The sequence below is a fragment of the Clostridium sp. chh4-2 genome, from assembly GCF_002899675.1.
Lineage (GTDB): Bacteria > Bacillota > Clostridia > Lachnospirales > Lachnospiraceae > CHH4-2.
Genome location: NZ_PKUU01000004.1, coordinates 57,672 through 115,342, shown reverse-complemented (window position 1 = coordinate 115,342; position 57,671 = coordinate 57,672). Strand labels below are relative to the sequence as shown.

49 protein-coding genes (2 of these 49 cut by a window edge) are annotated in these 57,671 nt (G+C 47.0%); 41 read left to right on the top strand and 8 right to left on the bottom strand.

Annotated features, from left to right (window positions below; all coding sequences use genetic code 11):
* Together C0033_RS05470 and C0033_RS05465 are read right to left on the bottom strand one after the other, a co-directional pair.
* Positions 1-756, bottom strand: partial view of a redoxin family protein gene (locus C0033_RS05470; protein ID WP_242984426.1) — the 5' portion only. 33 nt of this gene lie to the left of the window's left edge; the window shows 756 of its 789 coding nt (coding positions 1-756); it begins with the start codon at positions 754-756; its stop codon lies beyond the left edge, outside the window.
* A gap of 23 nt (positions 757-779) precedes the next feature.
* Positions 780-1,478 (bottom strand): cytochrome c biogenesis protein CcdA, encoded by a 699-nt coding sequence (locus C0033_RS05465; RefSeq protein ID WP_103226869.1) that lies wholly within the window; start codon positions 1,476-1,478, stop codon positions 780-782.
* A 151-nt stretch (positions 1,479-1,629) separates the two neighbouring features.
* On the opposite strand from C0033_RS05465, the gene C0033_RS05460 reads away from it, so the two are divergent.
* From C0033_RS05460 to C0033_RS05390, 15 genes are all read left to right on the top strand, one after another.
* A complete protein-coding gene (locus C0033_RS05460) occupies positions 1,630-2,304 on the top strand; it encodes a FadR/GntR family transcriptional regulator (protein ID WP_103227040.1) in 675 nt (224 codons plus the stop codon).
* Positions 2,305-2,448: 144 nt separating this feature from the next.
* The gene (locus tag C0033_RS05455) at positions 2,449-3,078 is read left to right on the top strand and encodes a CatA-like O-acetyltransferase (protein WP_103226868.1); all 630 of its coding nucleotides are present in this window, start codon (positions 2,449-2,451) and stop codon (positions 3,076-3,078) included.
* 356 nt (positions 3,079-3,434) lie between these two features.
* Positions 3,435-6,149 carry a PAS domain-containing hybrid sensor histidine kinase/response regulator gene (locus C0033_RS05450; protein ID WP_103227039.1) on the top strand — a complete coding sequence of 905 codons (2,715 nt, stop codon included), beginning with the start codon at positions 3,435-3,437 and terminating at the stop codon, positions 6,147-6,149.
* A gap of 175 nt (positions 6,150-6,324) precedes the next feature.
* Positions 6,325-6,639, top strand: coding sequence for a DUF1905 domain-containing protein (locus C0033_RS05445; protein ID WP_103226867.1), 315 nt, complete (start codon positions 6,325-6,327; stop codon positions 6,637-6,639).
* Positions 6,640-6,811: 172 nt separating this feature from the next.
* Positions 6,812-7,822, top strand: coding sequence for a zinc ribbon domain-containing protein (locus tag C0033_RS05440; RefSeq protein WP_103226866.1), 1,011 nt, complete (start codon positions 6,812-6,814; stop codon positions 7,820-7,822).
* A 217-nt stretch (positions 7,823-8,039) separates the two neighbouring features.
* Complete coding sequence (locus C0033_RS05435; protein WP_103226865.1) at positions 8,040-11,624, top strand: response regulator; 3,585 nt, start codon at positions 8,040-8,042, stop codon at positions 11,622-11,624.
* 3 nt (positions 11,625-11,627) lie between these two features.
* A complete protein-coding gene (locus C0033_RS05430; protein WP_242984425.1) occupies positions 11,628-16,265 on the top strand; it encodes a PAS domain-containing protein in 4,638 nt (1,545 codons plus the stop codon).
* Positions 16,266-16,801: 536 nt separating this feature from the next.
* On the top strand, positions 16,802-22,108 hold the full coding sequence (locus tag C0033_RS05425; protein ID WP_242984424.1) for a M60 family metallopeptidase: 5,307 nt from the start codon (positions 16,802-16,804) through the stop codon (positions 22,106-22,108).
* 14 nt (positions 22,109-22,122) lie between these two features.
* Positions 22,123-23,223 (top strand): N-acetylmuramoyl-L-alanine amidase family protein, encoded by a 1,101-nt coding sequence (locus C0033_RS05420; protein WP_103226864.1) that lies wholly within the window; start codon positions 22,123-22,125, stop codon positions 23,221-23,223.
* 466 nt (positions 23,224-23,689) lie between these two features.
* Positions 23,690-25,171: a sulfatase-like hydrolase/transferase gene (locus C0033_RS05415; RefSeq protein ID WP_103226863.1), complete on the top strand. Its 1,482-nt coding sequence runs from the start codon at positions 23,690-23,692 to the stop codon at positions 25,169-25,171.
* A 19-nt stretch (positions 25,172-25,190) separates the two neighbouring features.
* Positions 25,191-26,279 (top strand): tripartite tricarboxylate transporter substrate-binding protein, encoded by a 1,089-nt coding sequence (locus C0033_RS05410; RefSeq protein ID WP_180994579.1) that lies wholly within the window; start codon positions 25,191-25,193, stop codon positions 26,277-26,279.
* Positions 26,280-26,311: 32 nt separating this feature from the next.
* Entirely contained in the window at positions 26,312-26,776 is a 465-nt protein-coding gene (locus C0033_RS05405; RefSeq protein ID WP_103226861.1) for a tripartite tricarboxylate transporter TctB family protein, read from the top strand.
* Between the two features lie 15 nt (positions 26,777-26,791).
* On the top strand, positions 26,792-28,324 hold the full coding sequence (locus tag C0033_RS05400) for a tripartite tricarboxylate transporter permease (protein ID WP_103226860.1): 1,533 nt from the start codon (positions 26,792-26,794) through the stop codon (positions 28,322-28,324).
* Between the two features lie 73 nt (positions 28,325-28,397).
* On the top strand, positions 28,398-29,462 hold the full coding sequence (locus C0033_RS05395; protein ID WP_180994578.1) for a LacI family DNA-binding transcriptional regulator: 1,065 nt from the start codon (positions 28,398-28,400) through the stop codon (positions 29,460-29,462).
* A 13-nt stretch (positions 29,463-29,475) separates the two neighbouring features.
* The gene (locus C0033_RS05390; RefSeq protein ID WP_103227036.1) at positions 29,476-30,837 is read left to right on the top strand and encodes a sulfatase-like hydrolase/transferase; all 1,362 of its coding nucleotides are present in this window, start codon (positions 29,476-29,478) and stop codon (positions 30,835-30,837) included.
* A gap of 35 nt (positions 30,838-30,872) precedes the next feature.
* Here C0033_RS05390 and C0033_RS05385 read toward each other — a convergent pair whose 3' ends face one another.
* Complete coding sequence (locus C0033_RS05385) at positions 30,873-31,874, bottom strand: NADH:flavin oxidoreductase (RefSeq protein WP_103226858.1); 1,002 nt, start codon at positions 31,872-31,874, stop codon at positions 30,873-30,875.
* Positions 31,875-32,101: 227 nt separating this feature from the next.
* On the opposite strand from C0033_RS05385, the gene C0033_RS05380 reads away from it, so the two are divergent.
* A complete protein-coding gene (locus C0033_RS05380; protein ID WP_347501038.1) occupies positions 32,102-34,168 on the top strand; it encodes a M28 family peptidase in 2,067 nt (688 codons plus the stop codon).
* Positions 34,169-34,173: 5 nt separating this feature from the next.
* Entirely contained in the window at positions 34,174-34,809 is a 636-nt protein-coding gene (locus tag C0033_RS05375; RefSeq protein WP_103226857.1) for a GNAT family N-acetyltransferase, read from the top strand.
* A gap of 47 nt (positions 34,810-34,856) precedes the next feature.
* Here C0033_RS05375 and C0033_RS05370 read toward each other — a convergent pair whose 3' ends face one another.
* A complete protein-coding gene (locus tag C0033_RS05370) occupies positions 34,857-35,573 on the bottom strand; it encodes a Crp/Fnr family transcriptional regulator (RefSeq protein WP_103226856.1) in 717 nt (238 codons plus the stop codon).
* A 141-nt stretch (positions 35,574-35,714) separates the two neighbouring features.
* On the opposite strand from C0033_RS05370, the gene deoD reads away from it, so the two are divergent.
* The 24 genes from deoD (at position 35,715) to C0033_RS05250 (ending at position 54,295) form a co-directional block, all read left to right on the top strand.
* On the top strand, positions 35,715-36,425 hold the full coding sequence (gene deoD, locus C0033_RS05365) for a purine-nucleoside phosphorylase (RefSeq protein ID WP_103226855.1): 711 nt from the start codon (positions 35,715-35,717) through the stop codon (positions 36,423-36,425).
* A 9-nt stretch (positions 36,426-36,434) separates the two neighbouring features.
* Positions 36,435-37,625, top strand: coding sequence for a phosphopentomutase (locus tag C0033_RS05360; RefSeq protein ID WP_103226854.1), 1,191 nt, complete (start codon positions 36,435-36,437; stop codon positions 37,623-37,625).
* Positions 37,626-37,717: 92 nt separating this feature from the next.
* Positions 37,718-38,752, top strand: a complete 1,035-nt coding sequence (locus tag C0033_RS05355; RefSeq protein ID WP_103226853.1) for a LacI family DNA-binding transcriptional regulator — start codon at positions 37,718-37,720, stop codon at positions 38,750-38,752.
* 310 nt (positions 38,753-39,062) lie between these two features.
* On the top strand, positions 39,063-40,013 hold the full coding sequence (locus C0033_RS05350) for a nucleoside hydrolase (protein ID WP_103226852.1): 951 nt from the start codon (positions 39,063-39,065) through the stop codon (positions 40,011-40,013).
* 14 nt (positions 40,014-40,027) lie between these two features.
* The gene (locus C0033_RS05345; RefSeq protein WP_103226851.1) at positions 40,028-41,131 is read left to right on the top strand and encodes a nucleoside 2-deoxyribosyltransferase; all 1,104 of its coding nucleotides are present in this window, start codon (positions 40,028-40,030) and stop codon (positions 41,129-41,131) included.
* A 487-nt stretch (positions 41,132-41,618) separates the two neighbouring features.
* Positions 41,619-42,281 carry an MgtC/SapB family protein gene (locus C0033_RS05340; protein WP_103226850.1) on the top strand — a complete coding sequence of 221 codons (663 nt, stop codon included), beginning with the start codon at positions 41,619-41,621 and terminating at the stop codon, positions 42,279-42,281.
* 4 nt (positions 42,282-42,285) lie between these two features.
* Complete coding sequence (locus C0033_RS05335) at positions 42,286-42,489, top strand: KilA-N domain-containing protein (protein ID WP_103226849.1); 204 nt, start codon at positions 42,286-42,288, stop codon at positions 42,487-42,489.
* Between the two features lie 209 nt (positions 42,490-42,698).
* Positions 42,699-43,382: a DUF2461 domain-containing protein gene (locus C0033_RS05330; RefSeq protein ID WP_103226848.1), complete on the top strand. Its 684-nt coding sequence runs from the start codon at positions 42,699-42,701 to the stop codon at positions 43,380-43,382.
* Positions 43,383-43,532: 150 nt separating this feature from the next.
* The gene (locus tag C0033_RS05325) at positions 43,533-44,102 is read left to right on the top strand and encodes a TetR/AcrR family transcriptional regulator (protein ID WP_103226847.1); all 570 of its coding nucleotides are present in this window, start codon (positions 43,533-43,535) and stop codon (positions 44,100-44,102) included.
* A gap of 102 nt (positions 44,103-44,204) precedes the next feature.
* The gene (locus C0033_RS05320) at positions 44,205-44,831 is read left to right on the top strand and encodes a class I SAM-dependent methyltransferase (protein ID WP_103226846.1); all 627 of its coding nucleotides are present in this window, start codon (positions 44,205-44,207) and stop codon (positions 44,829-44,831) included.
* Positions 44,832-44,963: 132 nt separating this feature from the next.
* Positions 44,964-45,395, top strand: a complete 432-nt coding sequence (locus tag C0033_RS05315) for a hypothetical protein (protein ID WP_103226845.1) — start codon at positions 44,964-44,966, stop codon at positions 45,393-45,395.
* Between the two features lie 60 nt (positions 45,396-45,455).
* Positions 45,456-45,707: a kinase to dihydroxyacetone kinase gene (locus C0033_RS05310; protein WP_103226844.1), complete on the top strand. Its 252-nt coding sequence runs from the start codon at positions 45,456-45,458 to the stop codon at positions 45,705-45,707.
* 39 nt (positions 45,708-45,746) lie between these two features.
* Positions 45,747-46,625, top strand: a complete 879-nt coding sequence (locus C0033_RS05305) for an ATP-grasp domain-containing protein (RefSeq protein ID WP_103226843.1) — start codon at positions 45,747-45,749, stop codon at positions 46,623-46,625.
* The gene (locus C0033_RS05300) at positions 46,612-46,956 is read left to right on the top strand and encodes a TIGR04076 family protein (RefSeq protein ID WP_103226842.1); all 345 of its coding nucleotides are present in this window, start codon (positions 46,612-46,614) and stop codon (positions 46,954-46,956) included. The genes C0033_RS05305 and C0033_RS05300 overlap by 14 nt, the downstream gene beginning before the upstream one ends.
* Positions 46,957-47,001: 45 nt before the next feature.
* Positions 47,002-47,370, top strand: coding sequence for an ACT domain-containing protein (locus C0033_RS05295; protein ID WP_103226841.1), 369 nt, complete (start codon positions 47,002-47,004; stop codon positions 47,368-47,370).
* Between the two features lie 358 nt (positions 47,371-47,728).
* On the top strand, positions 47,729-48,322 hold the full coding sequence (locus tag C0033_RS05290; protein WP_103226840.1) for an AbiEi antitoxin N-terminal domain-containing protein: 594 nt from the start codon (positions 47,729-47,731) through the stop codon (positions 48,320-48,322).
* Positions 48,319-49,146, top strand: coding sequence for a nucleotidyl transferase AbiEii/AbiGii toxin family protein (locus tag C0033_RS05285; protein WP_103226839.1), 828 nt, complete (start codon positions 48,319-48,321; stop codon positions 49,144-49,146). The genes C0033_RS05290 and C0033_RS05285 overlap by 4 nt, the downstream gene beginning before the upstream one ends.
* Positions 49,147-49,282: 136 nt before the next feature.
* On the top strand, positions 49,283-50,416 hold the full coding sequence (locus C0033_RS05280) for a DUF362 domain-containing protein (protein WP_103226838.1): 1,134 nt from the start codon (positions 49,283-49,285) through the stop codon (positions 50,414-50,416).
* Positions 50,417-50,604: 188 nt separating this feature from the next.
* Entirely contained in the window at positions 50,605-51,045 is a 441-nt protein-coding gene (locus C0033_RS05275) for a DUF3788 domain-containing protein (RefSeq protein ID WP_103226837.1), read from the top strand.
* A 21-nt stretch (positions 51,046-51,066) separates the two neighbouring features.
* Positions 51,067-51,963: a GNAT family N-acetyltransferase gene (locus C0033_RS05270; RefSeq protein WP_103226836.1), complete on the top strand. Its 897-nt coding sequence runs from the start codon at positions 51,067-51,069 to the stop codon at positions 51,961-51,963.
* Between the two features lie 34 nt (positions 51,964-51,997).
* Positions 51,998-52,831, top strand: coding sequence for an endonuclease VIII (locus tag C0033_RS05265; protein ID WP_103226835.1), 834 nt, complete (start codon positions 51,998-52,000; stop codon positions 52,829-52,831).
* Between the two features lie 18 nt (positions 52,832-52,849).
* Positions 52,850-53,260, top strand: a complete 411-nt coding sequence (locus C0033_RS05260; protein WP_103226834.1) for an SRPBCC family protein — start codon at positions 52,850-52,852, stop codon at positions 53,258-53,260.
* Entirely contained in the window at positions 53,247-53,516 is a 270-nt protein-coding gene (locus C0033_RS05255) for a helix-hairpin-helix domain-containing protein (RefSeq protein ID WP_103226833.1), read from the top strand. Before C0033_RS05260 ends, C0033_RS05255 begins: the two co-directional genes overlap by 14 nt.
* On the top strand, positions 53,513-54,295 hold the full coding sequence (locus C0033_RS05250) for a GNAT family N-acetyltransferase (protein ID WP_347501036.1): 783 nt from the start codon (positions 53,513-53,515) through the stop codon (positions 54,293-54,295). The genes C0033_RS05255 and C0033_RS05250 overlap by 4 nt, the downstream gene beginning before the upstream one ends.
* 104 nt (positions 54,296-54,399) lie before the next feature.
* Here the strand turns inward: C0033_RS05250 and C0033_RS05245 are convergent, their stop codons facing one another.
* The 4 genes from C0033_RS05245 to C0033_RS05230 all read right to left on the bottom strand — a co-directional run.
* Positions 54,400-55,152, bottom strand: coding sequence for a TraX family protein (locus tag C0033_RS05245; RefSeq protein WP_103226832.1), 753 nt, complete (start codon positions 55,150-55,152; stop codon positions 54,400-54,402).
* Positions 55,153-55,294: 142 nt separating this feature from the next.
* Positions 55,295-56,050 (bottom strand): ABC transporter permease, encoded by a 756-nt coding sequence (locus C0033_RS05240; RefSeq protein ID WP_103226831.1) that lies wholly within the window; start codon positions 56,048-56,050, stop codon positions 55,295-55,297.
* Positions 56,050-56,997, bottom strand: coding sequence for an ABC transporter ATP-binding protein (locus tag C0033_RS05235; RefSeq protein ID WP_103226830.1), 948 nt, complete (start codon positions 56,995-56,997; stop codon positions 56,050-56,052). The genes C0033_RS05240 and C0033_RS05235 overlap by 1 nt, the downstream gene beginning before the upstream one ends.
* A gap of 3 nt (positions 56,998-57,000) precedes the next feature.
* Positions 57,001-57,671: the 3' portion of an AraC family transcriptional regulator gene (locus C0033_RS05230; protein WP_103226829.1), read on the bottom strand. The gene runs 196 nt beyond the window's last position; 671 of the gene's 867 nt are visible here — the last part of the coding sequence; its start codon lies beyond the right edge, outside the window; its stop codon occupies positions 57,001-57,003.

Genomic DNA, 57,671 nt, shown 5'->3' with positions numbered 1-57,671 from the left:
GTCGTTATCCGCGTGGCCGGGAACCATTTTAACCAGCACACCGTCAGAACCGATATATTCTGAAGTCGGATAGCCCCGCACTCCGGCCTGTGCCCCATAGGCGCCGTCGGTATCGAACAGGACCGTGATATTTTCCGTATTTTCGACGCCGGAAAACCAGGTTTTAAAGTCTTCCATATTCTTTTCGCCTTTTTGTCCGGGAGCTACAATGGTCAGAATCCGGAAACCGCTGTCGGAGGCGGAAAGGGTGTTGATATCTTCCAAACCGCCAAGGCAGATCGGACACCAGGATGCCCAGTATTTGAGGTAAACTTTTTCGCCGCGGAAATCAGAAAGTTTTACGGTCTTCCCATTTAAATCCATCATTTCAAAGTCGGGCGCAGGTGTTCCCTGATTCATAATATCTGTATTGTCCATCATATCAGACTGGTCTGCTGGCTGCATATCATCCATCATCTCCGTTTCATTCATCATTTTAGCCTCGTCCATCATTTCAGTCTCGTCCATCATTTCAGTCTCGTCCATCATTTCAGTCTCGTCCATCATTTCAGTCTCGTTCATCATTTCAGTCTCGTCCATCATTTCAGTCTCATCCATCATTTTAGTCCCGTCCGCCATCATCGTTTCTTCCGCCTTCATGCCGCCGCCCTGTTCTTTCGTCATCGTTTTATTATTCCTATCATTTCCAGCACCGCATGCGGTTATGCCCAAAAGCAAAATCCCGGCCGCCATTCCAATTAATAAATTTTTTCTCATAATATGTGTTCCTTTCTTAATTATTATCCAAAGATTGTCAAAATACTGCCCAGATTATTTGTCATCAGAAGAACTCCCATCAGGATTATAATAATCCCGCCCGCCGTCTTGATCTTTCCCAGATACCGGTTTATTTTTTTAACCCGTGTCAGCAGTAAATCGGAAAAGAGTGACAGAATCAGAAACGGAATCAGGAAGCCCAATGAGTAAACCGCCATCAGGAATCCGCCGTAAAGCGGCCGGCTGCTTGTGGCCGAAAGTCCCAAGATTGCGCCGAGAACCGGGCCAATGCAGGGAGTCCAGCCAAAACTGAAGGTGAGCCCCAGCAAAAATGAGCCAAAATAGTCGCCTTTAAGGGAACGTTCAAGATCCATTTTTTTCTCATGATACAGCCACTTGATGTGGATCAGCCCCGTCTGGTGCAGCCCCAGCAGAATTACGATGAGGCCCATGGCGGTCAGAAACGATTTGCTGCCGATGACCGAACCAAGAGCTCCCGCGCCAAACCCCAGCAGAACGAAGCATACCGAGATTCCGGCCACGAAGAGAAGGCTTTTGAGAAAGATTTTCAGCCTCCTGTGAGCCATATTCTCACGTTCCAAAATCCCGCCGGAAGAAAATATGGAGATGTATACAGGAAGCAGCGGTACAATACAGGGGGAGAAGAAAGAGAGCAGCCCTGCGGCAAATACCGTGCCCAGATAAAGAAAGTCCAGATTCATGTTGTCACCTCTTTTTCTATTTGATGACTTTATTCTACGGGTTTTCAGGTGGATTTGTAATAGAACTGTTTTGGGTGTTTCTTTGATTTCTTACGGTTTGAATTTTTGCAGAAAGCGTAGTATAATGTGCGGGAAGGGCGAAGGTGAGAAAATGAGCGGAAATAAAATGTTATCACAGAATGTGGCCGACAACATACGTTCCATGATAACGGTTGAAAAGAGATATAGAGCCGGCGACAAACTTCCCAATGAATTGGAACTGGCAGAAGAACTGAATGTAAGCCGTACCACGCTTAGGGAAGCGGTCCGAATTCTGGTCACACTTGATATACTGGAGATACAGCGGGGCAAGGGAACCTATGTAAAAGCCAATGCATTTAAAAAGCAGACGGATATCGAACAGCTGTCTGAGGTCAAGGTAAATGCGAAAGATTTGTACGAAATGCGGCTGATATTCGAACCGGAAGCCGCCTATTATGCTGCGTTAAGAGCAACGGATTCTGAGATCAAGAGAATTATAGAATACGGTAAGAGAGTGGAACAGGAGATTTACAGCCGTAAGGACAGGACGGACGACGAACAGTCCTTTCACAAGGCGATAGCGCAGGCTGCGCACAATGAATTCATGAATAAACTCATGCCGATTTTGTACCAGGCAATTTCAAAAGGAGTTTATTTATCCTTGAAAAGCGAAAAAGCGATAGAAGATACGATCAATGACCATAGAATGATTATGGAGTTTTTAGAGCAGAGAAATGCAGAAGGCGTAAAAAATGCGATGAAAATCCATATCATGCATGCAATGAAAGAATTAGGAATAGATTAAATGACGACGGGTTCCTGCTATTATATCAGGAACCCGTTTTATAAACATAGACATAATACAACGTATTAACATTAGACAACTTAAAACTTATAATTTTATTATCATTAAAATATTCCATGAGGAATTGAAAGAGAGGGTGTTTCTATGAAAAAAATCAATTTAGCTGAATGGGAAAGATCCATGCATTACCAAGTGTTCCGGAATTACATACAGCCGCAGTACTGCGTCACGTTTGAGCTGGACCTGACGCATTTTCTGGCCGAGATCAGAAAGAGAGGCTATTCTTTTACCTATTCTTTTGTATTTGCGGTTTCCAAATGCGCGAATGAGATCGAAGAATTCCGCTGCCGCTTTGTGGACGGAGAACCGGTGGTATTTGATAAAATCAATACCTCATTTACCTATCTGAATAAAGACACGGAATTATTTAAGGTTGTAAATGTAAAAATGCAGGAGACCATGGAGGAATATGTGGATCTGGCCGGCCGCACGGAAAAGGAGCAGAAGGAATATTTTACGGCTCCCCTCGGAAACGATGTGTTCCAATTTTCCGCTTTCCCGTGGGTATCTTACACCCATATTTCCCATACGGATTCCGGCAGCAGGGACAATGCGACGCCGCTGTTTGACTGGGGACGTTATTATGAAAGAGATGGGAGAATCATGCTTCCGTTTTCCGTACAGGTCCATCATTCATTTGTGGATGGAGTCCATATTGGAAAATTGGCCGGCAAACTTCAGAAATTCCTGGATACCTTCGGTACGGCTGCATAACTTTCACTAAGACCACCGGGACTGTGAATAGTAACAACCGTCCAAAACAGTACTTGAATTCTCTATGCGATTGCCTTGTAATCAGGAACCGGTTTTGATATAATTGACATGTCTGCTTTATGGATAAGAATGGAAGAGGACTCTAACCGGCGAGTTAGAGTCTGTCTTTTATATAGATGAAAAGTTTTGTGTCAGAATACCGGCCTTGACATAAATGCAAATGCCGTGTCATTCACAAGAAAAGACAGAAATCCTTATGAATACGGAAATGTGAGGGAATTATGAATAACAATGTAATAACAGGACAAAGGGAAGCTTGTAACAGGCAAACAGCAAGCAATGTATGCCCGGATTTTATGAATATGTTAAAAACCAGTGTAATCTGCTGTTTGCTGGACGAAAGCTTAACCTTTTTATGGGGAAATACCGGTTTTTACAATAACATACATGATTCAGAACAGGATTTTTGCCGTGACTATCACGATTTAAGACAATATTATGCGAAATTTCCCGAAGATTTTCATATGATTATGCAGGCCCTGGCTTCGGCGCAGGAAAAGGGCAGAAGTGATATCGAGTTAACTGTCCGGCTGCCTTTAAAGGACAGCGGCTTTTTATGGGTAAACCTCTGCGGAACAATACAGGAACAGCCGCAGTGGGACAAGCCTGTGCTTCAAATCGAATTTTCAAATGTGAGCTCCCTGATTTCTGAAAAGGAAGAGCAGACCCGTCTCTACCGTCAGAAACTGGGGTATTTCAAATGGATGATGGATACCTATGTGGGTAATGTATACATTTGTGATATGGAGACGCATGATCTGTTATATCTGAACCCGAACGCATGCGAAACCCTGCATGTAACTCAGGAGGGAGTATTGGGGCAAAAATGTTATAAGGTTATCCAGGGAAGAACATCGCCCTGCCCTTTCTGTACCAATGATAAATTGTGTGAAGAATCATTTTATGAATGGGAATTTGATAATCCCGTCCTGCAGCGGACGTTTATGATTAAAAATCGAGTGATCAATTGGGAAGGCCGGAGGGCTCGTATCGAATTGTCCCACGACATGTACAGCGCGGAATTTAAACTGGCGAAAAAGGACCAGGAGAGGGATGCCATCATCCGCACTATTCCGGGCGGATTCGCGAGAGTGGATGCCAAAGACATGACAACGGTCCTTTGGTATGGCGGCGGCTTTTTGGATTTAATCGGATTTACGAAGGAACAGTTTGAAAATGATCTGCGCTGCCAGCGTGCTTATATCCATCCCGATGATATGGCCCGCGCTTTTGAGATTATGGAAACCGCCAAGAAAACCGGCAGGAATACGGCGGTGGAAGGGCGCATCATAACCCATGACGGAACCATGAAGATACTGACCATGACATACAGCTATGTCAGTGCAGAAGAGAGCTGGGATGGAATCGCATCCTTTTACAGCGCCGGAATTGATGTGACAAAAGAGCGTATGGAACAGTCCAGACAGCGTCAGGCCCTTGAGGACGCTTACGAAACGGCCCGGGTGGCCAATGATGCCAAAACCAATTTCCTATCCTCCATGTCACATGATATCAGAACGCCGATGAATGCGATCATGGGAATGTCGATTATCGCGCAGGCCAATTTAAACGCTCCTGATAAGGTGAAGGACTGTTTATCTAAAATCAGCGTTTCCAGCCGTCATCTGCTCAGCCTGATTAATGAAGTCCTGGATATGTCCAAAATCGAAAGCGGGAAAATCGATCTGTCTTCCGAGACAGTTTTCCTGCCGGATCTGGTGGATGAGGTGATGGATATCTGCCGTCCTCTGATAAGCCAGAAGAATCAGGAATTTCAGATCAGCGCCGATTACGTGCACCATGAGAATGTAATTACGGATATGGGGCGCTTGCAGCAGGTTTTGATGAATCTGCTCTCCAATGCGGTCAAGTATACTCCGGAAGGAGGAAAGATCAGCCTGCGGCTTAGAGAGCTGCCGTCCATTAATAAGGATAAAGGGCAGTATGAATTTATTGTGACAGATAACGGAGTCGGCATGACGGAGGAATTCCAGCGCCATATTTTTGAACCGTTTACCCGCGCTGAGGATTCGCGCATCAGCAAGACCCAGGGAACCGGGCTTGGCATGACCATAACAGAGAATATTGTCCGCATGATGAACGGAACGATTCAGGTTAAAAGCCAGCTTGGAAAGGGAAGCCAGTTTATCGTCTCCATTCCTTTAACGATATGCGGAGGGGATGAAGAGAACGATGCATCCTTGTCCGGACTTTCCGTTTTGGTGGTGGACGATGACCGGATTGTGTGCGAAAGCGCCGCCGAACTGCTGCGTGAGCTGGGCATGCGCGGAACCTGGGCGTTGTCAGGCAGAGAAGCGGTTAGACGCGTGGTGGATGCCCATGAGAGAGCGGATGATTTCTTTTCCGTGATCCTGGACTGGAAGATGCCGGAAATGGACGGTCTTGAGACGGTAAAAGCGATCCGGGAAAAGGTGGGTATGACCATGCCGATTATTGTCATTTCCTCCTATGATTATACGGAGATTGAGGAAGAATTCAGAATGGCGGGCGCCGATGTTTTCATTACAAAGCCATTGTTTAAATCGAAAATGGCGCATACCTTCCATCAGTTCAGGATAAGCGTCCAGCCGGAATCCTTTGAGCTGCCCCAGGTACCATATTCTGCGTTGGCAGGCAAACGGATTCTGCTGGTAGAAGATAATGAGCTGAACCGGGAGATCGCGGTTGAACTGCTTCAGATGCAGGGGCTTCTGATCGAAGAGGCGGAAAATGGAAAGTGTGCCGTGGAGATGTTTGAAAGTTCTCCGGTAGGTTATTACAGCTGTATTCTGATGGATGTGCAGATGCCCATTATGGATGGATACCAGGCAACTGAGATGATCCGCGCCCTGGAACGGCGGGATGGACAGACAGTCCCGATCATCGCGCTGACAGCCAATGCCTTTGCGTCGGATCTTGGAAAAGCGCATAGCGCGGGAATGAATGACCACATTGCAAAACCTATTAATATGGATCATCTGATGGAAACCCTGCAGAGATGGATGGGATAAAGTGAATGATACGGATAGAATAAAGCTGCTGCCTGGATATGGGCGGCAGCTTTTTCTGTCATACGAAGAGAGTGCTCTTATGGCAGAAAAAATGTTTCCGGACGGGATTCTTTCTATATTATAGGAAATAATAAGGAAAAAATCATATTAACATTGGAAACGGAGCAGAGTAACGATGGCTGAAGCAGAAGAGAATAAGATATATAAATTCGAAGCGGAGATTAAAAAAGTTCCTGATATAGACGGCGCATACATCATATTTCCCTATGATATCAGGGCAGAATTCGGCAGGGGTAGGGTCAGGGTTTCCGTAACATTTGACGGCGTGGAATATAACGGCAGTATTGTCAATATGGGGATGAAAAATGAGGATGGGAGCATTTGCTATATAATCGGCCTTCGAAAGGACATCCGCGCCCGGATCGGCAAGAAGCCGGGAGACCGGGTGCAGATTACTGTCATAGAAAGAAAAGAAACCGATACCCGCTAATTCTGAAAGTTAAGAAAAAGTTAAACAGATTGGAAAGGAAACTCGCTACCTTTTTTTGACGTCATATGCTATGATTGGCCCTATACTGCTGTTTACAGCAGAAAAATGACGATCCTGGCAGAATAAAACTGTCAGTTACAAATGAAATGTTAAGAAATGGGAAGGTGAGATTATGATTTGCCCCAAATGTGGACAGGAAGCATCCGGAAATTACTGCAATAACTGCGGCTCTCCTCTTTATTCAGAAGACAATTATTATCTGGATGATTCTTTGGACGAAGAGGAAGAAGAATTCGGTCCGTTTTTTGAAGAGATAGATCTGTTTGCAGAGGAAGAAGATTCGGAGCCATTATTCGAAGAACCGGCTCCATTATCATATGAAGAGAAAGAAAGCGATTGGACAGAACTGGATCTTCAATCCTATAAAAAGCCCAAAGAGGAGGTTCAGGCGCCATTCCGCTATAAAGCGCCGGCGGGCCAGAGCAAATCCAAAAAGAAGCCGAAAGAGAAAAAGCCGGCCGTCAAAAAAACGGAAAAGAAGCCGGAAAAGAAAATAGAAAAAAAGGCATCAGAGATAAAACAGGGCAGAGAAAAAAGAAAAGAAGAGCCGGAAATCTATCCAAAACGCAAAAGAGAGCGGGCACTGCCGGAAGACAATCAGCAGGACAGCGGATTTGCGGATAAAGCGGTGAAGGGCATAAAAGGAGTGATCGTGGTATGCTCCCGTTTGATGCAGTGGGTTTCTGCGCTTTTGATGGTATCCATGACAGCCACTATGGCTTTGTCATTCTGGATCAACCGGGAAGGCTTGGGAAGCATTCAGATGATTGTAGAAGAGGAAAACTACGGACTGGCCCTGTATCTGGCGTTCGCAGGCGTTTCCCTGTTTTTCGGATTGATCTGGAGCTTGTGGATTTTGTCACGCAAAGCGGCCGGAGGCGGAGTGCGGCTGAAACGGTATGACACCGGAAGAGGCTTTCTTCCATTTTTAATCTGCGCGGCAGCGGTATTTCTGGCGGAGCCGGCCCGTTCCCTGCTTCCCTCTGTGCTCTACGAATGGAAGGGAATTTTAGACGGAGCACAGGCGGCCTTAGGGGCTGTTACTCTGCATAGAGAACAGCTTCTGATCTGCAGCACTTTGGGCGCGGTTTTGTCTCTGATAAGGAAAATATTGAGCGTATAAATGATTCAGAAGGCGGTAAAAACCGCCTTCTGCTCTTTTAGGAGCTGCCTTTTTAGCGCACTGTTTGCCATAATCTCAAAAATAATCTCAAAAATACAAATCATTGCCATTTCCGTGCCCCTATGATAAAATTATTAGATAAATAGACTGACAGAGTTTAAACAATAATTAAAAATTCAGAAAAAGGTATTTGCGGCATAGGGAAAGTGAGAATGGTATGAAAGAACAACGGGAAGCAAAGCAGGCGGTCGAAGAATTGTGCAGCGCCTGGTTTGAAAAGAGAAACGCAGGGCAGGCTGCAGAATTGCTGACGGAGGATGTGCAGTTTATCGGCACAGGGGAAGGAGAGTATGCATGCGGGAAATCAGAGATGATTCAATACCTTTGCGAAGATATTCAGCAGATACCTGAGCCGTTCAAAATAGACTTTTCAATTATGCGGGAGCAGTCTCTTAATGAGGAGAACTGCATTGTATCAGCCGAGTTTTCGCTCAGGAATTCCATGTATACCTGGCGTCTTCGCGGCTTTTTTGCATTGTGCCTGAAAGAGGGCGCCTGGCTTATCTGCAATATGCATTTTGCTGAGCCGGGCATAAGCCAGAAGAACGGAGAGCATTATCCTCAGACCCTGGTGATGGAAAATATAATGAAGCAGCGTCAGCAGATTCTCAGCGATTCCATAGCCGGCGGCATGATGGGGGGATATATTGAGCCGGGATTTCCGTTTTATTTTGTTAACCGCAGGATGCTGGACCATTTAGGATATGACGATGAGGCGGATTTTGTTGACGATATAGACGGCATGATCACCAACTGTATGCACCCCGACGACCGGGAGGCAGTGGATGAGGCTGTGGACGTACAGATGGAAGCCAGGGGAGAATATTCCATAGAATACAGAATGAAGAAAAAAGACGGTTCTTATATCTGGGTACAGGATGTGGGGCGGAGGATGAAGGCGGAAAACGGAAAACCGGCCATCACGTCTGTGTGCATGGATATCACCGCCCGCAAACAGGCGCAGGAAGAGCTGCTCAGCTTATACAACAATATACCCGGCGCTGTTTTTCGCTGCCGGTTTGATGAGGAACTGACCATTATAGAGGCCAATGACGGTTTGTATGAATTCATCGGCTATACACGGGAAGAGTTTGCCGCCATGGGCAACAAGATGTCTGCGGTCATAAGCCCGGATGAATTGGCCGGTTTGGCGGATGAGATAAAAAAGCAGCTTCAGATTGGAAATACGATACATAAGGAACAATGCCTGATCTGCAAGGAAGGCAATGCAAAATGGATTTCTCTGAAAGCACAGCTGTTTTTAGAAGGCGGAGAGCCGTATTTTTACTGTGTGTTTGTGGATATTACGGATGAGAAAAAGCTGCAGGACAGAGTCAGGGATTTGTATGAAAAGGAACTGGCTTATTTTGCTGAACTGGCTTCGGCAGAAGGAAGTATACAGGGGCGCATTAATGTTACGAAGAACAAGCTGGAAAGTTATCTGGCAAGCGCTAATTCTCAGATAGCCCATGTGGGAGATACCTATGATGAAACAGTGGAAAACTTCGCGGCTTCTTCCGTGGATCAGGAATACGGAGATATGATCCGAAATACCCTGAAACGGGAAAATGTTCTGGCAGCCTATGCGGCAGGAAAAGAAGATTATTATTTTGACAACTTCAGAAGGCGCGGCGACGGCGGGATGTTCTGGGGAAGCACCAGTTTCCGCTTTTATCTGAATCCTGAGACTGACGATGTGATCGTGTTTTTCTATACGTTTGATATGACCCAGCAGAAACTGCAGGAACAGCTGCTCAACCGGATTGCGGAACTGGATTATGATATTATCATGGATATTGATATTCTGAACGATACATACCAGGTGATCTCCTTTGATGACAAGCCGTATGATGATATCCCCCAGCAGGGCAATTTCCGGGAAGATTTAGAACAGCTTACCGTTCTTCATATGGAAGAAGCGGTTCGAAGAGAATATCTGGAAAAGATGGATTATGAATATATGAAACGTCAGCTGGATAAACAGGATATCTACACCTTCGTTGCTGAGATAAAGAATAAATACGGCGTGACACAGGTGAAACGGTTCCAGGTATTTTACATCAATAAAGATTTAGGGCGGGTATGCATGGCGCGCACGGATGTAACCGATGTGGTACGGCAGGAACAGAGGCAGAAAGAAGAGCTGTCGGCTGCTTTGGCGGCGGCCGAGCAGGCCAATGCGGCCAAGTCCGATTTCCTCTCCCGTATGAGCCACGAGATCAGGACGCCTATGAATGCGATCATCGGAATGAGCACCGTCGCGGCCAAATCCATAGGGGATGAGGATCAGGTGATGGAATGCATTTCCAAGATCGGCATCTCTTCCAGATTCCTGCTGGCTTTGATCAATGACATTCTGGATATGAGCCGGATCGAAAGCGGCAAGATGCTTTTAAAGAGCGAAAAGATTTTTACGGAAGAGTTTTTAAACGGCATCAATTCCATCTGTTATGCCCAGGCGGAAGCCAAACATGTGGACTATGAATGTATTGTGGATCCGCAGCTGGACGACTGTTATATCGGGGACTCCATGAAGCTGCAGCAGGTGCTGATTAATATATTGAGCAATGCCATTAAATTTACCGGAGAGGGCGGAAAAGTCACATTTTCCGCAGCTCATCATAAAAAGATGAAAAATGATGCAGTTCTGCGTTTTGTGGTCAATGACACAGGCGTCGGAATGAGTGAAGAATTCATACCTAATATTTTTAAACCATTTGTTCAGGAAAGCACCGGAACCACCGCGGTGTACGGAGGAACCGGTCTTGGGCTGGCTATATCAAAAAATATCGTGGATATGATGGACGGACAGATTTCGGTCCGGTCTGTAAAGGGGATGGGATCGGAATTTACCGTGGATGTGAAACTGGGCATCACCGAAGAATCGAAAAAGCGCCGCGGCCAGTATCAGGCATACAGCAGCTTCAAGCATCTGCGGACTTTGGTGGTGGATGATGATGCGGCTGTATGCAGGAGCGCTGTCGGCATCCTGGAAGATATGGGCATGAAGGCGGATTGGGTGGACAGCGGCTGCAAAGCGGTTGAACGCGTGGAATATCTGTGGAATATAGGGCAGCATTATGACATCATCCTGTTGGACTGGAAGATGCCGGTCATGGACGGAATTGAGACAGCCAGACGTATCCGCAGAATCGCAGGCCCGGATGTGACCATCATTATAATGACTGCTTACGACTGGATTTCCATTGAGCATGAAGCGAAGATGGCAGGAGTAAATCTTCTGATAAGCAAACCGATGCTTAAATCCACCCTGATCTCCGCATTTTCAAGAGTGCTGGGTAAAAGAGAAGAGGAAGTACAGCAGGAACAAAAGAGAGAATATGATTTTTCGGGAAAACGGGTGCTGCTGGTGGAAGACAATATGATCAATACAGAGGTGGCAATGCTGATTTTGAAAGATAAGGGATTTCAAGTGGATACGGCAGAAAATGGCTTAGTGGCTGTAGACCGGTTCGAAAAGGCGGAACCGGGATATTATGATGCGATTTTAATGGATATCCGCATGCCGCTGATGGACGGATTGACGGCAGCAGCCAAGATCCGCGGCCTTGATAAAAACGACGCCAAAACCATCCCGATTATAGCTATGACCGCCAATGCATTTGATGATGACATCGATAAGAGCAGATCGGCCGGTATGAATGCCCATCTTGCAAAGCCGATTGAGCCGGACAGGCTGTACCAAACCCTGTATGATTACATTTTTGGGAAGGAGGCTTAGCAAATGGAGGAAAAATACCTTTCCCAGAATCAGATGACGGCTGTGCTGGATAATGCTCCGTTGGCAATTTATGTCTGCGCGACTAATAACTGGGAACTGCTTTATGCTAACCGGTTGGCAAAGAGCCTGTTTTTACGGAATCCGGAAGACGGAGAGAATACCTGTTATTCAGCGGCCGGATATGATGAACCCTGCCCGTTCTGCAATGCCAAAAAGATGAGTGATTCAAAACTTACAGTTCGTGAATTCCGCCATCCGGTCAATGGCCGGGTCTATCAGCTTAGCGGCAAGAGAATCGATTGGGACGGCAGGCCGGCCCATATCGAATATATTTCGGACATCACGGATAAAAAGAGGGAAGAGGATCAGTCAAAGGCTTTAAAAGATATGCTGCAGATAACATTCAGCAGCATTCCCTGCGGTTTATGCGTGTACCGGTATGATGGAAAAAATATTTCTCCCATATTTCACAATCCCGCATTTTATGCGATTATGGGATATTCGGAAGAGAATAAGAAGAGAGTGGAAGAAAAGACGAATTTTCTGGGAGTGCATCCGGATGATCTGGATGGGCTGATGAAAATAATCCGGGATTCCATAAAACAGAACGGTCTGTTCCGGCACACCTACCGCGTATTTAATGATAAGATGCAGGAATACCGGTGGATTCACTTGGAAGGATCGGTCAAGACCCAGAATGACCGGACAAAGCTTTTATATGGCGTATACAGCGATGTATCCCAACAGCAGAGCCTGGAAGGGGAATTGGCAAGGGCCAATGAAAAGATGCAGGATATCATCAATGCCATTCCGGGAGGCGTTGCCATCTATAAGATAAGGGATATTTTTGAAACCGTTTATTTTTCCGACGGTGTGCCGGCTCTGACCGGCTATACGGCGGAGGAATATCATGAGCTGTGCAAACGGGATGCTGTGGAGATGACCTATGCCGAGGATACGGCTATGGTGTATGAAAAAGTGCTGGATATCGTTAAAAACCGTGAGGTGGGTGATTTTGAATTCAGAAAAAGCCATCGGGACGGCCATATTGTGTGGGTTCACGTACAGGCCAAAGTGATCGGAGAAGAAGACGGATATCCGCTGCTTTACTGCGTTTTTCACAATATTTCCGACATCAAGGAAGCGCAGCAGGAGATGGATCATCTTGTGAACTCCATTCCGGGTGGAATTGCCAGTTACCGCGTGGAAAAAGGAAAATTTATCCCCACATTTTATTCCGACGGCGTAATGGCTCTTTCCGGACATACCAGAGAAGAATATAAGGCTATGTCCAAGAACAGCATTTTTGACATTGTCTACGAACGGGACCGGGAGCGCCTGGAAACAGCGGCTTATGAGGCGCTGGTGAGCGGGGATGTGCTGGATGTGTCCTACCGGATGCGCCATAAAGACGGATATCTGATCTGGATTCATTTAAACGGACGGCGTATCGGGCCATTTTCCGAAGTCACCAGGTTTTATGCCGTTTTCACCGGCATGTCCGAGGAAAGCCATTTGTTTGAGAAGATGGCCAATGAAACGGCGGATGGGATCTACGTGATCGACAGAGAAAATTACGATCTGCTCTATGCCAATGAATCCCAAAATCTTTTCATGAAGGAAAGCAACTGTATCGGGAGGAAATGCTATGATGCGCTCCATGGCAAGAGCGCTCCCTGTGAATTCTGTACGCTGAAAGACCATGAACCGGACGGAAATGAACATGAGCTGAAGATCAGCGGTACGGACCGTTTTTACAATACCCGTTTTAAGGAAACCGACTGGAATGGAATACCGGCTTATATCAAATATGTGCGGGATGTTACGGATGAGGTAATTACCAGGAAAGAAAAGGAGCGGCTGGATCAGTATTTCCAGACCGTAGTGAAGAATCTGCCCGGCGGCGTGGCCGTAGTCCGCTATGAGAAAGATGGAACAATGATACCGGAATTCCTTTCCAATGGTTTTGCCGCCATGACGGGAATGACGGTGGATGAGGCATGGGAGATGTACCGGCAGGATATCCGGGTAGGAATCCATCAGGAGGATCAGGCCCATGTAAAGGAGCAGATGACCGCTTACATATCCGGCGGCGGCAGCCAATGTGAAATGGTGTACCGCATGAGAAAGGGAGATGGCTACATATGGGTGAAAAATACCCTTTCCCTGATCCAGAATGAAGGCGGGGAAGGCCGGGTTTATGCGTATTATCACGATATTACAAAGGAACGGATGGAGCAGGAGCGGATCAGACAGCGGTATAAGGATATGATCATGCAGCACTACAGAACTCCTGACCCCAATGCGCTTATCATCGGCCACTGCAATATCACACAGAATGTTATCCTGGAAATTATCGATCCTACGGATTCCGATCTTTTAAAAACCTTCGGTTCGGTGAGGGAAGAATTCTTTACCGGTATTGCAGGCCTTGTTGTGGACGAAAAGGATAGGGATTTATTTTTAAATACATATCTGAACGAACCGGCGCTGGCGGCATTTGCAAGAAATGAAACGGAGCAGATTCTCAAATGTTTTATAAAGCTGCCCAAAGAAAAATACGGCCGTTATGCCCAGTTTAAAGTAAATTTAGTGGAAACACCTGACACGGGAGACATCACCGGAATTTTGACGGTGACAGATATTACCGACCAGACCATTACCGAGCGGATTCTCCATCAGCTTTCCGTAACCAGCCATGATTTCGTAATCGATTTAAATCTGCTTGAGGATACCTTTACCATACTAACGCGCAATAAGAATTCCGACAGCGTGCCGCAGCACGGCATTCATTCCAAATGGACGGCGGCCATGAAGAAGAATTCGATTGTTCCAAGAGACAAAGAACTATATGCCAAATCCCTGGATGCTAATGAGATCAGGCGGCGTCTGCTGGAAGAGGGCCCCTATACATTTTCTTATTCCGTATTGGATGAAAAGGGAGATATCCGCACGAAAAATATGACGGTTTCCGCAATTGACCTGCGGCTGGGGCGGGTCTGTCTGGTGAGGACGGACATCACGGATTCTGTGAGAGAACAGCAGGGGCTTCTTAATATGATGGCCTATACCTTTGAACTGATGGGATTTATCGATATCCATACCAACCGGTTTACCATGTATACAAGACAGACGGTTTTGGAAAATCTCTCCCCGTTTACGAAGGAGAGTTATAATAGTTTGGTGGATACATTTAAGGATTATTATGAATCCGGGGAAGGCGAGAGAGATGTGAGAAAACAGTTCAGCCTGGACACCATGCTTCAAAGGCTGAAAGAAAAACCGTCCGGTTATGATTTCGTATTCCCTTATCCGGCAGATGACCGTGTCAGATATAAACAGATTAATGTGCTGTGGGGAGACGGCAACCACAGGACGGTCTGCCTGGTGCGGGCGGATGTGACAGATATGCTCACTTCAGAACGGGAGAGCAAAAAGACGTTGGAACGCGCCCTGATTCTGGCAAAAGAGGCCAACCGTGCCAAGAGCGATTTTTTATCCGCCATGAGCCACGATATCAGGACTCCTATGAATGCCATCATGGGAATGACGGCGCTGGCAGAAGCTCATCTGGAGGATCAGGACAGGGTGAAGGATTATCTTCAGAAAATATCCATTTCATCCAGGCATCTTTTGAGCCTGATCAACGATATTCTGGATATGAGTAAGATTGAGAATTCCAAAATTACTTTAAATCATATGAAAATATCCATCTCAGAGCTGATAGCCCAGCTTTCCGCCATTATGATGCCGCAGGCCAGAGCGGTTGGAATCCGGCTCACTTTTCAGGACAGAGGAATCCGCCATACACATGTTTATGGGGATCGTTTGAGAATTAACCAGATACTTATCAATATTCTGAGCAATGCGGTTAAGTTTACGCCGGAAGGCGGAACGGTGGATTTTCTGATCGAAGAGATACCGGCTCTAAAGAAAGAGGATCAGGTCCGTTACCGGTTTACGGTGAGGGATACGGGAATCGGAATGACAGAAGATTTTCTGGTCCATATTTTCGAACCATTTAACCGCAGCGGCAATGTATCCCGCATCGAAGGAACCGGATTGGGACTTAGCATTACCAAAGGGCTGGTTGAGCTGATGGACGGCAGAATCTCTGTGGAAAGCCGGCTTGGAAAAGGTTCTGTTTTCTGTGTGGAACTGGAATGCGAAGCGGCTTTGCAGGAAGAGACGGACAGTCTTCCGGATGAGAAGACGGGGCCGGACGAATACACAAAGGATAAGATCTTTGCCGGACGCCATTTCCTCATAGCAGAGGATAATGACATCAATGCGGAAATTCTCTGTGAACTGCTTTCCATATATGGTGCGGACGCTGTTGTGAAAAAAGACGGCATGCAGACGGTGCAGGAATTTGGCAGCGCTGCTCCAAACACTTATGACGCAATTCTGATGGATATTCAGATGCCGGAGATGAACGGATATGAGGCCACCCGCGCCATACGGAAAATGAACCGCCCGGATGCGGCGGCGATTCCGATTGTGGCAATGACTGCCAATGCCTTTGCCGAAGATGTGCAGGCAGCCCAGGAAGCGGGAATGACGGCTCACGTAGCAAAGCCTATCGATTTAGACGTATTGAAAACCACCCTGGGCAGGGTGTTGGAGAGAGTGGGATATTGATTTTAACTGGATTTGCGAAGGGGACGGGGACGCAGGGAATCGTGATGCGGAACCGGAAGGAACCGGTCTGAGGGGGTATCCGGGCCGGGGAAGGAAGATACAGCCGCATGGGATTCGGGATTCGCCCCTAAGAACTACTAAGGCCCGTAAGGGCAGAACGAGGCAGGCCAGCGCCATTCGCAGTGAACTCTTTATGACTTCGCTGCTCAATGGCGCTTTAAAAACTGAGACGGAAATCAGTTTTTACCTGCCTCGTTCTGCCCTTACGGGCCTAAGGAGTTCTAAGGGGTTCCATACGATCCCATGCGGCTGTATCTACCTTCCCCGGCCCGGATACCCCCTCAGACCGGTTCCTTCCGGCTCCGCATCACGATTCCCTGCTGGGGTCGCTGGCTTAGTTAAAAAACAATAGTTGCATTTTTAGGGGATTCCTGACCATCATAAGAATATGGAAAACTGAGAATGAATCACAATATAATTGACGAATAATGATATATTTAGTAATATGTAACCATAATAAAAGAAGAGGTGAGAAAGTGAGTATAAAGAGAGCAGCGGCCTGTATGTTGTCTCTTTTTCTTTGTCTTCAAACCCCGCTGACCGCAGTGGCTTTACAGGGAAGCGTGGCAGAAGGCAGGATAAGGAATTACAATCGTGCAGAAGAGACAGCATCTCCCAGTGATGCCGACGCAGATGACGGCGGACAGGATGAGGGAGAAGAGAACAATGTTCTGAATGGGGGAATTCAGAACCAGGATGAGGAAGAAACAGAAAACCGGGGAGCCGTTCATGTGGAGATACGGTCTGTGCTTCAGATGGAAAAGTACGGAGATTTTACCGTAAGGCTGCACCGCAGCGATGAAGAGGAACAGGAGCTTTACGATGAATATGAGGCGGTATCTTTGGAATCGCTGGAAGATTCGGAAGGAGAGCCGGTTGTTCAGACCGTGGTATTTTCCGATTTGGAGAGCGGAAAGTACCAGTTGTCCGTAAGCGGTTCCGGGTATGAGACGTATGAAGATGTGATCCGGGTGGAGGACAATATCTCTAAGATTGTCCTGATGAATGATTATCTTCCGGGATATACCTTTAAAAAGGGAGAAGCCCATCCCGGCATTTTAAAATTGGGCGATGTAAACGGCGATGAGAAGCTGGATGAAGACGATTTGGAAGAGCTGTTGGAAGCCATACGGGAGGAAGACATGGGCGTAGGACCGGGAGGTTCTTCCCAGTATGACCTGAACGGAGACGGTAATGTGGATCTCATCGATTTACAGTATTTTACCATATTCTATAACAATTCTTTGGACGGAAAGGCCAGCGTTGCAAGATATGCGACCATAAAACCCGGCGACTTCACGCTGGCAACCGCCAGCAATGCGGATAAAGAAAGTGTGGAAAGCATTTTTGACGGGCGGGAGGATACCTGGGCATCTTTAGCGCCTGATAAGGATGAAGAAGTGAGCGAGGACAACCCCATCGTCCTGTCGCTGGAACTGAATAAACCGGTCAAGGCGGAAGGAATTACCATCGCCCAGCCGGCCGGAACAGAGAATAAAATTGAAGCCGGTTTCGTGGAACTCAGGGGAGAAAAGGGTGAAAATCTGGGAACCATCCCGATCGTATCGGAAGAGGAACAGCCGGTGAGATATTACATGCGGAGCGCCAGAACGGCGGCGACGGCGTTTAGGGAGGCGGACGGCACCATTGTGCTGAACTTAAACGGTCAGACGGCTGTTAAAAAGATCACCATTACGGTGACGAAGACCTCGGGAACCAATCTGGCGGACATTTCCAAGGTGGAATTTGTCAATGATATGAAAGACCGGATTCCCGCTCCGGTTATGAACATACCGAAAGGGCTGGAAGCGGAGCCGGATAATAAGAAATTCACTTTGACCTGGAAGCGGGAGGCCAATGTGACCGGTTATGAAGTCTCCATCGGTTTGGATGGGAAAACGGATAAGATCACCACAAAAGACAACCAGCTGGAGGTCAAATCCTTCCAGGGAAACAAGCTAAAGAACGGCACAACCTATACGGTGAAAGTCCAGTCGGTCAACGGGGACTGGAAGAGCGGATACTGCAAAGCCATCTTTGTAACGCCGGTTACAGACCAGAAACCGGACCCGCCGGAATCCGTGGTGGTGACCGGCGGCTATAAGAGCCTGAAACTGTCCTGGAAAGATATGGAGGACACGGATTTTTACACGGTATTCTACCGGATTTACGGTTCGGGAGAGGAATTTCAGCAGGTGAGCGATATAAAGGGGAACAGCACCGTTCTCATGAACCTTGGAGATAAAACGGCGTATGAGGTTTATCTAACCGGTACCAATCAGATCGGGGAAAGCGGCCCGTCAAAGACCTACAGGGGAGAGACGGCCAGCTATGATCCTCCGGTAACGCCTGATTATAAGCTGATGAACGTTTCTCAGGGTGAAGGCGAGCCCACCTACAATATAGAAAGCGTGGAGTATCTGCAGGCGGCAGCGGAGCCGTTTGTTATGGTGGATCAGAATTACGCAACTGCCTGGGTGTTGGGAGACTGGGATGCAGGCGTTGCCTATCCGGGCAACGGAAGGGGAAAAGCCCCGATCATCACATTTGAAGAGCCGTTTGAGATGGATACCCTGGTGCTGATACCGGATGGAGAGCAGCCTTACCGGTATATCGAAGCCAGCGTTTATTATTGGGAAGAAGATCAGACAAAGGCTGTAAAAGTTTCCGGTACATTTGCGAGAAAGACCAGTTCCAATAAACAGATATACTATGAATTCCAGTGCAGCGAACCGATTTCGCCTAAGAGAATCCAGGTCAATGTGCGGACGCTGAATGAAAGACGGATCAGCATCGCAGAACTCAAATTTTACTATTATGACAGCCTGGAAAGTGAGATTTACGGCCTTTATGAAGACGATATGCACATGTCTTTAAAGGAAGGAACCACCCAGGAAGTCATAAACGGGCTGAAAGAACGGCTGAATACGCCGGATGAGGTGAGCGGCGAGCTGAACCCGAAATACGATATTTTAACGAGAGAACTTGAAAATGCCGAAAAGCTGTTAAATGATCAGGCGGCAAAGGGCATTATCAAGGTACATAATGATATCACAAAGGCGGCGGACGGTTCTATCACCTTTGGCGGCGGCTTAAACGCATGGCAGCCTCTTGGCGTTACGGCCATGGCAGGCGAAAGCCTGGTAGTTTACGTAGGAAGTCCGGGTAAGAAGACAGGAGATTCCACCAATCTTTCCCTGATTGCCACCCAGTATCACGGGGAATCTTCAGCCTGGTCCACGACCGTGTTAAAAGGGCTGAAAGTAGGAGCCAACGAGATCACCATACCGTCCATTACCAGCCTTGACGTAGAACAGGGCGGCCAGCTCTATGTGGAATATACAGGAGCAAAAGGCAAGGAAAATTACAGCGTGCGGGTCAGCGGAGGCAGCAGCATTCCGATACTGGATATAACCACGGCCAGCAGTTCCGATGCGAAGAGAGAGCTGGTAAGCAGTTATGTGCAGGAATTGGAAGAGTACGTTCCGCAGATTGAAGCTCTGCATGAGGAACAGCACCGGAATCAGATGGATCAGGCGGTTCCATTTGAACGTCAGAACTGTATACTCGGCGCGACGGATATTGTGATGAGAAATATGATGTACTCCGTGTCGGCGGAACAGATTTTGAAGGGATTAAGCGGAAGCAGCGAAGAGAAGGCAAAGCAGCTCTACCGGTCCCTGACGGCCATGGAAAATATGACCGATCTCTTTTACCAGCACAAAGGGCTCAGCAATTTACCGGGAGCGGGCGACGTAAACCGCCTTCCGTCCAGCCGTTTGAATATCCGGTATCAAAGGATGTTTGCGGGAGCATTTATGTATGCGGGCGGCGCACATATCGGAATTGAATGGGGTTCCGTACCGGGACTGACCACCAGCAGTCCGGTGGTTTCAGACGAAAACGGGCTCTATGAAAGCGGCCGTTACTTCGGATGGGGAATTGCCCATGAGATCGGACACATTATCAACGAGAAAGACTATGCTGTGGCGGAAATTACCAATAACTACTATTCGGTTCTGGCACAGGCGAAAGACACCAATGATTCCGTCCGTTTTAAATATGACGATGTGTATCAGAAGGTGACGTCAGGCGTAAAGGGGCCGTCCTCCAATGTATTCACACAGCTCGGCATGTACTGGCAGCTTCACCTGGCCTATGACAGAGGCGGATATAACTTTAAGGTCTATGATACCTATGAAGAACAGTTTAACAATCTGTTCTTTGCAAGAATGGACAGCTATGCGCGCAAACCATCGGCAGCACCTTCGCCAAACGGCATTACCCTGAAATCGGCGAAAGATAAGGACAATAAACTGATGCGCCTTGCATGCGCGGCGGCAGAAAAGGATATATTAGACTTCTTCCGGCGATGGGGAATGACGCCGGATGACGAAACCATCCAATATGCGTCCCAGTTTGACAAGGAATCAAGAGCCATCTGGTTTGTCAATGACGAGGCGAGAAGATATGCTATGGAACACGGAGATGGAGGCTCTGTCGCAGCCGCGACGACGGTTCAGGCGGAAGTCAGCTATGCCAATGGAACCAATCAGGTGTATATCAGCCTGGATAACGATGCGCAGACGCCGGAAGCCATGCTGGGATATGAGATTTACCGCGTGGAACGCCATAAAGACCAGATTATCAAGAACCCGGTAGGATTTGTCACTGCGGGAAAAGATACGTTTACCGATCAGATCACAACGGTCAATAACCGGGTATTTACCTATGAAGTCATCGGATATGACAAGTATTTAAATCCTACTCCGGCGGCTGTGACAAGCCCGGTTAAAGTATCCCATAACGGAAACATTTCCAAGGATCAGTGGTCTGTAACCACCAACATGGTGTCGGACAGCGATACGCAGGGAGATACGGATGACTACTACGATACCGGCAATACCAATCCGTGCGAACCGGTTAAAAATGCGGTGGAGCAGGTGATTGACCAAAAAACGGAAACAGTTTTCACAGGCCATGTGGACAAGTCAAGCAAAGAAGATCCGTATATCATCATCAACCTGAATAAAGAAGAGGTGGTTACAGGAATCGTGTGTACCATGGAAGGAGCAGGTACACCGGTGGGCGCATACGATATCTTTGTAGGCGGCGACGGCGTAAATTGGGAAAAGGTGAAATCGGGAACCTTCGATTGGAGCAGCGGTCCGGTGCAGACCATATATTTTAACCATGAAAATGATAACTGGCTCTATTCCTATGATGCGTCTTATGTAAAACTGTCAGCTAAAAACCAGAAGGGCACGCCGGTTTCCATTGCAGAACTGGATATCCTTGGGCAGACCGGCGATAATATCGAGCTGCTTGAAGATTCCATAGGAATATTAAAATCAGACTATGCAGCAGGCACCGGGGAGAGCGGCCAGCCGGTTATTATTCCAAAAGGCTCGATTATCTTTACGGGAACCTATAAAGGCAATCCGGCGTATAACACGGTGCTTCTCTTTGATGAAAATGGCACGGTTGCAGGAGGCCGCGACAAGGACGGAAACATTGTGGCGGATCAGATAATTCTGGCCAGCGTGCCGGAACATGGAGAGTTAGGAGAGACCAGCGACGGAACCTGGATCTATTACATTGAACCGGAATACATCGACTGGACCCATATGCCAAAGAAAGTCAGGGCAGAGCTTTACCGGACGGACAACGCGCAAACAAACGCTGGGGAACGCCTTGTAAGCGATACGGAATTTACGGATGTTCCAGATAATCTTCCGGATATTACCATCAAGGAAAATGCAGTTGAAACCAATGGACAGTGAGAAGGACAGAAAACATGATAAAGAAATGGATTAATAAGAAGAAACGGTTTTGCTTTCTGGGGGCGGCTGTTGTTGTGATGGCCGCCGGCTTCCTCATGACGGCCAACGCCAAGGACGACAGCTTTGTAACCTGGAATAAGGCGTCTAAGAAAAATGAGGTGGCCGTGTCCCTGCGCCTTCAGGACGGCGAGGAATTAGAAGATGTGGTAACCTTCCAGGTGAAGTTTCAGCTGGAGGGAGAGGACATCAGAGATGCGGAACTGGTGTTTGACAGCGGATTGAAAAGCAATAAGGAGATACCGGTAAAAACCGCCATTTACGATGACGAGAATCAGATTTTGTCGGTTTACGTGTCGGGGAGGGAAACGGTTCTCAGCCATTCCCCGCTGAAGCTTGGAAAGATCCGGGTGGACAGCGGCAAAGATGTTGTGATCCGGTATTTAGAGGATTCAGGGGATACCGTAGACCGTTTCCATACGGCGGGAAAGATCACGGAACTGGGCGGAATCGAGGAATATCAGATGGTTTTGGAGGAGAAGATTCCTGAAACCGACGAATCCGTGGAAGAACCGGAAACCAAACCGGAGAAAGAGACGGAAAGCTCAAAAGACAAACATTACAGCAGCCATGACGATGATGACGATGACGACGGTGGCAGCATCAGTATGGATTTTGATACGCCGGGAAGCTGGAAAAAGAGCGGGGATACCTGGCTGTTTGAAAGGCCTGACGGAACTTTAATCCAAAACCAGTGGATACAGGCCGGCGGAAAATGGTACTGGCTGGATGAAGAAGGCCGGATGAAGACTGGATGGATCAGCAATCAGGGAATCTGGTATTACTGCGGTCCGGCCGGGGATATGAAAACCGGCTGGGTCAATGATCTGGGCACCTGGTATTACTGCAATGGCTCAGGAGCCATGAAAACAGGCTGGATCACTTATAAAGACTGCTGGTATTATCTGAAAGACAACGGAGCCATGAAGACCGGATGGCAGGAGATTAACGGCAAGTGGTATTATCTGGAACCGGACGGAAAGATGGCGGCAAATACCGTTACGCCGGATGGATACCGTCTGGACCGCAACGGCGTCTGGACAGGAGAAAGACAGTAAGAATCCGGTTCTGAACGGAACTGAGACGGGCGGATGACAGAAAGATCCCCTCTTCCATGTATTAGCTGAAGGATATTAAGCGATTACATGGAGGAGGAGATCTTTTTTTGTATCATAGGAAAGTGCTCCTATGATACAAAAAGCCCTCCGGGCAGGATCGCACTGCGGCGGTGAGGTATAATGTCGCTGAAGCGACCCGCCGCAGGCGGAGAATCCCGCTTGCGGGATTCTTTCTTATCCTCTGCTCAGCTGTCGTATATGTTGGAAAATAGAACGGTACGTTAACGTTAACTAGCGGAAAACAAGATGGAAAAATCAATATAATTTAATTTATACATAAAAAACATACAAATAAACAGTACAAAAAAAGAAAAATATTGACATAGTGCTGAAAAGATGATATTCTGAAATTACAAAATAACGTTAACGTTAACGAAAAACAAAATGAACAGAGGGAGAGGAGTGCATGAATCGTAAAAACGTAGTTGTAATTTTGGCAGACCAGTTCAGAAAGGACTGCATCGGTGCATATGGAAATACCTGTGTCAACACTCCCAATATGGACCGCCTTGCGGCTCAAAGCATAAGGTTCGAGCATTCTTATGTGGCAAATCCCATTTGCAGCCCCAACCGCATGACCTGGTTTTCCGGAATGTTTCCTTCCAATCACGGTGTGTATACCAACGGACTTGTAAAACAGGACGATGGCCGTACAATCATGCATGAGCTGCGCAGGCAGGGATACCAGACGGCCAGCATAGGAAAGATTCATTTCAACCCCTATAGTGAGGAATCGGCGGGTAAAAGTTTTGAAAGCGTTGACAGGTGGGAGCAAGTGCCGGAAGAGGACGGATACAGCGGGGGATATTTCGGATTCGACTATTTGGAACTGACAATTGGGCATACGCTGCCAAAAGCACATTATTACAGATGGTTTAAGGAGCATGGCGGCACAGACGATATGTTTACAGTGACACCCTGCGGAGAAGTATACAGCCGCGATGAGATATGCGGGATACGCAATATGCCGTCCGGGCTGTCGTCCTCCGCATTTGTGGGCGATAGGAGCGTAAACTATCTGAGAAATCTAAGAGACAGAGAGAAACCGTTTTTCTTATGCGCAAGCTTTCCCGATCCCCATCATCCGTTTACATCCTGTTATGATGATTATGAGCGTTGGAAAGACAGGGAAGTGAAAGCTCCGGTAGGAGAACCGGAGGACTTAGACCAGCGCCCGGCTCATTTTAAACAGCAGTTTCAGGGAAGCTGGAGCAGAAAAGGCGTGAATGCCTGCAAATATGAGAACGGTATTCCAAAACAGGTGGCGAAGGAGAGAACACGCCATACCTATGCGATGATCGAAGCCATTGACCGGAATGTGGGACTGATCTTAGACGAACTGGAAAGACAGAATCTGATGGATGATACAATCGTAATTTTAGGCGCGGACCATGGGGAACTTTTGGGAGATCACGGGCTTTGGATGAAAGGGCCGTTTCTGTATGAAGGCCTGATCAATACTCCGCTGTTGATGCATATACCCGGAATTTCGCCCAGGGTGTCGGAAGGATTGGTTTCTTCCGTGGATATAACGCCCACGATCCTGGATCTTTTGGGCTTTGAGATACCCGCCTATGTGGACGGGATATCCCAGCTGCCGCAGATCGAAGATGAGGGATGTGATGTGAGAAATGCATGCATGGTGGAGTACAGGAACGGATATGACTGCGATGTCAATGTGAATGCCATCGTGAAAAAAGAAGGCAAATTCATCATGTACGAGACCGGAGAACAGGAATATACGGACTTGGCCGGTGATCCGGAAGAGAAGATAAATGCGGCAAAACAGGAAGCTTATGACGAAGCCGTGGCAGAAGCCGCGAAATCACTACTTTTGGAACGGCTGAGATCAAAATCAAAAGGAAGTGTCCAATATGGGCATGCATAATAAGAAGGAGGGTTTTACTATGAAAAAACTGACAGGTCTTGTGGTGGCAGCTGCGATGGTGGTATCTTTAACGGCATGCGCAGGTAAGAGTGCTCCTGAAACGGCGGCACCGGCTAAAGAAACAACAAAGGAAGCAGCAACGGAAGCAGCAAAGGAAACCGCCCAAAGCCAGGCACAGCCGGAAACCAGCGCCGAGACGATGGGAGAAAGCGTGAAGTGGCCTACCGGCACGGTATCCATCTTCGTTCCCGGAAAAGCCGGAGCCAATCTGGATACAAAAGCCCGGCTGGTGGCAAAGTACTTAGGCCCTGAACTGGGCGTGGACGTGGTGGTGGAAAACAGGCCGGGAGCTGGAGGAATTACGGCATGTACCGAATATCTGACCGAGGAGCCCAATACCAATAATATTCAGTATATGGCGGCCTCCAATCTGGCGGTTGCGCCTATATACAATGACTGTGAATTCACTGCGGATGATTTTGTGACGGTTGCAGGGCTGGACAGCGTGGAAAACGGGCTGTTTGTGGATGCAAAGCTGGGAATTAAAACCGTGGACGAATTGAAAGAATATGCACAGGGGAAAGTAATCCGTTTCGCAAGCGCCGGAGTGGGCAATGATTCCTTCCTCGTTTCCAAGATCGTCATGGAGGAGATGGGCCTTGCATCGGACAGCGTAAACGGCGACGGTTTTGGCGATGCTCTTGTTAACGTGATGAACGGTTCGGCAGAAGTCTGCTACTGTGCGCTCAACCAGGCGTCCCAGTATGTAGAAGACGGTTCCATCGTTCCTCTGGCCGTATATGGACAGGAAGCGTATAACGGATATGCGGCTTACGGATTCGATCAGGTTCCGACTTTAATGGATCTTGGCATCGATGTATCTTATTCCACAATCACATGGTTTTCGCTGCGGGCAGGAACCGATGAAGCGGTTGTTGAGAAACTGGCCTCTTCCCTGCAGAAGGTATATGACAATCCGGAATTTCAGGCTGAATTTACTGAGGCAGGCTTTGTAATGCTTCCGGATGTTTCTACAGAAGCAGTTTCCGCGCGTGTAACTTCCATGATTGATGACTGCGCAGCCTTTGCTGATAAAATAGGAGGCTGACAGGAAACCGTTAATTGAGATCAGGAGGGACTATGAAACGAATTGTGCTAAAAAAGAACCTGGCCTCAGGAATTGCCGCGATAGCAATAGGCGTTCTGTTCCGGATCATTCTGCCCTACAGCATTAAGGCGAAAGTACATACGGTGACATCGGCTGTAGGGCCGGATTATCTTCCGAAACTGGCCATTTACGGCATGATGCTCTGCGGAGCAGGGCTGGTATTTCTGAGCCTGGCCTTAAAAAAAGACGAGACGATTGAGATAGAACTGGGAAGGGAAGTCCATGTGCTGATTTATTTTGCGCTGCTTCTCGCCTATATGATAACGATGAAATATGCAGGGTTTTTGTTGGCGTCCCTGGTCTTTTCCGCCATTTCCATGTGGCTGATGGAAGATAAAAACTGGAGGCATTATCTCTATACGGAACTGCTGGTGATTGTGATCTTTGTAGCGTTTAAGTATGGACTGCGGGTGCCCCTGCCTACAATTTTTCTGTAAAGGAGGTGGGATGTTATGATCGAATCAATTATGAACGGTACGACGGATGTATTTACACTGGTCAATATACTGATGATTTTTACCGGAAGTTTTATCGGCATTGTGTTTGGGGCAATCCCGGGGTTGTCTACGGATCTGGCGGTTATTCTGTTTCTGCCGCTCACCTATTCCATGGATATTCTGCCGGGAATCCTGCTCCTTTTGGGAATCTACTGCGGAGGCACCTATGGAGGATCCATTACTGCGGTGTTAATAGGCACGCCAGGCACCAATGTGGCTATGGCCACGGTATTTGACGGGCACCCTCTGGCGCAGAAAGGCAGGCCCAGAAAAGCGCTGCAGATGTGTCTGTTCGCTTCTGTGATCGGAGGGCTGATCAGTTCCTTTCTTCTGCTTTTTACAGCGCCTTATATCTCGGGATTCGTGCTGAAATTTGCGGCCCCGGAATATTTCGCCCTGTCACTTTTCGGAATTTCCATCATAGCCGGGGTCAGCGGAAACAGCATGATGCGGGGCATCTTTATGGGATGTCTGGGAATTTTAATGGCCTGCGTGGGAGTGGACGCTTCCTCCGGAGCCACCCGTTTCAGTTTCGGCAATATCTACCTCATGAAGGGGCTGGGTCTGCTTCCCGTACTTTTGGGCGTGTTTGCGCTTCCGAATATCTTAAACCAGATTTACAGCAAGGGATACCGGAAGGTTTTTGTTTATAACGAAGAGATCGATAAAGCTGATGTTCTTACAAAAGAGGAAAAGAAGGCGTGTATGCCGATCATCCTGAAATCCACGGGAATCGGTTCGTTAATCGGAGCGATTCCGGGAGCAGGAGCGGGAATCGCGGCATTTATGGCTTATAATGAAGGAAAGCGGGCGTCCAAGAACGGCGACAAGTTCGGCACCGGTGAACTGGAAGGAATCGCGGCGCCGGAATCGGCCAATAACGCCGTTACGGGATGTTCCCTGATTCCGCTGTTTACCCTTGGCATTCCGGGAAGCGTTGTGGCGGCTCTGCTGATCGGGGCGTTTACCATGAAGGGGCTGACGCCCGGACCGATGCTGTTTCGCAACCAGTCGGCCCTGATGTATGCCATTATGATCGGCATGATCGTGGCGAATGTGGCCATGTATCTGGAAGGAAAGTATCTGCTTCGGTTTTTTATGAAGATTTCCCGGCTGCCCCAGCCTGTTTTGTTCACCGGGCTGGCGCTGTTTTGTGTGGCGGGATCATATTCCTTTTCCAATAACATATTTAATGTTTATGTTTTGATGTTCTTCGGCATCGTCATGTACCTGCTTCAGAAGATCGGATTTCCGGGAGCGCCCTTTGTGCTGGGAATTGTGCTGGGTTCCCTGCTGGAAGGAAACCTGAAAAATTCTCTGGTATTATCGGGCGGATCATGGCTGATTTTCTTTAAACGGCCGATTTGCGTTGCGATTATCTTTATTACGGTCTTCTTCACCTATTATTCGGTTAAGAAGACGCGGAGTTTAAAGAAAAGCAGCGCTGCCGTTACAGGTGAGGATGAGGCCACTGCGCTGGAGGATTGATGTTGCTTTGACCCGCATAATATTGTAAAATTATGGTAATTGTGAGAGTACTGAACAATTACATATTATGTCAGTGAATAAGTTAGAAAGGCGGGTTCATACCATGAGGGTGACTCTGAAGTCAATTGCCGCTGTTTCAGGAGTTTCCATTGGCACGGTGGACCGTGTGCTGCACAACCGCAGCGGAGTCAGTGAGGAAACGAAAGCTCAGGTGCAGAAAGCAGCTGAGGAGCTTGGATATAAATCAAATATAATTGGAAAAGCGCTTGTCGCACAGCGGAATCCGCTGAAAGTTGGAGTGATTATTAATGCGAAGGAGTTCAATTATTTCGCAGAAGAAGTGTGGCGGGGAGTGGAAGCCGGAAGCGAGGAGATAGAAAGCTTCGGAGTTTCCGTAATCTACTATCCCATGGACACCGTGGACGAAGGGGCGCAGCTTCTGCTGCTTGATAAGGCCAAAAGGGACGGGGTCAACGGCCTTGTGATAAAGCCTGTGAACAGCCCGGCCGTTCAGGCCGCCATTGACGGGCTTGTGGACAATAAGGTTTCTGTGATCACCTGTACTTCGGACATTGTAAATTCAAAACGCCTCTGTTTCGTTGGCCACGACCATCGCCACGAGGGGAGGATGTTGGGAAGCCTTTTAAGCAAGGTGGTTCCGCCGGAAGCCAGAATCGCCGTTATCACTGGTTCCATGCACGTGTTAGGGCACCGGAGAAAGACGGAAGGGTTTAATTCCGCCGTGACGGAACACCGCCCGGATGTGAAAATACTCGGGGTTTTCGAGACGAATCACAACACTGCCCTGGCCGTGTCGATCGTGGACGCTTTGGAACGGGAAGGCGGAGTGGACGCCCTCTGCGTGCAGTCCATGGATAAAAAGGGGCTGGAAAGCATCTGCGGCCATTTTGAAAAGGAGAAAAAACCGTTGGTCTGCTCCTTTGGAACCGGGGCGGAACTGTCCGGACTTGTTATGGACGGTCTGGTGGATTTCGCAATCGAGGAAAATCCGTACCAGCAGGGATACAGGGCCATGAAGCTGATGTTCGACGTGCTGTTTAACGGATATGTACCGCCTTCTCCATTCTGCGAAGTGGAAGCTCATATCGTGATCGATGAGAGCTATGTGCACCATTGACGGAAAGGATTTTATGAAAAAGCCTAATATAATATTTTACTTTACGGACCAGCAGCGGTGGGATACCTGCGGAGTCTATGGACAGCCGCTGCCGGTGACGCCCAATCTGGACGCGTTGGCGGCAGACGGGGTGGTCTATGAAGAGGCATACAGCCCCCAGCCTGTCTGCGGGCCCTGCCGCGCCATTTTCCAGACCGGAAAGTATCCGACACAAACCGGGTGTTTCCGCAATAATCTGGCGCTTCCGACCGGGATAAAGACGGTGGCGGATTATCTTAACGATGCCGGTTATGAAACCGCTTATATTGGAAAATGGCATCTCGCCAGTACCGGTGAGCTGGAAAAAACGCCTGACGAGGATTATACGGTGACTGCGGTTCCTTTGGAGCGCAGGGGCGGCTATAAAGGGTTCTGGCGCGCGGCCGATGTGCTGGAGTTTACCAGCCACGGCTATGACGGCTATGTGTTCGATGAGAACATGAATAAATGCGAATTTACCGGATACCGGGTGGACTGCATCACGGATTTTGCCCTGGAATATCTGGACGGATATACAGGAGAACGTCCGTTTTTTATAACGGTTTCCCACATCGAGCCACATCATCAGAATGACCATAACTGTTATGAGGGGCCCCGCGGTTCCAAAACGCGTTTTTCGGATTATGTTCTGCCCGGAGACCTGGCTGAATTAAAGGGGAATGCGGATCAGATGTACCCGGATTATCTGGGCTGCTGTAAAAGCCTGGATGAGAATCTGGGACGGATTGTCGATAAACTGAAAGAAAAAGGATTATTTGAGGATACGGTTATCGTCTATGCCTCTGACCACGGCAGCCATTTTATGACCCGCAATCGGGATGCGCATTTAAACGGCTATGACGATTATAAGCGCACGTGCCATTCATCGGCGCTGCATGTTCCTCTGATAATTGCCGGGCCGGGATTTAAGGGCGGCAGACGGGTTCATGAACTGGTGAGCACGGCCAGCCTTCCTAAAACATTCCTGTCCATGGCCGGAATCAGTATAGGGGATGAGATGATAGGAGAAAATCTCCGCTTCGTGGCGGACGGGGAGACAGAGGGAAGAGAAAATGTGATCTTCGCCCAGATCAGTGAAAGCCGCGTCGGACGCTGTGTGCGGACAAAGGATTATCTGTACAGCGTTTATGCACCGGGTATAAACGGCGGTGAGAAGGCGGGAAGCGGCGTCTATGTGGATGATTTTTTATATGATTTGTCCAAAGATCCTTATGAACTGAACAATCTGGTGGGAAACAAAGATTACGATGAGATACGGGATCAAATGGCGGATTTGCTGGCCCGGCAGATGGAAAAGGCGGGAGAACCGGTTCCTGAGATTCTGCGTTCTCTCTGACGGTTCAACCCCGTTCCCTTTTCCTCCGGTACATATCAGAAAGTCAAATTTTCTTCGGCCCATCTGGCATTTTTAAGCATTGCCCGGCCGACGCCGATTAAGTCTGCGGCCGATCGTTCCAGCAGCAGTTCCGCTTCCTGTGCGGTCTGGATTCCGCCGGTTAAGATGACCGGAACGGAAACAGCCTGTTTGATGGCAGAACTCATATCCTGGAAATATCCGGGCTCTTTGCAATCGGAAACCATATAGCCATACATGCCGCCGGAAATATCCAAAAGATCAATGCCTGCTTGCTCAAACAGCAAACAGGCTTTTTTGCTGTCTTCAATGGTGCTTCCTCCGGCCGTATAATCACAGCCGCCAAAGCGCAGGGCCACCGGATAATCATCGCCAACGGCTTTTCGGACCGCTGCGATCACCTCTAAATGAATCCTCACCCTGTTTTCCACACTGGCGGCGCTGTAGCGGTCAGTGCGGTGATTGGTTAGCGGGGAATAGAATTGGTTCAGAAGATAGCCGTGGGAGCCGTGAATCTCCACCCCGTCAAATCCCGCTTTTTTTGCCCTGAGTGCGGCGTTTGCAAACTGCTGTACAATTTGTGCGATCTCTGCTTCGCTCAGTTCCTGGGGCGGGGCGCTGTCCGCATTGGCTGAACGGGGATGCTTTACCGAGCTTGGGGCGGCCGGTTCAAGGCCGGTGATATCTGCTGATGCGGCGCTTCCGGCATGATTGATCTGCGCCATCACTTTCGTTCCATCCGTCTGAGCGGCTTTCACCAGCTTGGCTAATCCCTCGATATCGCTGTCGCAGGCGATGGAAAGCTGTCCATTGCTGGCCTTCCCCTGCTGGGATATGTAGCTGTGTTCGGTTATGATCAGGCCGATATAACCGCCCTTGGCCCTGTCTTTATAATATTCTCCGAGAGCTTCGCTGAATTTGCCCTCCGGTGTGGATTTGGCTGTGGCCATGGGCGGCATCACGAGCCGGTTGTTTAGAGTTAAATGGTTGATTGTAATCGGTTGGTTTAAATATTTCATAAGATTCACTCCTGTTCCTGGTAATCATTCCTGAATTGCGCTGAGTTTTTTATCTAACTTATTAAGTATGACACAACCGGATGGGAATAGCAAGAATGCACTTTTAAGTAAGATACTAACGTAAAGGTAAGTGGAAAACACCAGTGTTTACTGCCTTTCAGGCCTCTTCCGTCCGGTCAGATTCCGATAGCATTTATCTTGTAAAACGGATTTTATGGTGTTATACTGTGCAGGTATTAAGAGATGAGAAAGAGGGCGATTACATGGACATCCGGGAAGCATATGAATCCGCTGTCGACATGGATTATTCCTACCGGTTCGCCAAACGGATGGAGGAGTATAAAACAAATCCTGTTTTGGGATACCGGACGGCCGGGTCCCAGGCCGAATTTCTGACCGGGGAGATGATTTTTAAGGAAATGCAGCAGATCGGTCTGGAAGATGTACATAAAGACCGGATAACCCTGGATTCCTGGGAATTTGAAAAGGCGGTTATGCGGGTGGTGAGTCCGGAAGGCGGGGAATTTACGTTCCAGCTGGGGGCTTACCAGACGGAATTTTGTACGGACGGATTCTGCAGTTATAAGGTGGTATCCCTCGGAAAAGGAACATTTGCCGATTATGAGAATATTGATGTAAAAGGGAAGCTGGTTCTGGTGGATATCAACCAAAGGGATGAATGGTGGATCAACTTTCCTGTCTATCAGGCCCATTTAAAGGGAGCTGCTGCTTTGATTGCCGTTCAGGAAGGCGGATACGGGGAAATCCATGATACCGCTTTAAATGCCCAGGATATTGCAGGCCCCAAGGACGCCCCGGCATTTTCCATGTCCAGGGCGGACGCTGACGTGTTAAAACGGATTATGGGAGAAAAGGGGGAGGCGGACGTACTTTTTGACGCCAAATCCCATGTGCGGGAGAACCGGGTATCCTACAATATCTGCGGAAGCATTCCCGGACGGGACAGAGAACACGGCATTCTTTTGACCGCCCATTACGATTCGTATTTCAGCGGATTTCAGGATGACAACGCGGCGGTTGCCATGATGCTGGGGATAGCCAAGGCCATCCTGATCAGCGGTTACCGTCCGGAGACGACTTTAATCTTCTGCGCTATGGCGGCAGAGGAGTGGGGAATTGTCAACAGCAAATACGACTGGTCAACCGGAGCCTATCAGCAGGTATTTCATGCCAGGCCGGAGTGGAGAGGAACGATTAAGGCCAATCTGAATTTTGAACTGCCCGCCCACGCCCATGATAAAAAGGACGCGGTGCGCTGCATCTACGAATACCGGACGTTTATGGAAGAATTTTTAAAGACCGTGAAAACAGACGTTCAGGCGTATCCGGAAGGAATTGAGGTGGTGAGCCCCATTCAGACGTGGTCAGATGATTTTTCCATGGCCATAGCGGGGATACCGTCCGTTGTTAATGATTTCAGCTCCGGCTCCTTTATGGAAACCCATTACCATTCCCAGTTTGACAATGAAAACTTCTATCAGGAAAATGTATACCGGTTTCACCATTACCTGTATGGCATGATGGCGTTATGTCTGGACCGGACCGCGCTTCCTCCGTTGGATTTTTCCTGCCTTTTAAAAGCGGTCAGGCAGAGTGTGGACCTGGAATGGTGCAGAAAGACGGGAGCGTTTGAGGAACGGCTTTTTGAACTTCTGGACTGTGCGGAACAGGCGGCGGAAGAACTGTACCGAAAGATTGAAACGATTAACGGAATTTACGCCCGGGCGGTGCAGGCAGGAGAGAGCGGGAAGGCGGAAGAAATCCGCCGTGACAATGCCGGACTGTATGATTGGCTGATGCGGATTTTTAAGAAAGAACAGGATTCTTTTGTCCGCCTCAACTGGCATGACGAGGTTTTGTTTCCTCATGAGGCGGTTCAGAACAATTTAACCTATGTGGCCCTGGCCCTGGAATGTCTGGAGAAAAGGGATGTCCGAGGCGCATTAGAGGCCATATATGGCATTGACAACAACCGGTATGCGTTTTTATTTGAAGAAAAGGTGTACCGCTATTTTACCGAATATGTGCTGGAACAGCCGCCGGAACGCCTTCAGTGGGGCGCAGGCCGGATAGTCCATCACGAAAATATGTTTCAGCTGGTTCAGGGGCTGAAACGCAGGCTGAACGTGAAAGATGCGGATTTAAGTCGGGAATATGACTATCTGAAACAGGTGGAAGCTAACCAGAAAGCCTGCTATCAGGATGATATCCGTTACCTGATCCATGAAATTGAAAACCTGATACAAATGATTGAAAAAGCAAAGGACATGTAATCGTTATGGAAAGCCAGAATCTATACCGGGTAGAAAAAAGTGATCTTGAGCGTTTGGAGCTGCTTTTGACGCGCAGCTTTGCCAATGATCCGCTTTACCGCAGTCTGATACCCGATGAGGAAACAAGAAAAAGGCTGATGCCTGAATTATTCCAGTGTGATGTGGAGGAGATGTTCGCAACCTGTGAGATCTTCGCGGACTCTCCAAAACTTAACGGGGCGCTGATCATATCGGATGAATCGGAGCCCTACAATCCGTTTCAATATTATCTGACGGAGATGATGGCAGCTCTTAAAACGGATGAGTACCTGATTAAAGAAGACCCTTCCTTTAAGACATTCTGGAACTTTTTAAAAGGTAAGGATTATTTAAATTCCAGGTGGACCGACCAGCTCCATCAGGAAGAGCGCCTGCATATTATCTATCTGGCGGTAGAACCGGCCATGCAGCACCACGGAATCTCGACAAAACTGATGGACGAAACCATCGAATATGCCGTAAAACACCGTCTCATGATATCGTTGGAGACGCATAATGAGAAAAATGTGGCCTTTTATAAGCATTTCGGATTCAAAGTGTTCGGAATCGTGCAGAAAGGCTTTGATTTAAAGCAGTACTGCATGATTCGGGAGGTTCAGTGAGGATGGCCTGAGCAAAGGGCCTGTTTTAGGAAGCCGCTGCCGGCTTCCTACAGCATCCGCATATTCTGATGCAGATATTCCTGAATCATCAGATACTGGTCTTCATTGATCTGAATTTTACCATGGTTCATGGTTACGATGCCGTCTTCCTTTAACGAAAGAACGCTCCGGTTAATGGTTCTCACGGAACATCCCAGCTTCTGCGCGATCTGAAGCCTTGTATACGCCACGGTACAGGGGGCCTTTGGTGGGCTTGTCCGGCTGCATTCCGTGAATAAAAAATGGATGAGACGCGTTTTATTATCCAGAAAGAAATTCTGCCGTTCAAACTGATTCTGTTCGGAAGTCCGGCTGATCAGCTTTTGGGTTCTGATAAATAAGGCGTTGGCGTCATTTTGAATCCAGGAAAAGTACGCGTTGGAGGGCATAATGATAAATGACGAATTTTCTATAGCGGTCAGGGTGACCATCCTGCGGGAAATCTGCTGGAATAATTCGTAATCCCCCACGATGTCGATTGCGGGAATCTCCGTGAAACGGTATGGCTCATCCGTTACATATTCTTCAATGGCCTGCAGCCTGCCGTCTAACAGAATATAGACATAGGAACAGGAGTCTCCGGCATTGATTAACGTGTGGTTTTTCCTGAGTTTTTTATAAATTAAATTGGAAATAAAGCTGTCCGGGCAGTTACGGAAGAATTTATGTAAAAAGTCCAGCTGTTCACTGTTCAGCTGCCGGGCGATGGTATCCGAAAGGTTCATGATCCGGTTCCTTTCTATAATTTGAAAAAGAGGACACGTGTCCTTTTTACTGTTTCATTAATATAGTATTGTATTTATATAAAAAGCGCAAGATATGCGTAAGAAAAAACTATTATAAATAAAAAGCAGGAGGTATTCGATATGTCAACACCGCACAATCAGGCTGAAAAGGGAGAAATTGCAGCAAAAGTATTAATGCCGGGAGATCCCCTGAGAGCAAAGTTCATTGCAGAGACATTTTTAGAGGATGCAAAACTGGTAAATGAAGTCCGGAATATGTATGCATATACAGGCACTTATAAAGGCCATCCGGTAACCGTGATGGCCAGCGGAATGGGAATGCCGTCCATGGGCATCTATTCCTACGAACTCTTTACCCAATACGGAGTGGAGCAGATTATCCGCATCGGATCAGCCGGGGCTTATGTGGACGATCTGAAATTATACGACGTGGTGTTAGCGGACAGCGCATGGAGTGAGTCCAGCTTTGCCCACACCCAAAACGGTTATGACAAGGACATTATCTATCCAAGTGAAAGCCTGAACCGGACCATCGCCGAGACGGCGGGCCGTTTGGGAATTCCGCTGACATTAACCAGAGTGCATTCCAGCGACGTATTCTACTGTGAAGACAATGTGGATGATTTCAGGGAGATTAACAGAAAGCATCAGTGTACCTGCGTGGATATGGAGAGCTTTGCGTTATTTCACAACGCTTCCGTTCTTGGAAAACAGGCGGCCTGCCTGCTGACCATATCCGATTCCTTTACATCGAATGAAAAGGCCACCGCCAAGGAACGCCAGAATTCCTTTACCAATATGATGAAGATCGCATTGGAAGCATGTATATAAGGAGAAGCCATGGAAAAATATAAGAGGATATTTACAATCGTAATCGATTCCCTGGGGATCGGCGCCATGCCCAATGCGGCGGAATATGGGGATGAAGGCACCGATACTCTGGGCCACATCGACGAGCATATGGAAGAATTTAAGATTCCAAACCTGGAAAAAATGGGCATAGCCAATCTGCATCCGCTGACCCATGTGGCTCCGGCAGAACGGCCTTTGGGCTATTACGGAAGGCTGTCGGAAGCCAGTGTGGGAAAAGATACCATGACCGGCCACTGGGAGATGATGGGCCTTCATATTACAAAACCATTTCAGACGTTTACAGATACCGGATTTCCAAAAGAACTGCTGGATGAGCTGAGCAGAAGAACCGGCCACAAGATTGTGGGAAACAAATCGGCCAGCGGTACGGAGATTCTGGATGAACTGGGAGAACACGAGATCGCTACCGGGGATATGATTGTCTACACCTCGGCGGATTCGGTGATGCAGATCTGCGGCAATGAAGAAACCTTCGGCCTGGATGAACTGTACCGCTGCTGTGAGATCGCCAGAGAGCTTACTATGAAAGATGAGTGGAAGGTGGGGCGCGTAATTGCAAGACCTTATGTGGGCAGGAAAAAAGGAGAATTCAAACGAACCTCCAACCGCCACGATTATGCGCTGAAGCCCTATGGAAAGACCGCTCTGGATGCCTTAAAGGATCATGGATTTGATGTGATCAGCGTTGGAAAGATCAAGGATATCTTCGACGGAGAAGGCATTACGGAAGCTTATAAGTCCAAAAGCAGCGTTCACGGCATGGAGCAGACCCTGGAGATTGCGGATAAGGAGTTCCACGGTCTCTGCTTTGTAAATCTGGTTGATTTTGACGCCTTGTGGGGACACCGCCGAGATCCGGTGGGATATGGAAAGGAACTGGAGCGCTTCGATGAAAAATTGGGGCAGCTTCTTCCAAAGCTTGGCCCGGACGATCTGCTGCTGATTACGGCGGATCACGGCAATGATCCTACCTATAAAGGAACCGACCATACCAAAGAGCGGGTGCCTCTTTTGGCCTACTCCCCATCGATGAAGGGTTACGGAAGGCTGGAAGATCAGGACACGTTTGCGGCGATCGGCGCAACGATTGCCGATAATTTCCAGGTGTCCATGCCGGAAGGCACCATCGGTCAGTCCCTGCTGGATCAATTGGCTTAATCGCTAAACAGTTGTCCATATTCCTCTCTTGACTATTAAAGCTCATTATATTATGATTGTGATAAATAAATTTAGCAGAAGAGGGGAAATAATTGAAAGTTAAAGTTAAGGATATTGCGAAAGCAGCGGGAGTATCGGCCACCGCGGTGTCATTGGTCCTGAACGATAAGCCCTGCCGGCTGTCCGAGGCGACGAAAGAACATATCCTGCGCATTGCCAGGGAGATGAGATTTCAGAATGAAAACCATATGAATTTTACCTCGGCCGGAAGGGTAAAGACCGTCGGACTGGTGATACCGGATGTTCAAAACCTTTTTTACCAGCAGGTATCTCTGGCGGTCAGTCGGTATCTGGAGGCGGAGGATTATGTAGTTTTCCAGTGCGGTGTGGACGAAGACTTGAAGACCTGCTATCATGCGCTGGAATGCTTAACTGCCAAGAACGTGGACGGAATCATCGTCATCCCTCCGTGCATTCACAGCAAGGACGATAAACTGATCAAGATGATGAAATCCCTTCAGGACAGCGGCGTTCCCATGATCTTAGTGGATCGGGCGGTTTATTCTGTGTTCTGTGATTTTATCACTGCGGATAATAAGCAGGGCGGCAAACTGGCGGCCGGATATCTGATCTCAAAAGGGCATAAGAAGATCGGGTGTATTTTAGGCGGTAAAGAGGTGTATACGGTGAGAAAACGGCTGGAAGGCTATAAGCAGGCTTTGGCTCAGAACGGCATTGCCTTTGACGAAGACCTGGTTTACTATGGGGAGTTCGACGGGGAAACGGGCGTTTTGGGAGCAAAGGAACTGTGCCGGAAGGGCGTGTCGGCGATCTTTGCAGGCAGCGATGAGATCGCATACGGGGTTTACCAATATGCCGGTTCGCAAGGGCTGAGGATTCCGGACGATCTGTCGGTGATCGGCTTTGACAATACACGTTTATGCACGCTTCTGCAGCCAAATCTGACCAGCATAGATCAGAATGGATTCCAGATTGGCGAGCGGGCGGCGGAAGTGATTCTGCAGAATATTAACCCTGCTGACCAGGAAGAGGGGCCGAGAAATTATTACTTTACTCCGTTTCTGGTGGAACGGGAATCCGTGGCAGAACTTGTATCAAGAGAATAGAGAAGAATTTCGGCTCAGGCCGCAGCAAAAAGACAACCGGGTGTTGGAGTGTTTTGCTGCGGCCTGAATTTATTTGTTACAAATCCGGGTAAAGCGTGGAGAGGTGTGGTGCTTGCCGGAAATAGAATAAAAAGTGGTATCCCGGCAGCAGGATGGAAATAGAAAAACGGAGTCTTGAGGTTCGGTATATTTTTTTGATAAATAAATGCTAAAATAATAAATATTTGTATTGAAATGATAAAGAAATGATGATATAATTTATCAAACAATAAAAATTTAGCAAATATTTATCAGAGAAAGGAAAATGACGATGGCAAAGAAGATTATTCTGGATTGTGACCCGGGTATGGATGATTCCATGGCAATTGTGATGGCGTGTAAGGCAGAGGAACTTGAGGTCATGGCAGTGACTACGGTTAACGGCAATTATCCGGTGGATGTGACCAGCAAAAATGCATTAAAGATTCTGGAGATGCTGGGCCGGACGGATATCCCTGTAGCAAAGGGAATGGCGGCCCCTATGGTTAGGCCGACACCCAAGGACCCATTTACGCATGGAGCGGACGGACAGGCGGAAAATTTTCTTCCGGAGCCGAAAACCCCTCTCTGTGAAAAACATGCGGTTGACCTGATGATTGATCTGATTAAAGAGAATCCGGGCGAGATTTACATATTATGTACAGCACCTATGAGCAATCTGGCTATGGCTATGGTGAAGGCGCCTGAAATCAAAGGGATGATAGCCGGCGTATACGCGATTTCAGGAGCATTTGGGCTCAATCAATATGCATTTGCCAATGCCACCGGAGACACTCCACAGAGCGAGTGGAATGTGTATGTTGACCCGGAAGCGGCCGATATCGTCTACAATTCCGGTGTAAAGCTGGTGGCGATCGGTCTGGACGTGGCAACCCATTTTGATGTAAATCTGACAGACCAGGACATTGAGAACTTGAAAAAGAGCGACAAAAAAGAAGCCAAATTCTTGCTTCAGGCCATTCAATTTGTTAACGGAAGAGGATTCGAAGCATATTGTACGGTGATCGACTGCATGGCTGTTGGATATGCGATCAACCCTGATCTGGTAGAGACATTTATGGGAAGAGTGGGAATTGAGACAAAAGGAGAACTGACCTTAGGCAATACGGTGCTGGACGCGAGACATCACCATGTCTGGGAACAGCTTCCCATGATTGAGATCGCCAAGAGCGCGGACCATGAACGGTTTTTACAGCTTTTGATGAAGCTGGTATTATCATAAAGGAGGAAAAGTCCATGTTTGAGAATGAAAAGATCTATATCGCCGGGCCGGAATGCTTCTATACCGGCGGACCTGCCATGTTAAATGTGATGAGGCGGAGAGCGGAAAGCTTTGGTTTTCAGGTTACGCTGCCCAATGAACACCCTCTGGATATGGAGAACCCGGATCTGAAGAAACGGGCGGACAGCATATTTGAAGATTTGAAGCTGGATATGAACGAATCCACAGCCATTATAGCCGATTTGGAAGCTTACAGAGGATCGGAAGCGGACAGCGGAACCATCTATGAGATCGGTATGGCTTATGCCAGGGGAATCCGCTGCTACGGATATACCAGAGACAAAAGACCCCTGACCTGGAAAGACCAGAAATACGTGATGAAGGATAAATTAGTCTATGATGAGCGGGGGAACCTGGCTCCTTATAAGGAATTGCCTTTCTCTCCCTGCGTTGTGGGTTCCACAAAGATTGTGGAAGGCGATTTTGACGACTGTCTCAAGATGATGATGACAGATATTGAAGAAGAATATAAGATGGCCGGAACCAGGAAACAGAGCCTGGATAAGTCCGACGGCCGCACCAAAAAGCCCGGCGCCCGCCCGGTGGTCTACCTGTCGGGATTGGAACGCTACGACAGGGATGGAACGGAAAAATATGAGATCATGAAAAAAATCTGCGATAAATACGGCATGGACGCGTATTCTCCTATGGACTGGGCGGAAGGCGTGACGAAGGTGGAGACGGAAAACCCATACACCGCTGCCGCCAATCTGCTGGACAACTATCAGCAGCATATCAGAAACTGCGATTTGATCGTGGCGGATTTGAACAACTATAAAGGCTTTGAGTGCAGCAATGACGTGGGCTTTGAATGCGGAATGGGATTCCAGCTGGGGAAAAAACTGTATGGATACATGGATGATACAAGCCCTGTAAAATACAGGATTCCCCACCTGGGTGAGGAACTGGAATTCAGGGATATGAACGGATGCAATGTGGAGAATTTCGACTATCCTTTAAACCTGATGTTCGGCTGCTCCATGAACATCTTCCAGGGGAAGTTTGAAGAGATAATGGAACGGGTTTCTGCGGATTATTTTGCAGAGAACGTAAGATAAATGTCGGTTGTTACAAGTTACGTAACAGTTCGGCCTTCCGATGTCTGTGCCGGCTCCGGTAGTTTCCATGGCCTTTCCTGTTCCAGTTTCGGGCATAAGCACTTCTAAACGTACAGGATTTTTCTAAAAACCAAGGGAAATGTCCAAACTCGCTAACGCTCAAACAGGTGGACATTTCCCTTGAACGAAAAATTCTGTGCGTTAAGAATTGCTAATACCCTGCAAAGTCACAGGAAAGGCCATGGAAACTACCGGAGCCGGCACAGACATCGGAAGGCCGAACTGTTATCAAGCTGCTGAACAGTTACGATAAATGTTTGAAATAAATGGAATAGTGTAGTATACTTAGTAAATAGGATAAAGCAAAAAAGGTTTTAAAGAAGGATTAAGATAAATGGGGTGTAGAGACGTGTTGCTCTTTACAGCCCATTTTCTTTCAGGATTCGGGCCGATACGGCGTATATTGATTAGTGAGGAGGATAGCATTATGAATTATGAGGAATTGACGCTGCAGTTGTGGTTTGTACTCAGGATTGTGGGCGCCTGCATCTGCGGTATCGTGATCGGTTATGAACGGTCCAACAGGAATAAGGAGGCGGGAATCCGAACCCATGCCATTGTAGCTTTGGGCTCTGCACTGATAATGATCGTGTCAAAATATGGGTTTAAAGATATTCCCGATTATGACGCGTCCCGTGTTGCGGCTCAGATTGTCAGCGGAATCGGTTTTTTGGGCGCCGGAATTATATTTATCAAGAACAACACGGTAAGCGGCCTCACTACGGCTGCCGGAATATGGGCCACATCGGGCATTGGAATGGCTATTGGAGCAGGACTGTTTTACATAGGCGGAATCACAACTATATTGATCGTATTCATCCAGTACATTCTGCACAGACAGTTTATCATAAATTCGGAACACAAATATGAGGTGGTTGAGATTTCATTAAAGAACAACCCGGAGGCCATCGGCGTTATACAGAGCGAGTTTGTGAAGAATAACATCGAAGTCATTTCCATGGATATGGAGCGGGTAAAGGGAGGCGGCTTCAAGGTTGAGCTGGGTGTGATCTTACCGAAAGAGTGCAGTAAGAGCAGGCTTACCAGCTTGCTTTTAAGCAGCGGTGACGTGGACGGGGTGAAATGTTAAAGGAATGCAGATTTCCGTTGTTTCGGATGGCGGTTATGATGATTATATCTCACTGACTGATATTGCAAAATATAAAAGTGAAGATCCATCAGCAACTATTCAAAATTGGATGAGAAGCCGCGATGTGATTGAATTTTTAGGGTTATGGGAGACCTTACATAACCTAGATTTTAAACCCCTCGAATTCGAGGGGTTTAAAATTAGCTGATAATAGCAAGAGTATAGAAGGTTTGGTGAGGTCTTAACATATGAATATATGGTGTCTGCAAAAGAGCTGAATTTATCCGGTGTGGAATAGAGAAATACTTTACAGAATATGGTCACAAAGGTCCATCCTGATTGTCTAACTGTTATAGGAGGTAAAAAGGTACGGAGAATAAATACTAAAAATAACAGCAGGATAATAAGGAGGAGCAAATGAATACAAAATTAATATTGGACTATCTGAACGACTTAGAACAGAACAATAATAAAGAATGGTACCACGCACACAAGGCGGAATATCAACAGGCATATGATGAGTTTTTGAAGGTAATCGAGGCACTGATGATGGAACTTGGAAAGATCGATCCGGCTATCCTGGAATACGAGCCGAAGCAGCTGACTTTTAAATTGATCCGCGACACCAGGTTCAGCAAGGATAAATCCCCATACAATCCCTCCTTCCGCGCCCACATATCTTCAAAAGGAAAAATGCCGGTGCCAGTGGGCTGGTTTCTCGTATTAAAACCTTCCGGGTCTTTCTTAGGCGGCGGTCTATTTGCGGATATGTTTAAAGATGCTACGGAAAGCGTTCGGACTTATATTGCAGATCACGGGGAAGAGTGGGAGAAAATTATTGAAAATCCTGCCTTCAAAGAAAAGTTCCGGGTAAAAGGGAATTCTCTGAAAAATGTTCCCCGCGGATATGACGCCTCTCATCCTCAGGCTGAATATCTGAAATATAAAAGCTGGTATTTGGAATATTTCATGAAGGATGATCAGCTTTTGGACAGCGAGTCATTTATAAAAGAGTCATTGGATATTTGCCTGCTGATGAAGCCCTTTAATGACTTTTTAAATAAAGCGCTGGCCGATTTTCAAATGCCTGTCCGGCCATAGCGTGTGTATTTAAACGCTTTTCACCTTAATGCACCATAAACGAATCCGGTACACAGCCCATGGCTGAACGGTTATGGCAGCAGAAAATGATTGAATAAAAGTCATTGACAAATATTCAATAAAGGCTTATGTTAATACCGAGGTGATAAAATGCGTATATCCAAAGAGCCGGAAGTGAGAAAACAGGAAATCATAGATACGGCCATGAAAGTATTTGCTGAAAAAGGGTACGAGGTCACAACCATGAAAGACATAGCCAGGGCGATGAACGTGGCGTCCGGTCTGTGCTATCATTATTTCCAGAATAAACAGGAGCTTTATGAAACGGCTCTGTCCCAATATGCGAAAGCATGCAGCGCCATTTTTATAGGGATCTTTAAACAGACAGAGCTGAGTTTGGAACAGTGTCTGGAAAAGATGGGAGCCGCCTGGATGGATGCGCAAAACGGCGGAACCTATGCGTATGAAGGCTTTTTTCATAATGAGGGCAATGAGCTGTTTCACCGGCAGTTAGATATGGAGATGATTCATGAAGTGCTGCCATTCACTGTGAATTACCTGGACGAATTAAAAAGAAGGAATGAAATCCAGGCGGAAGATACCAGGGCGGCCGCCTTGTTCATCTTAAACGGACAGATCGGCATCATTAACGATCACACCATGACCATGGAAAACAGGTATGAAATGATCAGGAAAATGATCATCAAAATTTTAAAATAACCCCGCTTTATCCGGCGGGGAATTTTTTAACAAGATGATTGAATAAGTGTCAATGAATAAAGTTCAATGGAATTAGCGAAGGAGTTTTGAAAGGAGAAAAAGATGGATGAGAAAAAAGATTTTCGTAAGGAGACAAAACAATATTTCGATAAGCAGGCAAAGGACTACGATAACAGCGCTGACGGCAAATTTGTAAGATGCCTGTATGAGGAAATCGTCAAAAGAGCCGTATCGTTTCCGGCAGAGACGGTGCTGGACTTAGGCTGCGGCAATGGTAATATCATCGGTCTGCTCAAAAAAGAAAAGGAAGCCAGGTATTACGGCGTGGATCTGTCAGATGAGATGATTCAGGAAGCCGGAAAACGTCTGGGGGAAGATGTGAGATTGGAAACTGCGGATGCAGCCGATCTGCCGTTTTCGGATGAATATTTCGATCTCATCATCTGCAATGCATCATTTCATCACTATACAAACCCTGAAAAGGCGGTATCAGAGATGAGACGGGTCTTGAAAACAGGAGGAACGTTGATTTTAGGAGACCCCACAATTCCGGGAAAATGGCTGCGAAAGTTTCTTAACTGGGGACTTCACCAAGGGAATACGGGAGATCACCGCATTTATGGAAAACAGGATATTGTACCTCTGTTCACCGGGCAGGGATTCGAGGTGAAAAACTGGAAATATATCAGATGCCGCACATTTGTATTCAATGCGGTGAAAAAGAAATAGGCCGGTCATAAACAGCGGAAGGCCAACCGCCGCGGTAAAAGTATCTTTCCTGTGGATGTGCATCGCCAAATCAAAAAGTATATGATATAATTTAGGAAGTTGCTGTGAAATTGTAGTGAAACGGGGTGGAGAATGAAACACACATATTTTTTAGAGAATATGGAATGGACGGCCGACGGCTTCTATTACGATGAAGAGGAACGCCGCATTCCGTTAACCGGACAGGTGCGTGTGGTGAGGAATGAGACGGAATGGTCGTTGGACGGCTTTCTGGAAGTTCAGACAGATCCGCCTGTGCGGTTTACCAACCGGTATTCGATCCGGCCAACAGAGAAGAAGCTGACGCTTGAGTGGGAATCATTTAACCCGGCTCTGGGGACACTGAAAGGGACCTTTGAATTTATCGGTGAAAGTATTGTCTCTTACTATCAGTCAGAGGACGAGACCTATACAGGAACAGAGATTTTAACGGAAAAAGATGAAAAAACTTATTATAACACGGGAGTTTCATTCCGCAATGGAAAGAAGATGTCCGCGTGGACAGCTCTCTTGACGGCAAGATAACCGCTTTCAGAGGCAAAGGTCTGCGGGCCAAAGCGCAGCGGACCGGAAGGAGGACATAAAATGCTTGAATACAGGTATGATACACAACTGCTTTTGGAAGGAGAAGATCTGGACGAAGATGAGATCGGCCAGTATTTTACCGATCATTTTAACGGCGACTGCTTACTGGCAGTGGGAGATGAAGAACTGGTTAAAATTCATTTTCATACCAATGAGCCGTGGAAAGTATTGGAATACTGCGCATCCAAGGGTGAGATATATGACATTGTGATTGAAGATATGGAAAGGCAGGCAAAGGGGCTTCCGGGATAGGGCTGCCCCCAAAGGCGAGAGGACAGTGAGGAACAGAACATGGTTTATGTGTTATATCCCTGCGATTATTTTGAATCGAATAAGGTGGAACCCGATTATCAGTACGAATACGATGAGGCGGTGAAATTTCCTGATTTTCATCTACTGTTTTATAATTATGATCAATTTGTTTCAGGGGACGGCTTAAAGATCGTGCCCCTTCCTTCGGAAAATGGAATCTGCATTTACCGGGGCTGGATGCTGAAGCCGGATCAATACGAAGAATTGTATCATTTGTTGAAAGAAAAAAGCGTTGAACTGATTAATACCCCTGAAGCGTATGAAAATTGTCATGAGTTCCCTCTGTCCTATCATAAGATTGAACAGCTCACCCCGAAAACGATGGTATTTCCCGAGGGAAGCGCGATTGACTGGGATGAGGTAAAGGAGAACCTTGGCACATTCATGATGAAGGATTATGTGAAATCGGTGAAGGGTACGGAGTTTCCACAGTATTTTGACTATAATTGCACCAATGAAATGCTGGAACAGTCGGTCATTCGTTTTAAGGAATTGAGGGGAAGCCTGTATACGAAGGGAATCGTTTTAAAGCAGTTCATCCGCCTGAAACGATATGGGGAAACCACCAACGAATACCGGGCGTTTTATCTGGATGGCCGTCTGCTAACCCTTTCGCCCAATTCCAATCAGAGCAAGGAATGCAACAAGGTGCCGGACAGCTTTTTAAAAATGATTCCTAAGCTGGACAGCAGATTTTATACCATAGATTTTGCAGAAACTGAGGATGGCGGCTGGCAGGTGATCGAAACCGGGGACGGCCAGGTGTCGGGGCTGTCGCCAAATCAGTATGTGTTTAAATTTTATGATGAACTGCACGACAGGCTGTGCGGGAAAGGAGCAGTTTATGAAAAAAGTTAAAATTACTGTGTTAAAGACTACCTTTGATGAAGAACTGGCAAAGGAATACGGAGCAGATGGGCTGACAGCCTGCCCGATGATGAAGGAAGGCCAGGTCTTTTATGCAGATTATGCCAAGCCGGACGGCTTTTGCGACGAGGCGTGGAAAGCGGTTTACCAATATGCATTTGCCTTGGCACATGGAGCCGGAGAGGATGTGTTTTACTATGGAGACTGGATCAGGAAGCCTGGAGTGGCAATTTGCAGCTGCAATGACGGGCTCAGGCCGGTGATTTTTAAATTGGAAGCCACAGAGGAAACTTCAGATATAGATTACATACCGGTGCGTTAGAGATAATGCGGTAAAGATCAGAATAAACGAAAAGGGACAAATGAGATGGAGATTAAATTGTTGGAACAGGAATTTTCTATATGCAGGTTAAAAGATTTAACTCAGGTGGATTTTTCAGATGAATTCTGTTTTCTTGGAAAAACCGACGAGGAATTGTCCCTGGTGTGCAGCACCGGCTTAGCGCCGTCCAATGCGATTGAACGGGACGACGGATGGAGGGCATTTCGAATTCAGGGAATTCTGGATTTTTCGCTGATCGGAATATTGTCGAGAATATCAACTCTTTTAGCAAGCCGTGAGATCGGGATATTTGCGGTGTCCACTTATAATACGGATTATATTCTGACAAAGGAAAGTCAGTTTGAGGCGGCGGTGGAAGCGCTGAAACAGGACGGGTACGAGATTATCCGGTAAAAACAGAGGTTCTGCAAACTGCCAGAAGCAAAACGGACGGCAAAGGCCGCCGGGGCTGTGAATAGTAGTTGTGCTACAGGAAAATGAAAATATAAAGTATGTTCGCTCAGAGAGGTACCTGCCATAACTGTTTTCGGGTATCAAAGGAAAGATACAAATGGGAGCAGTATAAAACAATTTGTTGTGGAATACAACAAATAATATTATACCGCTTCCTCTTTTTATTTGAGTGAAAATTATGGAATTAGTGGTAGGTAATTTGTTGACAGTTTTCATTCAAATAAATAATCGCCTCTCATTGACTTTTGAATCCAAATATAATATAATTCCATTCAAAAGTCAATAATGGGAGGTAACGATGAATATCAATCAAACGATTTATGAAGAAATTAAAAAGAACAACAATATGATAACTACATCCCAAGTACTTTCATTAGGATATTCGAAACAGCTGTTGACAAATTATGTAAAAGAGGGGCTTTTGGAGCGATGCAGACAAGGTGTCTATATCTTGCCGAATGCAGTACATGATGATATGTATACAATAATGCTTCGTTCTGACAGAATTGTGTTCTCACACGATACTGCGCTGTTTTTAAATGGATTGTCAGAACGAACCCCTTTTATGCATACGGTGACCATTCCAAGCAATACAGCTTTGCCAAACTCTTTAAAAGGCGAATGCATCTGCTTTTATGTGAAGCCAGAGTTGCATGATATTGGAATTGTTGAAAAAAGTACTACCTTTGGGAACCCTGTCAGATGTTATAACGTGGAAAGAACAATCTGTGATTTCCTTAGATGTCGTAATCGCTGCGATGAAGAAACAGTAATTAGTGCCGTTAAGAATTATGCAGTATATGATAAAAAGAACTTAAACCGCTTATCTGTATATGCAAAACAATTTAAGGTTGCAAAAGAACTGAAACAATATCTGGAGGTACTGTTATGAGTTCAAAAACAATGAGCCTGAAAGCAAAGATTAATAATTATGCAAAGATGAATAATATTGCTGCCCAAGTAGTCCTTCAGAATTATATGTTTGAGCGTTTTTTGGCAAGATTGTCTGAATCAGAGTACAACGAGAAATTTGTAATAAAAGGAGGAATGTTGATTGCTGCTATTGTAGGCTTGGACACCAGATCAACAATGGACTTGGATACAACTTTGAAAAATCTGCCATTGACAGAGAGAAAAGTCGCAGAGGCAGTAGAAAATATATGCAGTATTAACCTAAAAGATGATGTGATTTTTGAAATTGTATCTACTGCACCGATTCGTAAGGACGACCAATATGGCGGGGTCTGCGTAAAATTAAACGCAGTATATGATACGATAGTAACGCCGCTGTCTATAGATGTGTCAACTGGAGATATTATTACACCATCTGCGGTGCAGTATGAATTCAGTGGTATTTTTGATGATAAGGTGCGTATCAAACTGTGGGGTTATAACATTGAAACAGTGATGGCAGAGAAAGTTGAAACAGTTTTGAACCGTGGTATATTCAATACAAGACCGAGAGACTATTACGATATTTACATACTCAGCACAACTCAAAGTTATGATAAAAAACTGTTTAAGGAAGCACTGGCGGCAACCGCTGCACATAGAGGAAGCACTGAATATATTAAAGATACGGATATGATAATTTCAATTATATCGACCAGCGAAGATTTACAGGATATGTGGAAAAAATATCAGAAAAAGTTTGCTTATTCTGCCGATATTACTTATGAACAAATTATAGAAGCGCTTAAAAAGTTAACAGCATAATTTTATTGAATGAAGAGGTATGACAGCAGATGCCCACAATATTACATTTTGCACAGACTGAGTGAAAAAAGCTTGACTTGAACCTAACTTTAAGTGCTACACTATTATCAAATACTAAAAAATGGGAGTGATAATAATGGAGAAATCTAAAGTATATTTTACAGATTTTCGCACGGTAGCATTTGGAGACGGTCTTCCAACTAAATTAAAAAAGATGATTAAGAAAGCCGGAATCGGCCAGATAGATATGGAAGGAAAATTTGTAGCGATCAAGATGCATTTTGGAGAGTTGGGAAATATCAGCTATCTGCGTCCAAATTATGCCAAGGCAGTGGCGGATGTGGTCAAGGAACTGGGAGGCAAGCCATTTTTGACAGACTGCAACACCATGTATCCCGGAAGCAGAAAGAATGCTCTGGAACATCTTCAGTGCGCATGGGAAAACGGATTCTCCCCTCTTTCAACGGGCTGTCCGATTCTGATCGGCGACGGATTAAAGGGTACGGATGACGTGCTGGTTCCCGTGGCCGGTGGCGAGTATGTGAAAGAAGCGAAGATCGGCCGAGCGGTTATGGATGCGGATGTGTTCATCAGCCTGACTCATTTTAAAGGACATGAGATGACCGGTTTTGGCGGTACGATTAAGAATATCGGTATGGGATGTGGGTCCCGCGCCGGCAAGACGGAACAGCACAGCAACGGCAAGCCATATATTTCGGAAGAGGCCTGCAGGGGATGCCGCAGATGCCAGAAGGAATGCGCCAACGGCGGCCTTGTCTTCGATGAGGACAAAAAGAAGATGACCGTTGACCAGGATAACTGCGTGGGATGCGGACGCTGCCTGGGCGCATGCAACTTCGATGCCATTGAATTTAATGACAGCAATGCCAATGAAGTGCTCAACTGCCGTATGGCTGAATATACAAAAGCGGTTGTGGACGGAAGGCCTAACTTCCATATCTCATTGGTTGTGGATGTTTCCCCGAACTGTGACTGCCACGGAGAAAATGACGCTCCGATTCTGCCAAACTTAGGAATGTTTGCTTCCTTTGATCCGCTGGCTCTTGACCAGGCCTGCGTGGATGCCTGCCTGGCAGCAGAACCGCTTCCTCACAGCCAGCTCAGCGACCATTTATCATGCCATGATTTTGAGGATCATCACGATCACTTTACGAATTCAGCCCCTGAATCAGAATGGCGCAGCTGCTTAGACCATGCTGAGAAGATCGGATTGGGAAACAGAGAGTATGAACTGATTGTGGTTAAGTAAAATTGGCTATAGAGTGAAATAAGACGAATTACATTATATAAGTGAAAACGCTATGAGATACAGACGTATTCTCATGGCGTTTTTGTGTTTTTGTGGCTTTAAATATGATAAAGATTAAATATGACATACTGATGTCATATCTAATCTGATATAATAAGAAAAAATAGAGTTTCAGAGAGGATGTTGTCATGGAGTGGAGCGAAAAATTTACCAGGGGAAATCCTCCTTCGCCAGAGGAGATTAGAGATTATATAAAAAGTCCTCTTTGGACGGATTTATGCCAATTTATTGAGGATACCTATTCTTTAAGTCCTGTGTTTGAGCATAGTTCCTGTTCCGGAGCGCCGGGATGGAATGTGAAATACAAAAAGAGCGGAAGGGCCCTTTGCACTCTGTATCCGGGCCGGGGATATTACACCTGTCTGATATCCATCGGTAGAAAAGAGGCGCCGGAAGCGGAGCTGATGATGAATTCATTCAGCGGTTATCTCAGGGATTTGTATAAAAAGACAAGCCTTTATAACGGTTCCAGATGGCTGATGATCGATGTGACATCGGAAGAGATTCTGGATAATGTGAAGGATCTGATCTGTATCAGAACCCATCCGCCAAAAAACAGGAAAGAATGACGAAAGAGGGATAAAATAATTATGAATCCATCGTTTTCATATAAAGAAGTGAATGTTAAAGGAGTAACATATCAATTTTCCAATCGAATCGGCAGGGATTCCATTCTGCTTAAAAGCTTTAACCGGCTGTCCCAGGATACGTTCCGGATTTCATTTGAAACGGTGGGAGGGGACTATGAACCCCATGTTCTCATCCGGGACGGGCGGGTGTGCGCCAATGTGTCGGTTAATCAGATCCATTTTCTTCACCGGGGAGAGGAAAAGTTTTATATTCAGTTAGGGACTGTGATGACGGCTCCTGAGTTTCGGGGAAATGGCTTGAGCCGGTGGCTGATCCAATGGATTTTAGATGAATGGAAAGGACGCTGCGATTCCATCTACCTGTTTGCCAATGATAGGGTACTGGACGTTTATCCAAGATTCGGCTTTGAGAAACAGGAGGAATGGGAGTACTGGCGCACAGGAATCAGCCAGGTACGTGCCGGACTGCGAAAGCTGGATATGGAAGAAGATGGGGATATCCGGCTGGCAGAACAAAAGTATGAGCAGGGGAATCCATTTTCTGCATTTTGCATGAGAAAGAACAGGAGTATATTTGACTTCTATATAAAAGGAATAATGAAAGAACAGGTCTATTACTCTGTTAAGCATGATATGATTCTGATTATGGAAAAAGAAGAGGGAAAAACTTTATGCTATGACCTGTTTGGAAGGACAGAAGCGTCTATGAACGAGGTATTGGGAACTCTGACGGGAGACGTAAAGGATGAGGTGGTTCTTGGCTTTACTCCTATGTATACGGATGAATTTTTATGCCGGAAACATGAAGAAGAGGATATCACGCTGTTTGTGCTGGCGGGAGGGGACTGTCCATTTATCAAGGAAAGAATGATGTTCCCAATCATTTCCCACGCATAGGAATGAAAAACAGATAAAGAGGGAGGAACAGAACATGATTGAATTGCCGGAGGCATTGGTATTGGCTGGTGATCTGAATAAAGAGGCGGCGGGTAAGACCGTAAAAGAGGTGTGTCCGCCTTCTTATGAGCATAAGTTTTGCTGGTTTGAAGGAGACCCGGCGGAATACGACAGAAAATTGAGAGACTCCAGGCTGGAAAAAACAGAGGGATTTGGAAGCTACGTGGAGATGATCTTTGACAATGATATGCGCCTTACGATTAATGACGGCGTCAATATCCGGCTTTTCGAGCCTGATGCGCCCCGGCCCGGGCGGTATCAGCTGCTGATAGAATTTACGGATGGATTCGGGCTGGTGTTCACGGTTGCTATGTACGGAGGGATCTTATGCCACACCAGAAATTTCTATAATGAATATTATGAAAAGAACCGGTACGGACTCTCCCTTTGTGATCCCGGATTCGATGGAATCTTTATGGAGCTTATGGGATCAGTGAAGCAGAATATGAGCGCAAAAGCATTTTTGGCTACGGAACAGAGATTTCCGGGATTGGGGAACGGCACGTTACAGGACATCCTGCTTTATGCGGGCATTCATCCTAAGAGAAAGATCCAGACACTGACCCGGGAGGAGAAAGAGAAACTTTTGGAAGCCGTTAAGGAGACGATGGACAAGATGATACGGCAGGGAGGGCGGAATACGGAGAAAAACCTGTACGGCCAGCCGGGAGGTTATCAGACACTGCTTTCAAAAATCACCTATCGTTCGGGATGTCCATACTGCGGAGGGGATATTACAAAGATGGCATATCTGGGAGGAACGGTTTATTTCTGCCCCCGGTGCCAGCCGGAAAAACGGGATGAATAAGTTGAAAGGACAGAAGAGATGACGGAATCGAAGATCAAAGCGGCGCTGGACTTTCCGCCGGAACGGGTCTGGGAGGTTGTTACAGACCTGAAGCATTATGCATGGAGAAGCGATTTGAGCAGAATTGAAATTCAGGACGATGGGAAAAGTTTTGTGGAGTATACGGCAGACGGATATGCCACCAACTTTCATATTACGTCATTTAAGCCTCCGAACCGCTATGAGTTCGACATGGACAATGAGAATATCACCGGCCATTGGACCGGCATTTTTACCAGGACAGAGGATGGCGTTATACTCGAATTCCGGGAATATATTGAGGTGAAAAAATGGATCATGAAGCCGTTTGCCAAACTCTATCTGCATATGCAGCAAAAGCGGTACATGGCCGATTTAAAGAAGGAGCTGGAACGTAGTGGGAGAACTTAGAAAGATCCCCGGAGTGGGAAAAGAAACGGAAAAGGATCTGATTTTGATGGGATTTCACACAATAGAATCATTAAAAGACCAAGACCCGGAAAAAATCTATGAGAAGGATTGTCTAATGCGTGGATTTCAGGTAGACAGGTGCCAGCTGTATGTGTACCGCTGCGCAGTATATTATGCGTCAACAGAAAACCCGGACCCGGAAAAACTGAAATGGTGGAAATGGAAGGATTCCGATATAATAAATGAAAAAGGATGAAAGTAGGAAAAATGACTAATCAGGAGATTCTGAATGCGGCGATGCGGCAGTCGGCAGTGGATTCCAACTGCGACCCGGGAGATTTCCGCATGAATACCAATAAAGTAGTGGTTTCCGCTAAGATGGAGAATGCCAGAAGATATCTGACGCTGCCGTTTGAATGTGATCTTGTTTCTTATGGGAATAATATTGTAGCGTCTGTCAGGGAAGAGCTTGTGGGAATGGTGGAGTCCTATATCAATAAATACCAGGTGGAGCGCTGTTTTGAAACGCCGAATCTGCATGTGTTAGATGATGAGCTGGGCAAATATAATCTGCGCGTCTGTTTTATGGCAGAATACTTTCTGCCGGATATGAATTGTCTTGTGGAACTGCCCTGCCCATATGAGCTGAAATTGTTATCTCAAAATGATTTTAAAGACCTGTATCGTCCGGAATGGAGCAATGCGCTCTGTGCCGACCGCAGGCACTTAGACGTTCTCGGCGTCGGTGCGTATGATGACGGCAGGCTGGTTGGATTGGCAGGATGTTCAGCGGATTGTGATACGATGTGGCAGATTGGCGTCGACACTCTGTCCCAGTACCGCCGCCGTGGAATTGCGGCAGCTTTGACCAGCAAGTTGGCTCTCGAGGTGCTGGATAGGGGAAAAGTACCGTTTTACTGTGCCGCCTGGTCTAATATCGGTTCAGTCAGAAATGCGGTCAAAAGCGGGTTCCGTCCATCTTGGGTGGAAATTACTGCAAAAAGCAAAGAATTTGTGGATGAGATGAATCGTTAAAAGCAGAACGGCCCTCAAAGGGCGCCGGAGGCAAGGAGTTCCGGCGCATTTTGAGGGCTGTAAAACGGTAAAAATCCTAAGCAAAGCCAAACCTATCTTTTATTTCATATCTTTCCTCCAATCATAATTCCCACATTTCCGTATAATGCAATTCTTACAAGGCCGCAGATAACCAGATGCAGCGGATAGTAAACATAGAAAAACCATTTCATGCCTTTCCAACTGCCGCGCTTGCCGTTATAAATCTTAAACAGCGGAATTGTAAGCACCGTGAACATCTGAAGAATTCCATAAACAGGATTGATAAACAAGGCATAGACAAGTGCATAGAGGGATACCCAGCCCATCATTCCGGTCATTTGCTTTTTAAAATTGCCGCGGTTTCTGCCGATTGCCAGAATTGCCAGCACGGCAATGCAGCTCCAATCCGAACAAAATGCGATGATGGTAATGAATAAAATGACAAGGCTTTTCTGCCATTGTTTCAGCTTTGCACAGTCGGAAACAACCAATGCAATAAGTCCCCAAAACAGAGACCACAGCACACTCGTCTGATTAAATACCGTGGTTTTAAACGGAATAAACGGAATCCCGAACGCAAAGTTATAGGCGAAATGTCCGATCACAGCGAAGGCCAGCAATCTGCCGGCATACCTTTTCCAATTATGGGTATAAAAATATCCTTCCGCCACGAAAAACCAGAAGACTGGAGCGGCCAGCCTTCCAATGACGTGCAGGAGCAGAATCCACCAGTCCGTCGGATAATTTGGAAACAGGACCGAGGTCAGGTGATCCACCGTCATAGCTGTGATGGCAATAACTTTTAATTGATTTTCATTCAGTGATTTTGACTGCATTTGGCTTCTTTCCTTACCAATTCCGATATCGTGGATCTCTTTCCGGACGGTTAAGCCCAGAAAACAAATTCATTTACCTATACTCTAGCATTTATCAGAGGGAACGTCAATGAAGGGAAAGGCTGATCTGTTGTAAAGGTGTTTATTCATTACCCGCCTTTGCCAGCCTCCGGTGAGCGCAGACCATAATGAGGGCATCCAGGGCTAAAAACAGCAAAATGACAAATGCCAGATAACGAGGCTCTGCCGTCCCATATATAATCAGAGCGCGCAGCCCGTTTATCACATGGGTAAACGGATTTAAATTTACCAAAACAGCGATCCTCCCGCTCAGCAGATTCTCGGGAAACAGGGCGGTGCTGAGGAAAAAAACAGGGAGGACAACCGCATTCATCACCGTTTCGTACACCACCTCGTTGGGCAGACGGAGGCTGAGTAAATAGGCTAGTCCGGCCATGAAAAATGATGCCATAGACAGAAGAAGGACGGCCAGCGCCAGTTCTTTAGGCCCGCATGATAACCTGGCGGACAAAAATAAGCTGAGCGCACACAGAATGCCTGCTTCCAGAAAAGAACAGAGAACCGCTTCTAAAAGCTGTCCTGCAATCATGGAAATCCTGGAAACGGGAGAGATCAGAATCCTGTAAAAACTGCCGTCTCTCCGGGTTAAATAATTCATGATGCCTGTGCTGCTGCACACGCCAAAACATACCAGCACAATCAGTCCGGGAAGGATAAAGGACGGGTAGCTGCCAATTCCTGCTGCGCCCATGGTATGCCCTGCTGCGGTGCTGTATAATAAGAGCCAGATGAGCGGCTGTACGATGGTGACCAGGATGGTCACCGGATTATAAAGACGCCATCTTATACTGCGCCATAAAATTGTGATAAGGTTCATTATGCCGCCTCCCCGGTTAAACGAAGAAAAACATCTTCTAATGTGGGCTGTGCTATCTCGATTCCCAGAAATGGAATCTTATGATCCAGCAGGAAACGTCCTGCTTTTTCCAAATCCGATTTGCAGTCGGAAGAATCCAGCAGCAGCGTGTTATTTTGAATCTGTATCCGATCCGGCGCCAGTAATTTGGAAAGCGCCGTCTTACAGCGGCAGGCCTGGCCATTATCGGAAAAGCGGATTTTCAACAGATTCTGCCGGAGATAGGTTTTCAATTCGAACGGGGTGCCCTGAATCACTGATTTTCCGTCCCGGATAATGCAGATCCGGTCACTGAGCTGGTCTGCTTCTTCCAGATAATGAGTGGTTAAAAAGACGGTGGTTTTAAACTCGGCCCGTATTTTCTGAATCATATTCCATAGAGCGATGCGGGAAGCAGGGTCCATACCTGCGGTAGGTTCATCCAGAAACAGGATTTGAGGGTTGGAGATTAAGCTGAGCGCCAGATCCAGCCGCCTTTTAATTCCCCCGGAATAGGTGGAAACCGGATAGTTCAGATAAGAATCCAGCTCAAATGCGGCCGTCAGCATATGGATGCGTTCTTTTGCATCTTCTTTTGGAATCTTGTACATTCTGCTTTGAAAGATCATGTTATCCGTAAAAGACAGATAGGGATCAATGGAAATATGCTGTGCGGCACAGGCGATCTGCGGGCGTATTTCCTTAGCATGTTCAGGAAGACTCTTTCCAAGCAGGGCGGCATCTCCGGAAGTGGGGGATAAAAAAGTGGTTAGAATCTTGATCAGAGTGGATTTCCCGGCGCCATTTTTTCCGAGGAGGGAGAAAATGGTGCCTTTTTCCACCTCTAAAGACAGGCCATCCAGGGCCAGAACGCCGTTTTTGTATTGTTTTACCAAACGGTTTGCATAAACAGCAGTATCATGTTTCATAAATCAGAACTCCTTTTCTTTTTTTACAGCAATCCACACCTGGGTATGTCCGGATTCCGGCTTCACTCTGTCAAAGGGATAGACTTCAATATCGGGAAGCTCTGCATATGCATAGCCGGAAAATGGAAGCCATTCCGTCAGAAACCGTTTGAAAATGCTGTGTACAGACTCTTTATAAGGCCCGTCATTTTCGAAAATAACCCAAGTGGCGGCCGGAATCAAGTGTTCAAACATGCCGTCCGGTGCGGGCAGGCTGGTGGAGGCCCCAATATAGTAGTGGATGTCAGACGGCCCGCAGCAGACCGAGACGCCCAACAGGCCGCCCGGTTTTTGATTAGACAGGAGGCCGATTTCTATGTGTCTGCCGGTTTGCAGGCATTGATTCCAAAAGCCGGGAACCATTGTCCGGTTATATTCCATATCCGTGGTGATGGGAGTGCGGATGCCCACAATGCGCATTTCCTCCTTTTGTTCAATCCGGTATGACATAGCGCTTCCTCCTGTAATCTGCAGGGAAAACCGTATGGGCGGGTATGCATTTAACAACGCGCCCTGTGACTTGGCTAAAACAGGCGAAATCCCGTGAACGGCCTGAAATGCCCGGTTAAATGAGGTGGGCGAAGTATAGCCGTATTTGAAAGCGATATCCAGCACCTTCCTGTCTGTGGACTGTA

Excerpts from the sequence above, each read along its gene's own strand:
- C0033_RS05390 (WP_103227036.1), top strand. The coding sequence starts at position 29,476 with ATGAAAAAGCCTAATATAATATTTTACTTTACGGACCAGCAGCGGTGG.
- C0033_RS05270 (WP_103226836.1), top strand. The coding sequence starts at position 51,067 with ATGAATCCATCGTTTTCATATAAAGAAGTGAATGTTAAAGGAGTAACA.
- C0033_RS05370 (WP_103226856.1), bottom strand. The coding sequence starts at position 35,573 with ATGAACCTTTCGGATACCATCGCCCGGCAGCTGAACAGTGAACAGCTG.
- C0033_RS05345 (WP_103226851.1), top strand. The coding sequence starts at position 40,028 with ATGTTTGAGAATGAAAAGATCTATATCGCCGGGCCGGAATGCTTCTAT.
- deoD (WP_103226855.1), top strand. The coding sequence starts at position 35,715 with ATGTCAACACCGCACAATCAGGCTGAAAAGGGAGAAATTGCAGCAAAA.
- C0033_RS05435 (WP_103226865.1), top strand. The coding sequence starts at position 8,040 with ATGAAAGAACAACGGGAAGCAAAGCAGGCGGTCGAAGAATTGTGCAGC.
- C0033_RS05465 (WP_103226869.1), bottom strand. The coding sequence starts at position 1,478 with ATGAATCTGGACTTTCTTTATCTGGGCACGGTATTTGCCGCAGGGCTG.
- C0033_RS05360 (WP_103226854.1), top strand. The coding sequence starts at position 36,435 with ATGGAAAAATATAAGAGGATATTTACAATCGTAATCGATTCCCTGGGG.
- C0033_RS05335 (WP_103226849.1), top strand. The coding sequence starts at position 42,286 with ATGCAGATTTCCGTTGTTTCGGATGGCGGTTATGATGATTATATCTCA.
- C0033_RS05445 (WP_103226867.1), top strand. The coding sequence starts at position 6,325 with ATGGCTGAAGCAGAAGAGAATAAGATATATAAATTCGAAGCGGAGATT.
- C0033_RS05330 (WP_103226848.1), top strand. The coding sequence starts at position 42,699 with ATGAATACAAAATTAATATTGGACTATCTGAACGACTTAGAACAGAAC.
- C0033_RS05275 (WP_103226837.1), top strand. The coding sequence starts at position 50,605 with ATGGAGTGGAGCGAAAAATTTACCAGGGGAAATCCTCCTTCGCCAGAG.
- C0033_RS05285 (WP_103226839.1), top strand. The coding sequence starts at position 48,319 with ATGAGTTCAAAAACAATGAGCCTGAAAGCAAAGATTAATAATTATGCA.
- C0033_RS05350 (WP_103226852.1), top strand. The coding sequence starts at position 39,063 with ATGGCAAAGAAGATTATTCTGGATTGTGACCCGGGTATGGATGATTCC.
- C0033_RS05290 (WP_103226840.1), top strand. The coding sequence starts at position 47,729 with ATGAATATCAATCAAACGATTTATGAAGAAATTAAAAAGAACAACAAT.
- C0033_RS05385 (WP_103226858.1), bottom strand. The coding sequence starts at position 31,874 with ATGAAATATTTAAACCAACCGATTACAATCAACCATTTAACTCTAAAC.
- C0033_RS05340 (WP_103226850.1), top strand. The coding sequence starts at position 41,619 with ATGAATTATGAGGAATTGACGCTGCAGTTGTGGTTTGTACTCAGGATT.
- C0033_RS05305 (WP_103226843.1), top strand. The coding sequence starts at position 45,747 with ATGGTTTATGTGTTATATCCCTGCGATTATTTTGAATCGAATAAGGTG.
- C0033_RS05240 (WP_103226831.1), bottom strand. The coding sequence starts at position 56,050 with ATGAACCTTATCACAATTTTATGGCGCAGTATAAGATGGCGTCTTTAT.
- C0033_RS05375 (WP_103226857.1), top strand. The coding sequence starts at position 34,174 with ATGGAAAGCCAGAATCTATACCGGGTAGAAAAAAGTGATCTTGAGCGT.
- C0033_RS05260 (WP_103226834.1), top strand. The coding sequence starts at position 52,850 with ATGACGGAATCGAAGATCAAAGCGGCGCTGGACTTTCCGCCGGAACGG.
- C0033_RS05455 (WP_103226868.1), top strand. The coding sequence starts at position 2,449 with ATGAAAAAAATCAATTTAGCTGAATGGGAAAGATCCATGCATTACCAA.
- C0033_RS05235 (WP_103226830.1), bottom strand. The coding sequence starts at position 56,997 with ATGAAACATGATACTGCTGTTTATGCAAACCGTTTGGTAAAACAATAC.
- C0033_RS05295 (WP_103226841.1), top strand. The coding sequence starts at position 47,002 with ATGGAGATTAAATTGTTGGAACAGGAATTTTCTATATGCAGGTTAAAA.
- C0033_RS05420 (WP_103226864.1), top strand. The coding sequence starts at position 22,123 with ATGATAAAGAAATGGATTAATAAGAAGAAACGGTTTTGCTTTCTGGGG.
- C0033_RS05460 (WP_103227040.1), top strand. The coding sequence starts at position 1,630 with ATGAGCGGAAATAAAATGTTATCACAGAATGTGGCCGACAACATACGT.
- C0033_RS05450 (WP_103227039.1), top strand. The coding sequence starts at position 3,435 with ATGAATATGTTAAAAACCAGTGTAATCTGCTGTTTGCTGGACGAAAGC.
- C0033_RS05250 (WP_347501036.1), top strand. The coding sequence starts at position 53,513 with ATGAAAGTAGGAAAAATGACTAATCAGGAGATTCTGAATGCGGCGATG.
- C0033_RS05440 (WP_103226866.1), top strand. The coding sequence starts at position 6,812 with ATGATTTGCCCCAAATGTGGACAGGAAGCATCCGGAAATTACTGCAAT.
- C0033_RS05320 (WP_103226846.1), top strand. The coding sequence starts at position 44,205 with ATGGATGAGAAAAAAGATTTTCGTAAGGAGACAAAACAATATTTCGAT.
- C0033_RS05400 (WP_103226860.1), top strand. The coding sequence starts at position 26,792 with ATGATCGAATCAATTATGAACGGTACGACGGATGTATTTACACTGGTC.
- C0033_RS05280 (WP_103226838.1), top strand. The coding sequence starts at position 49,283 with ATGGAGAAATCTAAAGTATATTTTACAGATTTTCGCACGGTAGCATTT.
- C0033_RS05245 (WP_103226832.1), bottom strand. The coding sequence starts at position 55,152 with ATGCAGTCAAAATCACTGAATGAAAATCAATTAAAAGTTATTGCCATC.
- C0033_RS05300 (WP_103226842.1), top strand. The coding sequence starts at position 46,612 with ATGAAAAAAGTTAAAATTACTGTGTTAAAGACTACCTTTGATGAAGAA.
- C0033_RS05315 (WP_103226845.1), top strand. The coding sequence starts at position 44,964 with ATGAAACACACATATTTTTTAGAGAATATGGAATGGACGGCCGACGGC.
- C0033_RS05325 (WP_103226847.1), top strand. The coding sequence starts at position 43,533 with ATGCGTATATCCAAAGAGCCGGAAGTGAGAAAACAGGAAATCATAGAT.
- C0033_RS05265 (WP_103226835.1), top strand. The coding sequence starts at position 51,998 with ATGATTGAATTGCCGGAGGCATTGGTATTGGCTGGTGATCTGAATAAA.
- C0033_RS05405 (WP_103226861.1), top strand. The coding sequence starts at position 26,312 with ATGAAACGAATTGTGCTAAAAAAGAACCTGGCCTCAGGAATTGCCGCG.
- C0033_RS05310 (WP_103226844.1), top strand. The coding sequence starts at position 45,456 with ATGCTTGAATACAGGTATGATACACAACTGCTTTTGGAAGGAGAAGAT.
- C0033_RS05430 (WP_242984425.1), top strand. The coding sequence starts at position 11,628 with ATGGAGGAAAAATACCTTTCCCAGAATCAGATGACGGCTGTGCTGGAT.
- C0033_RS05415 (WP_103226863.1), top strand. The coding sequence starts at position 23,690 with ATGAATCGTAAAAACGTAGTTGTAATTTTGGCAGACCAGTTCAGAAAG.
- C0033_RS05410 (WP_180994579.1), top strand. The coding sequence starts at position 25,191 with ATGAAAAAACTGACAGGTCTTGTGGTGGCAGCTGCGATGGTGGTATCT.